The organism is Streptomyces sp. NPDC030893 (assembly GCF_055571535.1).
Genome location: NZ_JBVIFC010000018.1, coordinates 52,331 through 110,001 on the forward strand (window position 1 = coordinate 52,331; position 57,671 = coordinate 110,001).

Annotated in this window: 44 protein-coding genes, 1 tRNA gene and 1 pseudogene (1 of these 46 cut by a window edge); 16 read left to right on the forward strand and 30 right to left on the reverse strand. The window is 72.3% G+C overall.

Annotated features, from left to right (window positions below; all coding sequences use genetic code 11):
• Window positions 1-681 precede the first annotated feature (681 nt).
• Window positions 682-1,809, reverse strand: a complete 1,128-nt coding sequence (locus ACZ434_RS27760; RefSeq protein WP_468460519.1) for a DUF2786 domain-containing protein — start codon at window positions 1,807-1,809, stop codon at window positions 682-684.
• Between the two features lie 86 nt (window positions 1,810-1,895).
• Here ACZ434_RS27760 and ACZ434_RS27765 point away from each other — a divergent pair, with 86 nt between their 5' ends.
• Together ACZ434_RS27765 and ACZ434_RS27770 are read left to right on the forward strand one after the other, a co-directional pair.
• Entirely contained in the window at window positions 1,896-2,645 is a 750-nt protein-coding gene (locus tag ACZ434_RS27765; protein WP_468460521.1) for a Clp protease N-terminal domain-containing protein, read from the forward strand.
• A gap of 39 nt (window positions 2,646-2,684) precedes the next feature.
• The gene (locus tag ACZ434_RS27770; protein ID WP_468460523.1) at window positions 2,685-4,379 is read left to right on the forward strand and encodes a bifunctional 3'-5' exonuclease/DNA polymerase; all 1,695 of its coding nucleotides are present in this window, start codon (window positions 2,685-2,687) and stop codon (window positions 4,377-4,379) included.
• On the opposite strand, the gene ACZ434_RS27775 is transcribed toward ACZ434_RS27770, so the two are convergent.
• On the reverse strand, window positions 4,380-7,469 hold the full coding sequence (locus ACZ434_RS27775) for an AfsR/SARP family transcriptional regulator (RefSeq protein ID WP_468460525.1): 3,090 nt from the start codon (window positions 7,467-7,469) through the stop codon (window positions 4,380-4,382).
• Between the two features lie 246 nt (window positions 7,470-7,715).
• Entirely contained in the window at window positions 7,716-8,612 is an 897-nt protein-coding gene (locus ACZ434_RS27780) for a glycosyltransferase family 2 protein (protein WP_468460527.1), read from the reverse strand.
• Between the two features lie 410 nt (window positions 8,613-9,022).
• Between ACZ434_RS27780 and ACZ434_RS27785 the strand changes: the two genes are divergently transcribed.
• Both ACZ434_RS27785 and ACZ434_RS27790 read left to right on the forward strand, forming a co-directional pair.
• Window positions 9,023-9,481: a hypothetical protein gene (locus tag ACZ434_RS27785; RefSeq protein WP_468460529.1), complete on the forward strand. Its 459-nt coding sequence runs from the start codon at window positions 9,023-9,025 to the stop codon at window positions 9,479-9,481.
• Between the two features lie 7 nt (window positions 9,482-9,488).
• Window positions 9,489-9,734, forward strand: a complete 246-nt coding sequence (locus tag ACZ434_RS27790; RefSeq protein WP_468460531.1) for a hypothetical protein — start codon at window positions 9,489-9,491, stop codon at window positions 9,732-9,734.
• A gap of 117 nt (window positions 9,735-9,851) precedes the next feature.
• On the opposite strand, the gene ACZ434_RS27795 is transcribed toward ACZ434_RS27790, so the two are convergent.
• From ACZ434_RS27795 to bldG, 11 genes are all read right to left on the reverse strand, one after another.
• Window positions 9,852-9,928, reverse strand: a tRNA-Thr gene (locus tag ACZ434_RS27795).
• Window positions 9,929-10,045: 117 nt separating this feature from the next.
• Complete coding sequence (locus tag ACZ434_RS27800) at window positions 10,046-11,632, reverse strand: alpha/beta hydrolase (RefSeq protein ID WP_468460533.1); 1,587 nt, start codon at window positions 11,630-11,632, stop codon at window positions 10,046-10,048.
• 95 nt (window positions 11,633-11,727) lie between these two features.
• Window positions 11,728-12,933: a DNA polymerase III subunit delta' gene (locus ACZ434_RS27805; RefSeq protein WP_468460535.1), complete on the reverse strand. Its 1,206-nt coding sequence runs from the start codon at window positions 12,931-12,933 to the stop codon at window positions 11,728-11,730.
• Between the two features lie 150 nt (window positions 12,934-13,083).
• Window positions 13,084-16,377, reverse strand: coding sequence for a dTMP kinase (gene tmk / locus ACZ434_RS27810; RefSeq protein WP_468460537.1), 3,294 nt, complete (start codon window positions 16,375-16,377; stop codon window positions 13,084-13,086).
• Between the two features lie 141 nt (window positions 16,378-16,518).
• The gene (topA, locus tag ACZ434_RS27815; protein ID WP_468460539.1) at window positions 16,519-19,356 is read right to left on the reverse strand and encodes a type I DNA topoisomerase; all 2,838 of its coding nucleotides are present in this window, start codon (window positions 19,354-19,356) and stop codon (window positions 16,519-16,521) included.
• Between the two features lie 245 nt (window positions 19,357-19,601).
• Window positions 19,602-19,799, reverse strand: coding sequence for a hypothetical protein (locus ACZ434_RS27820; protein WP_437048949.1), 198 nt, complete (start codon window positions 19,797-19,799; stop codon window positions 19,602-19,604).
• Between the two features lie 332 nt (window positions 19,800-20,131).
• Complete coding sequence (locus tag ACZ434_RS27825) at window positions 20,132-21,661, reverse strand: DUF7059 domain-containing protein (protein WP_468460542.1); 1,530 nt, start codon at window positions 21,659-21,661, stop codon at window positions 20,132-20,134.
• Window positions 21,662-21,709: 48 nt separating this feature from the next.
• On the reverse strand, window positions 21,710-22,300 hold the full coding sequence (locus ACZ434_RS27830) for a small secreted protein (RefSeq protein ID WP_468460544.1): 591 nt from the start codon (window positions 22,298-22,300) through the stop codon (window positions 21,710-21,712).
• A gap of 194 nt (window positions 22,301-22,494) precedes the next feature.
• On the reverse strand, window positions 22,495-24,903 hold the full coding sequence (locus tag ACZ434_RS27835; protein ID WP_468460546.1) for a sodium-translocating pyrophosphatase: 2,409 nt from the start codon (window positions 24,901-24,903) through the stop codon (window positions 22,495-22,497).
• A gap of 321 nt (window positions 24,904-25,224) precedes the next feature.
• Complete coding sequence (locus ACZ434_RS27840; RefSeq protein ID WP_468460548.1) at window positions 25,225-25,662, reverse strand: ATP-binding protein; 438 nt, start codon at window positions 25,660-25,662, stop codon at window positions 25,225-25,227.
• Between the two features lie 111 nt (window positions 25,663-25,773).
• Window positions 25,774-26,115, reverse strand: coding sequence for an anti-sigma factor antagonist BldG (bldG, locus tag ACZ434_RS27845; protein ID WP_003991900.1), 342 nt, complete (start codon window positions 26,113-26,115; stop codon window positions 25,774-25,776).
• 79 nt (window positions 26,116-26,194) lie between these two features.
• Here bldG and ACZ434_RS27850 point away from each other — a divergent pair, with 79 nt between their 5' ends.
• Window positions 26,195-28,729, forward strand: a complete 2,535-nt coding sequence (locus ACZ434_RS27850) for a DEAD/DEAH box helicase (protein ID WP_468460550.1) — start codon at window positions 26,195-26,197, stop codon at window positions 28,727-28,729.
• A 137-nt stretch (window positions 28,730-28,866) separates the two neighbouring features.
• Here ACZ434_RS27850 and ACZ434_RS27855 read toward each other — a convergent pair.
• The 7 genes and pseudogenes from ACZ434_RS27855 to ssd form a co-directional block, all read right to left on the reverse strand.
• Window positions 28,867-29,265, reverse strand: a pseudogene (locus ACZ434_RS27855) (Rv3654c family TadE-like protein); the annotation flags it as partial.
• The gene (locus tag ACZ434_RS27860) at window positions 29,262-29,639 is read right to left on the reverse strand and encodes a TadE family type IV pilus minor pilin (protein ID WP_468460552.1); all 378 of its coding nucleotides are present in this window, start codon (window positions 29,637-29,639) and stop codon (window positions 29,262-29,264) included. The pseudogene ACZ434_RS27855 and the gene ACZ434_RS27860, both read right to left, overlap by 4 nt.
• Window positions 29,626-29,835, reverse strand: coding sequence for a DUF4244 domain-containing protein (locus ACZ434_RS27865; RefSeq protein ID WP_468460554.1), 210 nt, complete (start codon window positions 29,833-29,835; stop codon window positions 29,626-29,628). Before ACZ434_RS27865 ends, ACZ434_RS27860 begins: the two co-directional genes overlap by 14 nt.
• Before the next feature lie 95 nt (window positions 29,836-29,930).
• Window positions 29,931-30,728, reverse strand: a complete 798-nt coding sequence (locus tag ACZ434_RS27870; RefSeq protein WP_468460556.1) for a type II secretion system F family protein — start codon at window positions 30,726-30,728, stop codon at window positions 29,931-29,933.
• Window positions 30,725-31,600 carry a type II secretion system F family protein gene (locus tag ACZ434_RS27875; protein WP_468460558.1) on the reverse strand — a complete coding sequence of 292 codons (876 nt, stop codon included), beginning with the start codon at window positions 31,598-31,600 and terminating at the stop codon, window positions 30,725-30,727. Before ACZ434_RS27875 ends, ACZ434_RS27870 begins: the two co-directional genes overlap by 4 nt.
• Complete coding sequence (locus ACZ434_RS27880) at window positions 31,597-32,805, reverse strand: TadA family conjugal transfer-associated ATPase (RefSeq protein ID WP_468460560.1); 1,209 nt, start codon at window positions 32,803-32,805, stop codon at window positions 31,597-31,599. Before ACZ434_RS27880 ends, ACZ434_RS27875 begins: the two co-directional genes overlap by 4 nt.
• On the reverse strand, window positions 32,802-33,908 hold the full coding sequence (gene ssd, locus ACZ434_RS27885; protein ID WP_468460562.1) for a septum site-determining protein Ssd: 1,107 nt from the start codon (window positions 33,906-33,908) through the stop codon (window positions 32,802-32,804). The genes ACZ434_RS27880 and ssd overlap by 4 nt, the downstream gene beginning before the upstream one ends.
• Before the next feature lie 584 nt (window positions 33,909-34,492).
• On the opposite strand from ssd, the gene ACZ434_RS27890 reads away from it, so the two are divergent.
• Window positions 34,493-35,326, forward strand: coding sequence for an HAD family hydrolase (locus tag ACZ434_RS27890; protein WP_468460564.1), 834 nt, complete (start codon window positions 34,493-34,495; stop codon window positions 35,324-35,326).
• Between the two features lie 461 nt (window positions 35,327-35,787).
• On the opposite strand, the gene ACZ434_RS27895 is transcribed toward ACZ434_RS27890, so the two are convergent.
• Window positions 35,788-36,612 (reverse strand): Fic family protein, encoded by an 825-nt coding sequence (locus ACZ434_RS27895; protein WP_468460566.1) that lies wholly within the window; start codon window positions 36,610-36,612, stop codon window positions 35,788-35,790.
• Window positions 36,613-36,713: 101 nt separating this feature from the next.
• Between ACZ434_RS27895 and ACZ434_RS27900 the strand changes: the two genes are divergently transcribed.
• The gene (locus ACZ434_RS27900) at window positions 36,714-37,694 is read left to right on the forward strand and encodes an ATP-binding protein (protein WP_468460568.1); all 981 of its coding nucleotides are present in this window, start codon (window positions 36,714-36,716) and stop codon (window positions 37,692-37,694) included.
• A 9-nt stretch (window positions 37,695-37,703) separates the two neighbouring features.
• Here the strand turns inward: ACZ434_RS27900 and ACZ434_RS27905 are convergent, their stop codons facing one another.
• Window positions 37,704-38,975 (reverse strand): polysaccharide deacetylase family protein, encoded by a 1,272-nt coding sequence (locus ACZ434_RS27905; protein WP_468460570.1) that lies wholly within the window; start codon window positions 38,973-38,975, stop codon window positions 37,704-37,706.
• Between the two features lie 334 nt (window positions 38,976-39,309).
• On the opposite strand from ACZ434_RS27905, the gene ACZ434_RS27910 reads away from it, so the two are divergent.
• The 6 genes from ACZ434_RS27910 (at window position 39,310) to ACZ434_RS27935 (ending at window position 47,510) form a co-directional block, all read left to right on the forward strand.
• Complete coding sequence (locus ACZ434_RS27910) at window positions 39,310-41,868, forward strand: bifunctional SulP family inorganic anion transporter/carbonic anhydrase (protein ID WP_468460572.1); 2,559 nt, start codon at window positions 39,310-39,312, stop codon at window positions 41,866-41,868.
• A gap of 200 nt (window positions 41,869-42,068) precedes the next feature.
• A complete protein-coding gene (gene acs / locus ACZ434_RS27915) occupies window positions 42,069-44,024 on the forward strand; it encodes an acetate--CoA ligase (protein WP_468460574.1) in 1,956 nt (651 codons plus the stop codon).
• A gap of 201 nt (window positions 44,025-44,225) precedes the next feature.
• A complete protein-coding gene (gene nhaA, locus ACZ434_RS27920; protein WP_468460576.1) occupies window positions 44,226-45,674 on the forward strand; it encodes a Na+/H+ antiporter NhaA in 1,449 nt (482 codons plus the stop codon).
• A gap of 78 nt (window positions 45,675-45,752) precedes the next feature.
• Window positions 45,753-46,241, forward strand: a complete 489-nt coding sequence (locus tag ACZ434_RS27925) for a phage holin family protein (RefSeq protein ID WP_468460578.1) — start codon at window positions 45,753-45,755, stop codon at window positions 46,239-46,241.
• Window positions 46,238-47,188, forward strand: coding sequence for an alpha/beta fold hydrolase (locus ACZ434_RS27930; protein ID WP_468460580.1), 951 nt, complete (start codon window positions 46,238-46,240; stop codon window positions 47,186-47,188). The genes ACZ434_RS27925 and ACZ434_RS27930 overlap by 4 nt, the downstream gene beginning before the upstream one ends.
• A gap of 139 nt (window positions 47,189-47,327) precedes the next feature.
• Window positions 47,328-47,510: a hypothetical protein gene (locus tag ACZ434_RS27935; protein WP_468460582.1), complete on the forward strand. Its 183-nt coding sequence runs from the start codon at window positions 47,328-47,330 to the stop codon at window positions 47,508-47,510.
• A gap of 12 nt (window positions 47,511-47,522) precedes the next feature.
• On the opposite strand, the gene ACZ434_RS27940 is transcribed toward ACZ434_RS27935, so the two are convergent.
• From ACZ434_RS27940 to nth, 3 genes are all read right to left on the reverse strand, one after another.
• A complete protein-coding gene (locus ACZ434_RS27940; RefSeq protein ID WP_468460584.1) occupies window positions 47,523-48,722 on the reverse strand; it encodes a MarP family serine protease in 1,200 nt (399 codons plus the stop codon).
• 45 nt (window positions 48,723-48,767) lie between these two features.
• Window positions 48,768-49,463: an NUDIX hydrolase gene (locus tag ACZ434_RS27945; RefSeq protein ID WP_468460587.1), complete on the reverse strand. Its 696-nt coding sequence runs from the start codon at window positions 49,461-49,463 to the stop codon at window positions 48,768-48,770.
• Window positions 49,464-49,554: 91 nt separating this feature from the next.
• Window positions 49,555-50,640 carry an endonuclease III gene (gene nth, locus ACZ434_RS27950; protein WP_468460589.1) on the reverse strand — a complete coding sequence of 362 codons (1,086 nt, stop codon included), beginning with the start codon at window positions 50,638-50,640 and terminating at the stop codon, window positions 49,555-49,557.
• Between the two features lie 403 nt (window positions 50,641-51,043).
• On the opposite strand from nth, the gene ACZ434_RS27955 reads away from it, so the two are divergent.
• Window positions 51,044-51,718, forward strand: a complete 675-nt coding sequence (locus ACZ434_RS27955) for a Crp/Fnr family transcriptional regulator (RefSeq protein ID WP_004928297.1) — start codon at window positions 51,044-51,046, stop codon at window positions 51,716-51,718.
• 159 nt (window positions 51,719-51,877) lie between these two features.
• On the opposite strand, the gene ACZ434_RS27960 is transcribed toward ACZ434_RS27955, so the two are convergent.
• The 4 genes from ACZ434_RS27960 to ACZ434_RS27975 form a co-directional block, all read right to left on the reverse strand.
• Window positions 51,878-52,708, reverse strand: a complete 831-nt coding sequence (locus ACZ434_RS27960) for an MBL fold metallo-hydrolase (RefSeq protein ID WP_468460591.1) — start codon at window positions 52,706-52,708, stop codon at window positions 51,878-51,880.
• Window positions 52,705-53,586: an NUDIX hydrolase gene (locus ACZ434_RS27965; RefSeq protein ID WP_468460593.1), complete on the reverse strand. Its 882-nt coding sequence runs from the start codon at window positions 53,584-53,586 to the stop codon at window positions 52,705-52,707. Before ACZ434_RS27965 ends, ACZ434_RS27960 begins: the two co-directional genes overlap by 4 nt.
• 832 nt (window positions 53,587-54,418) lie before the next feature.
• Window positions 54,419-54,886: a RidA family protein gene (locus tag ACZ434_RS27970; RefSeq protein ID WP_468460595.1), complete on the reverse strand. Its 468-nt coding sequence runs from the start codon at window positions 54,884-54,886 to the stop codon at window positions 54,419-54,421.
• Window positions 54,883-55,044, reverse strand: a complete 162-nt coding sequence (locus ACZ434_RS27975; protein ID WP_003975360.1) for a DUF4177 domain-containing protein — start codon at window positions 55,042-55,044, stop codon at window positions 54,883-54,885. The genes ACZ434_RS27970 and ACZ434_RS27975 overlap by 4 nt, the downstream gene beginning before the upstream one ends.
• A 439-nt stretch (window positions 55,045-55,483) precedes the next feature.
• Between ACZ434_RS27975 and bagA the strand changes: the two genes are divergently transcribed.
• Both bagA and bagB read left to right on the forward strand, forming a co-directional pair.
• The gene (gene bagA, locus ACZ434_RS27980; RefSeq protein WP_468460597.1) at window positions 55,484-56,461 is read left to right on the forward strand and encodes an ATPase BagA; all 978 of its coding nucleotides are present in this window, start codon (window positions 55,484-55,486) and stop codon (window positions 56,459-56,461) included.
• 148 nt (window positions 56,462-56,609) lie between these two features.
• Window positions 56,610-57,671 carry the 5' portion of an ATPase BagB gene (bagB, locus tag ACZ434_RS27985; protein ID WP_468460599.1) on the forward strand. Its footprint extends 453 nt past the window's final position, so 1,062 of the gene's 1,515 nt are visible here — the first part of the coding sequence; it begins with the start codon at window positions 56,610-56,612; its stop codon lies beyond the right edge, outside the window.

The window sequence follows — 57,671 nt, forward strand, 5'->3', positions numbered from 1 at the left end:
CTCGCGACCGACGCGGCAACTTCCAGGGCTCGGCGGGGCAACCCCGGGGCACAGCTCCTGACCGACGAGGCGACCCCAGGGCTCGGCTCGTGACCGGCGAAGCAGCCCCGGGGCTCCGCTCCCGACCGGCAGGGCAGCCTCGGACCACGGCTCGCGACCGACGCGGCAACTTCCAGGGCTCGGCGGGGCAACCCCGGGGCACAGCTCCTGACCGACGAGGCGACCCCAGGGCTCGGCTCGTGACCGACGAAGCAGCCGCGGCGCTCCGCTCCCGACCGGCAGGGCAGCCTCGGACCACGGCTCGCGACCGACGCGGCAGCCCCGGGGCACGGCTCGCGACCGACGCGGCAACTTCCACGGCTCGGCGGGGCAACCCCGGGGCACAGCTCCTGACCGACGAGGCGACCCGGGGCTCGGCTCGTGACCGACGAAGCAGCCCCGGGGCTCCGCTCCCGACCGGCAGGGCAGCCTCGGACCACGGCTCGCGACCAGCGAGGCAACTTCCAGGGCTCGGCGGGGCAACCCCCGGGGCACGGCTCCTGACCGGCGGGGCGGCCCCGAGGCACGGCCCCGACCGACGGAGCGGCCCGGGCTCGGCTCCCGACCAACGCCGCAACCCGGGACTCCACTCCCGGCCGACGTAGCTGCCCCCGGTTCGGCTGCCGGTCGGCGGGCGCCGCCTCAGGGAAGGTGCCGGCGTGCCCTGACCTGTGCGTCGTCCGCCGCGCGGGCGCCTTCCTCCCAGCCCGCCGCGTCGCTCACCCCGCGCATCCGCGTGGTGGTCGTCTCCGGGAACAGACGGTCGGTCCGGTCGGCGACCGCCACCGCGCGGGAGGCGAGGACCGGGAGCAGGTCGTCGCTCACCGGGGTCTCGGCGGCGGCCGCGAGACGTGTCCCCACGCGGTGCGCGTAGGCCGCCAGGAAGGACTGCCGGAAGGTTTTGGTCCGCTTCCGTCCGCCCGCACGCTGGGCGGCCTCCGCCCGGGTCATCGCCGTGGTGGCCTGCACCAGCAGTGAGGTGTAGAGGAGCTCGACCGCCTCCAGATCGGAGGCGAAGCCGACCACGGTGGAGAAGCCGAGCGGCTCGTTCCACACGGCCCGGCAGTGGTTCGCGTCGGCGACCACGTCCAGCAGTACCGCCTTGGCCTGCTCGTACGGCGGCTCCACCCCGATCCGGCAGGCGCCCGGCACCTCGCCCGAGGGCTCCCGCGCGGCGAGCAGCGCCTCGTCGACACTGTGCCGCGCCATCAGCTCCTGCGCCTTGGCGCTCAGCGCCTCCGCCTCCTCGGGGAACCCCGTCGCCTCCGCCTTGGCCAGCAGCGCGCGGATGCGGCCGAGCATCCGGGACTCCGGCCGCCGGTCCTGCCGGCCCGGGGCGGCGGCCGTCTCGTCGAGGGGTTCGAGGGCCGGCAGGCGCAGCAGCAGGCGGTACAGCTCCAGTACGGCCGTGGCGTACGAGAAGCGGTCGCCGCGCGGGAGGGGGCCCGCGTCCGGCTCGTCGAGCTCTGCCAGCTGCGCCTGCCAGCGCGGCCCCCGGGGCCGGTCGTCGCGCGGAGCCTGCGCACGGATCAGTTCCGAGACGATGCCCACGTGCGCGGCGTCCAGTTCGCGCCGGACGATCCGTACGACGTCGGCGGGCTGCCAGCCGCGCCGCCATGCGGTGGCCACGAACTCCTCGCCCCGCCGGGCCAGTTCGGTGTCGGCCGCCGGGTCGGCGGCGAGCAGGGACGCGCCGGTGTCGAGGGCGGTGTCGCCGGTCTCGTAGAGGGCCGCCCGGAAGGCCCGGTCGACGGTGCTGGACGTACTCACGAGCCGATCGTGCCATGTCCCGCACGCTCACCCGAAAGTGTCAACTTCGGGTTGACACCCCCCTACTGTCAACTTACGGTTGACACATGACGACGAACCCCGCCATCAAGTCATCCGTACGTCTCGACGACCTCATCGCGGCGATCAAGAAGGTCCACGAGGAGCCGCTGGAGCAGCTCCAGGACGCGGTGCTCGCCGGTGAGCACCTCGGGGACGTGGCCGACCACCTGATCGGCCACTTCGTGGACCAGGCCCGGCGTTCGGGCGCCTCCTGGACGGACATCGGCAAGAGCATGGGCGTCACCCGGCAGGCGGCGCAGAAGCGCTTCGTGCCCAAGGAGGGCAACGACCTCGACCCCAACCAGGGCTTCAACCGCTACACGCCCCGCGCCCGCAACACGGTCATGGCCGCGCACAACGAGGCCCAGGCCGCGCAGAACGCCGAAGGGCTCCCCGAGCACCTGGTCCTGGGCCTGCTGGCCGAGCCCCAGGGCCTGGCCGTGAAGGCGATCACCGAACAGGGCGTCACCGTGGACGCCGTCCGTGAGGCCGCCCGCGCGGCGCTCCCGCCGGCCGTCGAGGACGCCCCCGAGCTGGTGCCGTACGGACCGGCGGCCAAGAAGGTCCTGGAGCTCACCTTCCGCGAGGCCCTCCGCCTCGGGCACAACTACATCGGCACCGAGCACATCCTGCTCGCCCTCCTCGAACACGAGAACGGCGAGGGCCTGCTCAGCGGCCTCGGCATCGGCAAAACACCCACCGAGCGGTACGTCGCCGAGATGCTGGCGCAGTACGTCGAGACCCGCACCGAGGACGACTCGGCGCAGCAGTCCTGATCAGGGGCCGTTGTCAGACCCGCCTGCCACACTCGCCGCATGACCGACCGGTGGGCACTCGCTCCGGCCGAGGAGGGCGGCGTGGACGTCGCCCCCCTCGGTCCGGACGGGCTGCCCGCCGCCCCGGTGCGGCGGGAGAAGGACCTCGCCGAGGCCGTGCGGAGCCGTCCCGGTGTCACGCGGTGGGTGTGGCGGTCCACCGCCGAGGTCTACCCGCGCCTGCTCGCCACGGGGGTGCGAGTGGAGCGGGCCTACGACATCGAGGCCGCCGAGACGCTCCTGCTCGGCCACGAGGGGCGGTACGGGGAACCCCGTTCGGCGGCGGCCGCGCTGGCCAGGCTGCGCGGCGGGCCCGTACCGCCCGATCCACCGCAGCGCCAGGCCGAACCGGGCGCGCAGCCGTCCCTCTTCGAACCGCGGGGCATCCCGCTGCCGCTGGCGGACCTCCTCGCGGTCTACGCCGAGCAGCAGCGACGCACCGACGCGACCGCGCGCCCGGACCGGATGCGGCTGCTGACCGCCGCCGAGTCGGCCGGGATGCTGGTGGCCGCCGAGATGAACCGCGCGGGACTGCCCTGGCGGGCAGACGTGCACCGCACGGTGCTGCACGACCTGCTCGGCGAGCGGTACGCGGGCGGCGGCGAGCCCCGCCGCCTCGCCGAGCTCGCCGACGAGGTGTCCGCCGCCTTCGGCCGCCGCGTCCGGCCCGATCTGCCGGCCGATGTCGTCAAGGCCTTCGCGCAGGCCGGCGTCAAGGTCTCCTCGACCCGCCGCTGGGAGCTCGAGTCCCTCGACCACCCGGCCGTCGCGCCGCTGATCGAGTACAAGAAGCTCTACCGGATCATGGTCGCCCACGGCTGGTCCTGGCTCCAGGACTGGGTGCGTGACGGCCGCTTCCGGCCCGAGTTCCTCGCGGGCGGCACCGTGACCGGCCGCTGGGTGACCAACGGCGGGGGCGCCCTGCAGATCCCCAAGGTGATCCGCCGCGCGGCCGTCGCCGACCCCGGCTGGCGGCTCGTCGTCGCCGACGCCGACCAGATGGAACCGCGGGTGCTGGCGGCGATCTCCCGCGACCCCGGCCTCATGGAGGTGGCCGGCCGGGAGACCGACCTCTACCAGTCGGTGTCCGACCGCGCCTTCTCCGGCGACCGCGCCCAGGCCAAACTCGCCGTCCTCGGCGCGGTCTACGGCCAGACCTCCGGCGACGGCCTGAAGAACCTCGCCGCGCTCAGACGCCGCTTCCCCAGAGCGGTCGCCTACGTCGACGAGGCCGCCCGCGCGGGCGAGGAGGGCCGGCTCGTACGGACCTGGCTGGGCCGCACCTGCCCGCCGGCCGTCCGCGCGGCGGACGACGACGCGGCGGAGGAGGCGGGCATCCCGCTCGCGGAGGAGGAGCAGAGTTCCGACGCCCGCCCGTGGGTCCCGGGCTACGCCTCGACCGACGCCCGCGCCCGTGGCCGCTTCGCCCGCAACTTCGTGGTCCAGGGCAGCGCCGCCGACTGGGCCCTGCTGCTGCTCGCCGCACTGCGGCAGGCCTTGCGCGACATGGCCGCCGAGCTGGTCTTCTTCCAGCACGACGAGGTGATCGTGCACTGCCCCGAGGAGGAGGCGGCGACGGTGACGGAAGCGATCCGGCGGGCCGCCGACCTGGCCGGCCGGCTGACCTTCGGACCGACGCCCGTGCGGTTCCCGTTCACGACCGCGGTGGTGGAGTGCTATGCCGACGCCAAATGATCAGCGCGCCGGCCGGGCCCCCGCCACCAGGTCGCGCAGTTCCTCCACCACGGCCTGCTCGTCCGTCCCGTCCAGCGCGTCGAGCGCCGACCGCCACTGCTCCCGCGCCTCGCTCATACGCCCCCGCTCGCGCAGCAGCAGACCGTACTGATGGCGGGCCAGGCCACCGGTGTAGCGGTCGGCGCGGGCGTCCGCCCGGCGCAGCAGCTCGGCGCACTCGGCGTCGGCCCGGCCTGAGCGCCCCAGCAGCCGCAGGGCCCGTACCAGGCCGAGCCGGGTCTGGGACTCGCCGTGCCAGTCGCCGTGCCCGCCGAGGATGCGCAGGCTCTCCTCGAAGTGCGGCAGGGCTGCGGCCGGTTCACCGAGCCGGAGGTGGGCGTAGCCGATGTTGCAGTGCGCGGTGTGCCGCACGATCACCGCGCCGATCCCGTCGCCGATGGCGAGCGAGCGCCGGTGCTGCTTGATCGCGGCGCGCGGATCGGTGTGCTCGTACAGGTTGCCGAGATGGCTGAGGGTGACGGCCTCGCCGTAGGGGTCGTTCAACTGCCGTGAGTACGCCAGGCCCTGCCGCAGCGCCTGCTCCGACTCGGCGTACCGGCCGAGCCCTTCGAGCAGCAGGCCGCGGTTGTTGAGCGAACGCCTGGTCCAGGAGACGGCACCGAGCCGCCGCCAGATCTCCAGCGCGCGGTCGGTGAGGCCGAGGGCGTCGCCGGTGCGGCCGGTCAGGAAGTGCAGCCCCGCCAGGTCCCCCAGCGCGCACGCCTCGGCGGCCTCGTCCCCGAGCCGCCGCGCCACCCGGAGCGCCGCCCGGCCGAGCACCTCCAGCTCGGGGACCCGGCCGGCGCGCAGGAGGTAGGGGTGCAGCAGGCGGAGGAGCACGGCGATGTGTCCGTCCTGACCGTGCTCCTGATCATCGGCGTCACCGGTCGGCTCACCGGCGTACCGCTCGACCAGGGTGACGATGTTCTCCAGTTCCCGGTCGCCCCAGGCGAAGGCCGCCCCGGCGTCGGCGAACGGCGGCACGGAGTCGACGTGGGCGGCGTGCCCGGGCGGCTGGGACGGGGTCGGGCGGCGGCGGTCGTCCTGGTCGAGGCCGGGTTCGACGATCGCGGTGAGGGTGCGTTCGGCGACGGCGGCGTACCAGCGCAGGGCCGCTTCCGCGGGGTCCTCGCCGGGTCCGGGCCGGCAGGCTCCGGGAGCGCCCCCGCATGCCCCCGCCTCCGTGCTCGCCGCGACCCGGGCGCGTTCGCGGGCGAAGTCGCGGACCAGGTCGTGGGGGACGTAGCGGCCGTACGCGGTCTCCTCCATGAGGGCCACGTCCACGAGCCGGTCCAGCGCGGCCTCGGCCCGGCGCTCACCGGTTCCGGTGAGCCGGGCCAGCAGGGGCGCGCCGTAGGCCGGCAGGTCGAGCGCGCCGATGCGGCACAGGGCGAGGGCGGCGTCGCGGTCGGTCTCGCGGTCGGAGACGGTGAGCGCGTCGTGCGCGACGGCCAGCGAGCGGCGGACGCTGAGGTCGTCGTACTCCAGGTGCGGCAACCGGCTGTCGGTGGCGGACAGTTGCCCGGCGAGCGCGTCGGCCGTGAGGGCCCGGCGCGCGGCGAGCCGGGCCGCGACGACGCGCAGGGCCAGCGGCAGCCGGCCGGTGAGCGCGACGAGCGGGTGACCGGCGCCCAGCCCGTCGCGGCCGGAGACCGCCCGCAGCAGGGCGGCGCTGTCCTCGTCGGACAGCGGGGCGAGCGGTACCCGGGCGGCCCCGTCGAGCGTGGTGAGCGGCGAGCGGCTGGTGACGATCACCGCGCAGCCGGGTCCGGCCGGCAGCAGCGGCCGGACCTGCGCGGCGTTCGCGGCGTCGTCCAGCACCAGCAGGGTGCGCGTGGGCGCGAGCAGTGAGCGCAGCAGAGCGGCTGCCGCGTCCGGGTGTTCGGGGATGGCGCAGGGTTCGGTGCCCAGGTCGCGCAGGAGGGCGGTGAGGGCCTGCGCGGGGGTGAGGGGGGTCATGCCGGGGGTCGCGCCGTGCAGATTGATGTAGAGCTGGCCATCGCCGAAACGTTTCGCCAGTGTGTGGGCGACCTGGAGGGCGAGCGCGCTCTTGCCGACCCCGGCGGTACCGCTGACGACGGCGGCGGCGACGGGCCCGGCCGGCCGGGGCGGACGGGTGAGCACCCGGGCCAGTTCGGCCCGCGCGTCCGTACGGCCGACGAAGTGAGCGGGCGGCGGCGGCAGTTGCGCGGGCCGCAGCACGCCGCCGATACCGCTGAGGCCCCTCACGGCCGACTCCTGGCCCCGACCCCCGTCACCGTTGCCCCGCAGCACTTCCACATGCGCCTCGCGCACCTCCGCCCCCGGTTCGATGCCGAGCTCGTCCACCAGGCGGGCGCGCAGGTCACGGTGGACCACCAGCGCCTCCGCCTGACGGCCGGTGCGGTGCAGGGCGAGCATCAGCTGACGGTGGTACGACTCCCGCAGCGGATGCTCGGCGGCCAGCGCCGCAAGCTCGGGCACGATGTCGGCCAGGCGCCCGCCGCCGACGGCGAGTTCGGCGTCGTACCGCCATTCCAGGAGCAGCAGCCGCGCCTCACGCAGCCGCCGCACCAGGGCGTAGCCGCCCACTTCCGGGGGCAGCCCGGTGAGCGGGCTCCCCCGCCACAGCGCGAGCGCGGCCGTGCACTCGCGCGCCACCCGCTCCCAGTCCCGCACGGCGTGCGCGGCGCGGGCGGCGGCGGTGTGCGCGTCGAAGACCTGCACATCCACCTCGCCCTCGCCGACGCGCAGCAGATACCCGTTGGGCACGGTGAGCAGCCGGCCGGGGTCGTCGAGCAACCGCCGCAGGCGGGCCACGTGGTTGTGCAGCGAGGGCAGCGCGGAGACCGGGGGCGCACCGCCCCACATCGCGTCCTTCAGCGCGTCGATGGAGACGACCCGCCCTGGGTCGAGCAGCAGCGCGGCCAGCAGGACGCGGATCTTGGCACTCCCGATGACCTGAACGGAGGCCAGGACGTCACGTCCATCGCTGCCGCCGCCGTCGTCGCCGCCCCCGTCGTAGAGAACCGTCGTCCCCAGCAGTCCGAAGCGCAGTCCGTGCCGTGTCACGCCGCACCACTGCCTTCCGGGTGACTGAACGGAGAACCATTGGCCTCATGTTAGCGATCCGTTGGCAAAGTCTGATGTGATCACTACATCGGATGGGGCCCGGGGGTGCGCGCGTAGAACGCGCAACTCGGGGGAGTGTCGCCGCCGCGGCCCGGTCCGGACACGAGGGTTCCCGGTCGGCAGAGGTGAACGACCGGGCCCTCGTCCTTCCGTCCGCCCGCCCGGCGGCTCAGACCGCCCGGCGGCTCAGATCACGGGCGGCCGCCCGAGCCGGGTGAGCCGCCACACCGTCCGCCAGCGCATGGGCCGCCGCTCCCCGGCCGGCTCCCGCAGCCCCTCCACGAACCCGCCGAACCAGGCACGCAGCCCGCGGACCGACCGGTTCCGCAGCACGGTGAGCAGCATCCACACCCCGAGGTGCACGGGCACGAGCACGAGCGGCAGCCGGCGCCGGGCCAGCCAGACCCGGTTGCGGGCGTTCACCCGGAAGTAGATGGCGTGCCGGGCGGGCGAGGTCTTCGGGTGCCGGAGCAGCAGTTCGGGCGCGTAGAGAATCCTCCACCCCGCGTCGGCGGCCCGCCAGGCGAGGTCGGTCTCCTCGTGCGCGAAGAAGAAGGCGCCGGGCCAGTCGCCGATCTCGTCCAGCATCGTCATCCGCAGCGCGTGCCCGCCCCCGAGGAACCCGGTGACGTACCCGCCCTTCATGGGATCCGCCTTCCCGAGCCGGGGCACATGCCGCCGCTGCGTCTCCCCCGACTCATCCGCGATCCGGAAGCCGACGATCCCGAGCCGTTCGTCGGCGGCGTACAACTCCCCTACCCGCCGCAGCACATCGGCGTCGACCAGCAGACCGTCGTCATCCAGCTCGACGACGACGTCCACGTCCCCGAACTCCCGCAGCCGCTCGATGCCCGCGTTCCGCCCGCCGGGGCAGCCGAGGTTCTCCGCCAACTCGACGGTGGTGACCTCACCGGGCAGGGACAGCCGCCGGGCGAACTCGGGCAGCGGACAGCCGTTCCCCACGATCACGATCCGCGCGGGCGGCACATCCTGCTTCGCCACGGACTCCAGCAGCGCGTCCACCTCGGCCGGCCGGTTCCCCATGGTCACGACGGCAACGGCGACCCTCGGCGTCGTCCCCATGCCCCTCACCCCACTCCAGCCGACGACTCCCGCTGACCCGCGATGCTAACCGTTCACACGAAGCCCCCCTCAACGCCACCCACCGGCACGGCCGCACCGTACGCACACCAGTTGCCGAGCCACAACGCGGCAGACCTTTCGCGGCAGCCGGGACGCCATGACGGTTCCTCACCTGAGGAGCCAGGGCTGAACCGGCGGAAATCAGCGAGTCACGACAATCCTCCGTCCTGCAAATATCCAGATAAGAACTGAGCACTGAAACTGGCCGTCATGAACGTTTCTTCTGGTCAGTCGGTCGTTCTCTCATCACACCTGTCGGTGAATCGATGGCGACTCTGTAACTGGCCGCCAGAAGACACGGTTGCCCCAAGTGCTTGGCAGGAGATCACCAGAAGGGGGACGCCTTGGTCATGCAGTACGCCGCTCGCCTCACCACAGCCCTGGCCGCCGCGGGAACACTCATCCTCACCACACCGACCGGTGCGCACGCCGGCGCGATCGGCTCGACTCCCGTGCAGACCTTCGAGTACAGCGTCGGGGGCGTGACGATGAAGGTCCCGACGGGTTGCATGTTCACGCACATCATCAGAGGAAGCGGCAAGAAAATCACGTACCAGAACGCCGGAGTCGACTGCGCCTTTGTCGGAGCAATGAGCAGCGGTTTCTGCAACTGGCGCATTGACTTCGCCTATGCCGGAACAAGCAACCGGCTGTACCGCACATCGCGCGGCAAGACACACAGCGAGTGCAAGATCGACCCGATGCGGAACAACTCTCCACAGACACTGCCTCAATATGGAAAGGCGTGCGCCCACCTCTACGTCAACGGAGTGCGGCGTGTGAGCCAGTGTCATCACATCACGAAGTGAGCCACCCATGATCGAACAGCCAAACGAACCGGATCCGAGCCAAGGCTTGAAAACGCGGCGGCGTCAGGCCGGGATCGCCGCGTTCGTCGTGGGCCTCGTCGCTTCGCTCAGCTTCTTCGCCTTCTTCCCCGGGCTGCCACATGTCATTGACTGGGGGGCAATCCTCGCGTCCCTCGCCGTGGGCGGACTTGCCCGATGGGGCTGCCAGTCCTGGATCACGAGGACAGCGAAGCAGAGAACGGAGCGTATGTGATCGACGCGGTGAATCCAGCCCCTGGGCACCCCGAAGCGCCTCCGGCGAGTTGCACCACTACACCCCGCTGAACGGCAAAAACCCCAGGTCGGATGCCTATCGTCCTGGGGTCTTCGATGGAGCCGCCTTCGGGATTCGAACCCGAGACCTACGCATTACGAGTGCGTTGCTCTGGCCATCTGAGCTAAGGCGGCGTGCCGTGTGCACCATGGTGCGATCAGCGACGTCGGTAAGTCTACACAGTTTCGCAGGGTGGTTCGTACCGGCCCCGGAGGCGGGCCGGAGGGGGTGCCTCCGGGGCGGCGGGGCGGCTAGGAGCAGCGTTTGCCGTCCGTGGGCGGGGTGCCTTCGAGCAGGTAGGTGTTGATCGCGGAGTCGATGCAGGCGCTGCCGCGGCCGTAGGCGGTGTGGCCGTCGCCTTCGTAGGTGAGGAGGTGGGCGGAGGAGAGCTGGCCGGCCAGGGCCTCGGCCCAGCGGTACGGAGTCGCCGGGTCACGGGTGGTGCCGACGACGACGATCGGGGCCGCGCCCTTCGCCTCGATGCGCTGTGCCTCTCCGGTGGCCTGCACCGGCCAGTACGCGCAGTTCAGCGAGGCCCAGGCAAGGCCCTCGCCGAAGACGGGCGACACCTTCTCGAAGTCGGGGAGCGCCTGCTTCACCTCGTCCGGGGACTCGAAGGCGGGCGGGAGGTCGAGGCAGTTCACGGCCGCGTTGGCGAACATCAGGTTGCTGTACTCGCCGTCGGCGTCGCGTTCGTAGTAGCTGTCGGAGAGGAAGAGGAGTCCGGCGCCGTCGTTCTCCTTCATCGCCGCTGTCAGCGACTCGCGCAGCTGCTGCCAGGCGCCCTCGTCGTACATGGCGGCGATCACGCCGATCGTGGCGAGCGACTCGGTGAGCCTGCGGCCGTCGGCGTCCCCGGTGGGCAGGGGGCGGGCGTCGAGCTTCTCGAAGAAGGCCTTCAGGTTCTTGCCGGCCTGCTCGGGGCCGGTGTCCGAGCCGCCGAGGGGGCAGTCGCTCTGCCGGACGCAGTCCTCGGCGAAGGCGGTGAACGCCGTGCCGAAGCCCTCGGTCTGTTCGAGGTTGAGCCGCCGGGCGGGCAGCGAGGGGTCCATCGCGCCGTCCAGGACGAGACGGCCCGTGCGGTCCGGAAACAGTCCGGCGTAGGTCGCGCCGAGGAACGTGCCGTACGAGGCGCCGACGTAGTTCAGCTTCTCGTCGCCCAGCACGGAGCGCACGATGTCCATGTCCCGGGCCGTCTCGACGGTCGACACATGGCGCAGCAGCTCGGGCGAGTCCGCCCCGCAGCCCTCGGCGAACTTCTTGTACGCCGCGACCAGCTCGTCGGTCTCCTCGGCGTCGTCGGGTGTGATGTCCGTCCGCGTGTACGCGTCCATCTCCGGCCCGTCCAGGCATTCGACGGGTTCGCTGCGGGCGACGCCGCGCGGGTCGACGGCCACCATGTCGTAGCGGGCGCGCACGTCCTCCGGGTAGCCGATGCCGGCGTACGCCTGGAGGTAGGCGACCGCCGAGCCGCCGGGGCCGCCGGGGTTGACCAGCAGTGAGCCCAGTCGCTCCCCCGGGCCCGTGGCCTTCTTGCGGGCGACGGCGAGACGGATGTCGCCGTCGGAGGGCTCGGCGTAGTCGAGCGGTGCCTTCACCGTGGCGCACTGGAAACCGGGTGCGCCGCAGTCGCGCCAGGCCGGTTTCTGCTCGTAGTACCGCGTGAGCGCGGCGGGTGTGGAGCCGGGCAGGGGGGTGAGGGCTGCTGCCGCCTCCTTCGCCGCCGAGCTCGCCGTACTCGCCGTGCTCCCGGAGGAACAGCCCGCGATCAGCAGAGCGGCAGTGGCGAGCAGGGTGGTTCCGGCACGGGTACTGCGGTGGGTGCGCCTTGTGTACATACCGCGAGCGTAACCCTGCGCTACCGGGTGAGTGCTCTGCGTGCGCGACGTGGCGTGTACGAGTCGTCCTGCCGGCGCGGCGGACGCGCCCCTCGTCAGCCCGCTCTGAGGGCCATGGTCATCGCCTCCACCGCGAGCAGGGGTGCCACATTGCGGTCCAGGGCCTCGCCGCAGGCCGCGATCGCCTCGATGCGGCGGAGGGTGGACTCCGGGGAGCTGCCGCGGGCGAGGCGCTCCAGCGCGTCCCCGGCGTCCGTGTTGGCGATCGCGATGCGGGAGCCGAGCTGGAGGGCGAGGACGTCCCGGTAGAAGCTGGTCAGGTCGGTCAGCGCCACGTCGAGGCTGTCGCGCTGGGTGCGCGTTCTGCGGCGCTTCTGCATGTCCTCCAGATCCTTGACCACGCCGGCCGTGCCGCGCGGCAGGCGTCCGCCCTGGGCCGCGCCGAGGGCCGCCTTCAGCTCCTCGGTCTCCTTGCCGTCCATCTCCTCGGCGAGCTGCTTGGCGTCCTCGGCGGCGGCGTCGACGAGTTCCTGGGCGGCCCTGAGGGCGCCGCCGATCTCGTCGACCCGCAGCGGAAGCTTCAGTACCGAGGCCCGGCGGGCGCGGGCGGCGGGGTCGGTGGCGAGGCGGCGGGCCCGGTCGACGTGGCCCTGGGTGGCGCGGGCGACGGCGGCGGCGACGTCGGGCTCGATGCCCTCGCGCCGTACGAGCATGTCGGCGACGGCGTCCACCGAGGGCGTACTCAGGTTGAGGTGGCGGCAGCGGGAGCGGATCGTCGGCAGGACGTCCTCGATGGAGGGCGCGCACAGCAGCCAGACCGTGCGGGGGGCGGGCTCCTCGACGGCCTTGAGGACGGCGTTCGCCGACTTCTCGTTGAGCCGCTCGGCGTCCTCGACGAGGATCACCTGCCAGCGGCCGTTCGCCGGGGCGGTGAAGGACTTGCGAACGGTGTCGCGCATGTCCTTGACCAGGATCTCCGCGCCGACCGCCGCGACCGTGCTGACGTCGGCGTGGGTGCCGACCAGCGCGGTGTGGCAGCCGTCGCAGAAGCCGCAGCCCGGGGCTCCGCCGAGGGCGCGGTCGGGGCTGACGCACTGGAGCGCGGCGGCGAAGGCGCGCGCCGCCTGGTTGCGTCCCGCGCCGGGCGGGCCGGTGAACAGCCAGGCGTGCGTCATCCGGGACGCCTCCGGCGGGGGCGCGCCGGCCGCCGCGGCGGTGACGAGCGCGTCGGCGTCCCGGGCGGCGGCGGCGAGCTGACCGCTCACCCGCTCCTGCCCGACGAGGTCGTCCCATACGGTCATGGGTCATCCCGCCCTTCCGTCGCGTCCGTCAGTCCGTCATGTCCGGCCCAGGTCCGGCAGGACCTGCGGGATCCATTGTGCGGGCGGGCACTGACAACGGCCGTGCCCGCCCCGTACCCGCCCCATATCCGCCCCGCACCCGTGGCCGGGTCAGCGCCGGCGTCCCCGGCCGCCGCCGTCGTCGCCGCCCTCGTCCTCGTGCGGGCCCAGCAGTTCGTCGGCGAGGCTCGGCAGGTCGTCCAGCGGGGTCTCCTCGGCCCAGTCGGAGCGCTTCCGGCGGCGGCGCGGCGCGCGCTCGGCCCGGGGGTCGGGTTCGACCTGCGGCAGCTCGCGCGTACGGTCGTCCGGTCCCTCGGGGCCGCCGGATTCCGCGGGTCCGCCCGCCGGGTTCTCGTCCTTGAAGAAGCCCGGCGGCACCCTGTCGTCCACGCGCCCCTGCCCGTCGTCGCGGACGGGTCGGAGTACCGCGGTCTCGTCCGCCGCACCCGGGGGCACGGCGGGCAGCACCGCCGTCTCGTCCGCCGCGCCCGGCGGGACCTGCGGCTTCGGCAGCTCGGTCGTCACCTCGGCGTCGGAGACCCCGGACCCGGACCGGCCGGACGTACTGGCCCGCCGCCCCGTGTCCTCGTCCGAGCCCCCCTCCTCGCCCGGCCCGGCGTCCCTCTCCGGCACCCTCGGCAGCACGGCCGTCTCGTCCACCGGGCCGCCCGACGCGTTCCTCGGCGTCACCACCGGCGTCGGCACGGTCACCGCGTCGTCGGCCTGCGGCCCGGAAGCCCCGGGAGCGGACGGCCGCGCGGCGCCCGGGCCGCCCGTCGTCCTCGGCCCGGCCTCGGCCGCGGCAGCCGCCTGCTCGGCGAGCCGGCGGGCCTCCTCCGCGCGCAGCAGCGCCTCCTCGGCCTTGCGCTGCTTCTCCAGGCGCAGCGCCTCCGCCTCGGCGCGCAGCCGCTCTTCTTCCTCGGCCTGCTTGCGGCGGCGCTCCTCCTCGGCCCTGCGGCGGGCCTCCGCCTCGGCGCGCGCCTTCTCCTCGGCGAGCAGCCGCTGCCGCTCCTCCTCGGCACGACGGCGCGCCTCCTCGGCCCGCTGCCGGGCCTCCTCCGCCTGCCGTTCGGCCTCGCGCCGCTGCGCCTCCTCCAGTTCGCGCTGCTTGCGCTCCTCCTCTTCGGCACGCAGCCGCGCCAGCTGCTCCTGGCGCTCGCGCTCCAGGCGCTCCTCCTCGGCCTTGCGGGCCGCCTCCTCCTCCGCCTTGCGGCGGGCCTCCTCCTCGGCCTTGCGGCGGGCCTCCTCGCGGGCCTTGATCTCGGCCTCGGACAGCGGCAGCACCCGGTCGAGCCGGTGCCGGATCACCGTGGTGACCGACTCGGGTTCCTGACCGGCGTCGACCACCAGGTAGCGGCCGGGGTCGGCGGCGGCGAGGGTGAGGAAACCGGCCCGCACGCGCGCGTGGAACTCGGCCGGCTCGGACTCCAACCGGTCCGGGGCCTCGGTGAAGCGTTCCCGCGCGGTCTCCGGCGCCACGTCCAGCAGCACCGTCAGGTTCGGGACCAGGCCGTCGGTGGCCCAGCGGTTGATGCGGGCGATCTCGGTCGGGGACAGATCGCGTCCGGCGCCCTGGTAGGCCACGGAGGAGTCGATGTACCGGTCGGAGATGACGACGGCGCCGCGCTCCAGGGCGGGCCGTACGACGGTGTCGATGTGCTCCGCGCGGTCGGCGGCGTACAGCAGTGCCTCCGCGCGGTGCGAGAGTCCGGCGCTGGAGACGTCCAGCAGGATGGACCGCAGCCGCTTGCCGACGGGGGTCGCGCCGGGCTCACGTGTGAGGACGACCTCGTGGCCCTTGCCCCTGATCCAGTCGGCGAGGGCCTCGGCCTGGGTGGACTTGCCGGCGCCGTCGCCGCCCTCCAGGGCGATGAAGAAGCCGGCGGCGGCGGGCGTCTGCTCGGGGTCGTCGCCGCCCAGCAGCGCGTCGCGCAGGTCCTGGCGGAGCGGCACCCCGGAGCGGTCGTCGACCTTGGCGAGCACGAGCGCCGCCACCGGCAGCAGCAGCGCGCCGACCAGCATCAGCGTGAACGCGGCGCCGCCGTGCGCGAACACGAACCGGCCGTTCTCCACCCGGTGCGGTCCGATGCCCGCGGCGACCAGGGGGGCGATCAGCGCGGCGAGGGCCACCAGGACCCGTACCACCGCGTGCAGGTGCTCGGTCGTACGGGCCCGGCGCTGGTCCTCGGTCTCCTGGTCGAGGAGCGTGTGCCCGGTGTTGGCGGCGATGCCCGCGCCGATGCCGGCCAGCGCCATGATCAGCACCACGCTGGTGACGTCCGGGACGAGCCCGGCGGCGAGCAGCGCGACGCCGGTGAAGGCGAGGGCGAGGGCGAGCAGCCGGCGCCGGGACAGGGCGGGCAGCAGCGCCGGCGCGGTACGGATACCGACGACGACACCGCCGGTCAGGGCGCCCACCAGCAGACCGAAGAGCACGGGTCCGCCACGCAGGTCCGTGGCGTGCAGCACCGACACGGCGACGGCGGCGGAGACCGCGGCGGCGACGGACGCGGAGGCGAGCACCAGCAGCGGCATCGCACCGGTGCGGCCCTTGTCGGAGCCGGCGGCGCTCTTCGGGCGGCGCAGGCCCTCCAGCGGCGACCTCGCGCGGGGGGTGCGGGTGCCGGGCAGTTCCAGGAAGGTGACGACGGACAGCGAGGCGGCGAACAGTCCGGCCGCCACGTACGAGGCGAGGGCGGCCTGGTGTTCGCCGAACCACTCGATGCCCGTGCCCAGCAGGTTGTTGAGGAGGGCCGCGACGACGAGCGTGACGGCGGCGAGCGGTATCGCCACGAACGTCGTGCGCAGCGACAGGCGGCGCAGCGCGTCCATGTGGTCGGGCAGCGGCCGGACGGTCGCCCCCTCGGGCGGCGGGGCGGGCAGCAGGGCGGGCGCGGCGCTCTCGCGGCAGACCGTCCAGAAGCGCTCGGCGACTCCGGTCACGAAGGCGGTGACGAGGAGGACCGCCGGTGCGTTCTCGGGTGTCCAGTCGATCCACAGGGGCGCCACGATGAGCAGCGCGGCCCGCAGCCCGTCGGCGCCGACCATGGTCCAGCGGCGGTCCAGCGGCCCGTCCTGCGAGGTGAGCGAGGTGAGCGGGCCGAGGAGTACGGCGCCGAACAGGAGCGTCGCCAGGATGCGGACCCCGAAGACGATCGCCACTGCGAACGCCGCACCCCGGTAGCCGCCACCGAACGACTGTTCGGCGACGGCCGCCTGAAGGGTCAGCAGGACCAGCACCAGAAGGGCGAGGACGTCACCGACCCCGCCCACCAGCTGTGCGCTCCACAGCCGTTTCAGCTGCGGTCGGCGCAGCAGGGCGCGGACGGCACGCTCGCGGGAGTCCGCGACCAGGGCGTCGTCGGGGGCCGGCTGAGGGGCCGTTGGCTGCTCGGCTCGCGTCATGCGTTCAGCCTATCGGCCCGCGCCGACAGCACGGCGCGACGCGCCTGACATGCACACGCCCCGGCAGGAAAGTGTTGCCGGGGCGTTCGCATTCCGAACGCCGGGCGAAGACCGCCCGGCGTCACCGGGAAGGTGCGGCGGTCAGTCCTCCGCCCCGTTGGAGGCGGTCGCCTTCTTGGCTGCGGTCTTCTTCGCCGTCGCCGTCGCCGTCTTCTTCGCGGTCGTGGTCTTCTTCGCCGCGGTCTTCTTGGCGGCAGCCGTCTTCTTCGCCGGTGCCTTCTTCGCCGGCGCCTTCTTGGCCGCCTTCTTCGCGGTCTTCTTGGCGGGGCCCTTCGCCCGCTTCTCCGCGAGCAGTTCGAAGCCGCGCTCCGGGGTGATCTCCTCGACGCTGTCGCCCGACCGCAGGGTCGCGTTGGTCTCGCCGTCGGTGACGTACGGGCCGAAGCGCCCGTCCTTCACCACGACGGGCTTCTCGCTGACCGGGTCCGTGCCCAGCTCCTTCAGCGGCGGTTTGGCCGCCGCGCGGCCCCGCTGCTTGGGCTGGGCGTAGATCGCCAGCGCCTCTTCCAGCGTGATCGTGAAGAGCTGCTCCTCGGACTGCAGCGACCGCGAGTCGGTGCCCTTCTTCAGGTAGGGCCCGTAGCGGCCGTTCTGCGCGGTGATCTCCTGGCCCTCGGCATCCGCGCCGACCACGCGCGGCAGCGACATCAGCTTCAGCGCGTCGTCGAGCGTCACCGTGTCCAGGGACATCGACTTGAAGAGGGAGGCCGTGCGCGGCTTCACCGCGTTCTTGCCGGTCTTCGGGGTGCCCTCGGGGAGGACCTCCGTGACGTACGGGCCGTAGCGGCCCTTCTTGGCGACGATGTCGCGACCGGTGTCCGGGTCGGTGCCCAGCACGCGGTCGCCGCTCGGCTCGGCGAGCAGCTTCTCGGCCAGGTCGAGGGTCAGCTCGTCCGGCGCCAGATCGGCCGGGATGTCGGCGCGCTGGTGCTCTTCGGTGTCCTTCTCGCCGCGCTCGATGTAGGGGCCGTAGCGCCCGACGCGCAGCACGATGCCGTCGCCCACCGGGAACGACGACACCTCGCGGGCGTCGATCGCGCCCAGGTCGGTCACCAGCTCCTTGAGGCCGCCGAGGTGGTCCCCGTCGCCGTTGCCCGCCTCGGCCGCGGCTCCGTTGTCCGTGCCCTCGCCGAAGTAGAACCGCTTCAGCCACGGCACCGCGCGGGCCTCGCCGCGCGCGATGCGGTCGAGGTCGTCCTCCATCCTGGCGGTGAAGTCGTAGTCGACGAGCCGGCCGAAGTGCTTCTCCAGCAGGTTGACCACGGCGAAGGAGAGGAAGGACGGCACCAGGGCCGTGCCCTTCTTGAACACGTAGCCGCGGTCGAGGATCGTGCCGATGATCGACGCGTACGTCGACGGGCGGCCGATCTCGCGCTCCTCCAGCTCCTTGACCAGCGACGCCTCGGTGTAGCGGGCCGGGGGCTTGGTGGCGTGCCCGTCGACCGTGATCTCCTCGGCGGCGAGCGCGTCGCCCTCGGCGACCTGCGGCAGCCGCCGTTCGCGGTCGTCGAGCTCGGCGTTCGGGTCGTCCGCGCCCTCGACGTACGCCTTCAGGAAGCCGTGGAAGGTGATCGTCTTGCCGGACGCGCTGAACTCGACGTCGCGTCCGTCGGCCGCCGTGCCGCCGATCTTCACGGTGACGGAGTTGCCGGTGGCGTCCTTCATCTGCGAGGCGACGGTCCGCTTCCAGATCAGCTCGTACAGCTTGAACTGGTCACCGGTCAGCCCGGTCTCGGCGGGCGTGCGGAAACGGTCCCCCGAGGGGCGGATCGCCTCGTGCGCCTCCTGCGCGTTCTTCACCTTGCCCGCGTAGGTACGCGGCTGCGGGGGCAGGTAGTCGGCGCCGTACAGCTGTGTGACCTGGGCGCGGGCGGCGGCGACCGCCGTCTCGCTCAGCGTCGTCGAGTCCGTACGCATGTAGGTGATGTAGCCGTTCTCGTACAACTTCTGCGCGATCTGCATGGTGGCCTTCGCGCCGAAGCCGAGCTTGCGGCTCGCCTCCTGCTGCAGCGTCGTCGTACGGAACGGGGCGTACGGCGAGCGGCGGTACGGCTTGGACTCGACGGAACGCACGGCGAACCGCGTGTTCTCCAGGGCGGCGGCGAGCGCACGGGCGTTCGCCTCGTCGAGGTGGAGGGTGTTCGCGCTCTTCAGCTGGCCCAGGGAGTCGAAGTCGCGGCCCTGCGCGACCCGGCGCCCGTCGACGCTCTGGAGGCGGGCGACCAGCGACGACGGGTCCGACGCGTCACCCGCGCGGCCGGTCGCGAAGGTGCCCGTCAGGTCCCAGTACTCGGCTGAACGGAAAGCCATGCGCTCGCGTTCCCGCTCCACCACCAGCCGGGTGGCGACGGACTGCACGCGGCCGGCGGACAGCCGGGGCATGACCTTCTTCCACAGGACCGGCGAGACCTCGTAACCGTAGAGACGGTCGAGGATGCGGCGGGTCTCCTGGGCGTCGACGAGCTTCTGGTTGAGCTCGCGCGGGTTGGCCACGGCCGCGCGGATCGCGTCCTTGGTGATCTCGTGGAAGACCATCCGCTTGACGGGGATCTTCGGCTTGAGCACTTCCTGGAGGTGCCACGCGATGGCCTCGCCCTCGCGGTCCTCATCGGTGGCGAGGAAGAGCTCGTCGGACTCCTTCAGCAGGTCCTTGAGCTTCTTGACCTGGGCCCGCTTGTCCGCGTTGACCACATAGATCGGCTGGAAGTCGTGGTCGACGTCCACACCGAGGCGGCGGACCTCGCCGGTGTACTTCTCGGGTACCTCCGCGGCGCCGTTGGGAAGGTCGCGAATGTGCCCGACGCTCGCCTCGACGATGTAGCCGGGGCCGAGATAGCCCTTGATCGTCTTCGCCTTGGCAGGCGACTCGACGATGACGAGTCGGCGGCCGCCGTTCGCGGTCTCGCTGGTCGGGGACAACTTCGCTCTTCTCTCCGGTCGACGCTGGGGCCTCCCCAGGCGGTCTCCCCGGGGTCGGGTCATGGTGACGCTGCGGAGTGTGACGGTACATCCCGCCCCCGTGTCAAACGGGAAAAGCCCGCAACGGCCACTCGAACGGTAACCCGACTACCACCGTTCCTGCCGCCCGGAGTGTCCAGACTGCGCCTGCCCTTATGCGGAGCGCAGTCCCCCGGTTACCGGGAGCGGCCAGGATTCCGCGCCCGTCACAGGCGGGTGAAGCACCAGGCGCCGAGGGCCAGGGCGATCACCGCGGCGAGCCCGGCGACGGTGACCGATGCGACGGGGCTCACACCCTGTGCGACCGGGCGGTGCTGTCGCGCGCGGGTCACGGTCCAGGCCAGCAACGCGGCCCCGAACAGGCAGAACACCATCCCCGCGAAGATCGCCGGTCCGCTCTCCATGATCGACCGAGCCCCTCTTTCCGTCCGCCTCACCGTCCGCCGGCACCGGCCCTGGCGGGACGCTGCCACGTCCGTGCGGCGCGTGGACGAACCGGAGGTGAACGCGGGGGCTACGGAGGGCCGCGACTCGGCCGGAACCGGCCCGGGGCCCGTCGGGAGAAATTCCGGATCGCTGTGAGGAGGGACGGGAGCGGGCAGCGCCGGACACGGCCGCAGGACGCTCCGGAGGGCGGCCGCCCGCCCCGCTCGTCCATCCCGGCCGACCGCCCCGCTCGCCGGCCCAGCCGCCCGCCCCGCTCACCCGCCTCAGCCGCCCGCCCCGCTCGTCCGCCTCAGCCTGCCGGCTCCAGGAAGCCCTGTTCCACCAGCAGCCGGATCTGGGCCGGCGTACGGTCGCGCAGCAGCACCGGGTCCTCGCCGAGGAGCTGGGCGATGGCGTCCAGGATCCGGCCCGCGCTCATGGTGCCGTCGCACACCCCCGCGAAACCCGCCGCGATCGTGTCCACCCGGGTGGCCCGGCGCATCCCGCGGTTCTGCCGCAGCACCACGTGCTCCGGGTCCTCGGCGCCGGGCAGCCCGACCTGCTCCTGCACGACCTCGGCGGCCAGCTCGAAGCGCGCCTCGAGCAGCGCCGCGTCGTCGTGCGCCCGCAGGTAGTCGAGCCGGCGGAAGTGCGCCCGGACCGTCTCGCCGAGCGGCTGCTCGACCGGGTGCGGCCACTCCTCCACCGTGATCGACTCCGCGGCGGAGCCCGACTTGCGCAGCGTGATCCAGCCGAAGCCGACGGCCTTCACCCTGCGCGCCTCGAACTCGTCCAGCCACGCGTCGTACCGCGCCCGGTACTCGGCCTCGTCCCCGCGGTGGTCGCCCGCGTCCCGCAGCCACAGCTCGGCGTACTGGGTGATGTCCTGCACCTCGCGCTGCACGATCCACGCGTCGCACCCGCGGGGCACCCACGACCTGAGCCGGTCCTGCCAGTCCTCCCCTTCGACGTGCTGCCAGTTGGCGAGGAACTGCGCGAACCCGCCCTCGTTCAGCCGTCCCCCCGCCTCCTGAACGAGCGTGCGGCACAGATCGTCCCCGCCCATCCCGCCGTCGCGGTAGGTGAGCCGGGCGCCCGGCGAGATCACGAAAGGCGGGTTGGACACGATCAGGTCGTACGTCTCGTCGTCCCGGACGGGCGTGAACAGCGATCCATCGCGCAGGTCGGCGGCCGGGGCGCCGGACAGGGCCAGGGTGAGCGCGGTGATGTGCAGCGCGCGCGGGTTGACGTCGGTGGCGGTCACGCGTGTGGCGTGCCGCGCGGCGTGCAGCGCCTGGATGCCGGAGCCGGTGCCGAGGTCGAGCGCGGAGGCCACGGGCGTACGGACGGTGATGCCGGCCAGGGTCGTCGACGCACCGCCGACGCCGAGCACCACGCCTTCGTCCCGGCTGCCGATGCCCCCGGCGCCGCCGACCGCGCATCCGAGGTCGGACACGATGAACCAGTCCTCGCCGTCCGGCCCGCCGTACGGCCGTACGTCCACGGTCGCGGCGAGTCCGTCCGCACCGGTGCGCGTCAGCCACCCGCTCTCCAGGCAGACGTCGACGGGCAGGACGCCGGCCACCCGCGCGTGCGGCACGGACCGCTGGAGCAGGAACAGCCGTACGAGCGTCTCCAGCGGGGTGTCGCCCCGGGTGGCCCGCAGGGCGGGCACGGTCTCGCTGCGGGCCAGCGCCGCGTACGCGGGGGCGCCGAGCAGTTCGAGCAGTCCGTCGGCGGTGAAGGAGGCTCCGAGCAGTGCGTCCCTCAGCCGGGCGGCGGCTTCGGGGCGGTCGGGGGAGGGCAGGGGCGGCAGGCTGGCGTCACTCACGCCCTCCATTGTGGCCGCCGCCCTCACCCCGCGCGCCCCGCGACCTCTGTCACCGTGTCAGCTCTGGGTGGCCCCCGCCGACTCGGTGGCCGTCTGGCAGCTGGTCTGCCGGGACATCGCCTCGCCGACCTCGCCCTCCTCCAGCGCGCTGAGGGCGTCGTTGCCGCTCTTGCTCAGCTTGTCCAGCTCGGTGGCGATGTCCTTCAGGCCGTCCGCGAACTCCGCCTGGTCGTCGGTGTCGAGGCCGTCGACCTGCTTCTTCAGCGAGGCGTAGGCGGCGGAGATGTCGTTGAGCTCCTTGACCGCGTCCGTCTGCTTCTTCTCGCCGTTCTCGACGTCCGGCGGGCCGGCCTTGTTCACGGCGGAGCCGATCGCCTTGTAGGCGTCGGACATGTCCTGGAAGGCCTTGGAGTCGGCCTTCTGGACCTCTTCCGGCGTGCTGTTGTCCGAGGTCTCCTTCTGGATCGCGGCGTTGGCCGACTTGATCTTGGCGGCCTGCGGCTGCACCGAGTCGCAGACCTCCTTCGCCCAGGCGTCGAGCTTCTCGTTGCTGTCGTCGCCGCCGCATCCCGTCAGCGCCAGTACCAGTACCGCACCGCCGGACAGTGCGGCCGCGAGCTTCTTGTTCACCGGATTGGTCCCTTCCATGGCCTTCGGCCCCGGAACATACACGCCAGATGGACTACACCCACCCGTCGAACGTCCGTTAAGACACTTTTTGAAGCCATTTGCACCAAGCGAGAGAAGGCTCACGGCCCCGGAAGAAAGACCGAGGTGAGGGCGGACGGCACGTCAATACGTGCCGTCCGCCCTCACCTTGATGCGCTGTTCGCTCTCCGATCCTAGGAAACCACCGCCGGATCGGGCGACTTGGCCTCCGGCTCGGGGTCGTCGTCCTCCTCGTCCACGGCGATGCCGCGCCGCTTCGACACGTACACCGCGCCGACGATCACGGCCAGCGAGAGGAGCGCGACGAGCACTCTCGCCCCGACGCTCTCGTCGGCGCCGTAGGAGAACTTGATGACCGCGGGCGCGATGAGCAGCGCGACCAGGTTCATCACCTTCAGCAGGGGGTTGATCGCGGGCCCCGCGGTGTCCTTGAAGGGGTCGCCGACGGTGTCGCCGATGACGGTGGCGGCGTGCGCCTCGCTGCCCTTGCCGCCGTGGTGGCCGTCCTCGACGAGTTTCTTGGCGTTGTCCCAGGCGCCGCCGGAGTTGGCGAGGAACACCGCCATCAGCGTGCCCGCGCCGATCGCGCCCGCGAGAAAGGCGCCCAGGGCGCCGACGCCGAGCGTGAACCCGATGAAGATGGGCGCCATCACGGCGAGCAGTCCGGGTGTGGCGAGTTCGCGCAGGGCGTCCTTGGTGCAGATGTCGACGACCCTGCCGTACTCCGGCTGCTCGCTGTAGTCCATGATCCCGGGCTTCTCGCGGAACTGCCGCCGGACCTCGTAGACCACCGAACCGGCCGACCGCGACACCGCGTTGATCGCCAGCCCCGAGAAGAGGAAGACGACCGCCGCGCCCGCGATGAGGCCGACGAGGTTGTTGGGCTGGGAGATGTCCATCATCAGGCTCATCGGCGCACCCTCACCGCTGAGCCGCTCCCCCACATCTCTCGCGCCGGTGGTGATCGCGTCCCGGTACGAGCCGAAGAGCGCCGCCGCCGCCAGTACGGCCGTGGCGATCGCGATGCCCTTGGTGATGGCCTTGGTGGTGTTGCCGACCGCGTCCAGGTCGGTGAGCACCTGGGCGCCCGCGCCCTCGACGTCGCCGGACATCTCGGCGATGCCCTGCGCGTTGTCGGAGACCGGTCCGAAGGTGTCCATGGCGACGATCACACCGACGGTGGTGAGCAGTCCGGTGCCGGCCAGCGCCACCGCGAACAGCGCCAGCATGATCGACGTACCGCCGAGCAGGAACGCCCCGTAGACACCGAGCCCGATCAGCAGGGCGGTGTAGACGGCGGATTCCAGTCCGATGGAGATGCCGGACAGCACCACGGTGGCCGGGCCGGTGAGCGAGGTCTTGCCGATGTCCCGCACGGGACGCCGGGTGGTCTCGGTGAAGTAGCCGGTGAGCTGCTGGATCAGCGCGGCGAGCAGGATGCCGATGCCCACCGCGACGAGCGCGAGGATCCTCGGGTCGCCGCTCTTGCCCAGGATCGCCTCGTCGGTGACTCCGTCGAGATCGGCGTACGAGGACGGCAGATAGGTGAACACGGCGATGGCGACCAGCACGAGCGAGATCACCGCGGAGATGAAGAAACCCCGGTTGATGGCGCTCATGCCGCTGCGGTCGGCGCGCCTCGGCGCCACGGCGAAGATGCCGATCATGGCGGTCAGGACACCGATGGCGGGAACGAGCAGCGGGAACGCGAGCCCGGCGTCGCCGAACGCCGCCGAGCCCAGGATCAGCGCGGCCACCAGGGTGACGGCGTACGACTCGAAGAGGTCGGCCGCCATGCCCGCGCAGTCGCCGACGTTGTCGCCCACGTTGTCGGCGATGGTCGCGGCATTGCGCGGATCGTCCTCCGGAATGCCCTGCTCGACCTTGCCGACCAGGTCGGCGCCGACGTCGGCGGCCTTGGTGAAGATGCCGCCGCCGACCCGCATGAACATCGCGATCAGCGCGGCGCCGAGACCGAACCCCTCGAGCACCTTCGGCGCGTCGGCCGCGTACACCAGCACCACGCAGGAGGCGCCGAGCAGGCCGAGGCCCACGGTGAACATGCCGACGACGCCGCCCGTACGAAAAGCGATCTTCATCGCTTTGTGCGAGACGGCGGTGAGATCCTTTTCCGGCTCCCCCTCGGCCGGAGTGGCTTCACGGGCCGCGGCAGCGACCCGCACATTGGTACGTACGGCGAGCCACATGCCGATATATCCGGTGGCCGCCGAGAACGCCGCTCCGATCAAGAAGAACACCGACCGTCCGGCACGCTGATTCCAGTCGTCCGCGGGCAGCAGCATGAGCAGGAAGAACACGACGACGGCGAATACGCCGAGTGTGCGCAGCTGGCGGGCCAGATAGGCGTTCGCGCCCTCCTGGACCGCCGCGGCGATCTTCTTCATGCTGTCGGTGCCCTCGCCGGCCGCGAGCACCTGGCGCACCAGGACTGCCGCGACCGCGAGCGCCGCCAGCGCGACGACCCCGATGACCACCACGAGCAGGCGGTTGTCGTCGGTCAGCACGGCGGCTGCGAGGGATGTGGGTTGGCCCGACTCGTGTGAGATGGAAAGCCCCGCCATTCGTCCTCCTTGACGCTTGGGCTGAGCTCAAGATGTGGACGGGATTGTAGGTACCGGAACCTGATCAAAACAGAGCGCGTGAAATGTAAAACGGCCTGCACGCACTCTTCCCATTGATCGCCGGGCGGCCGGCGGCCCGAAATCGGTAATGCCTTTGGGGCATTCACGTGATCGCTTTTCCCGAGCACGGACCGGTCGTGAACGAATTCACGCGATCATTCGCACGAGACCACTGTAAGCGCGGCCACCGACACCCGCACATGACGAAGGGCCCCACGAGGGGGCCCTTCGGAAAAAACCGTCGCCGTCCGGGTGAACCGGTCAGGCGAGGAGGGTGGCCGGCGGCACGGTGGGCCACCTCATACGGATCGATCCGCCGTGCTCCCCCGCACTGACCTCCACGTCGTCGACGAGGCCGCTGATGACCGCGAGGCCCATCTCGTCCTCCTCGGTCTCCACATCGGCCTCACGCGACCCGTCACCGGACGCGCCTCCGCCCGGGACCGCGTGGGGCGCCTCGTCGCCGACCTCGATGGAGAACTGCTTCTCCTCCTCGATCAGCAGCACCTTCACGGGCGCCGAGATGGCCCCGTGCTGATGCAGACCCACGGCCCGGGAGCACGCCTCACCGACGGCGAGCCGGACCTCGTCGAGGACGGCCTCGTCCACCCCGGCCCTGCGCGCCACCGCCGCCGCCACGAGACGGGCGGTCCTGACGTGCTCGGGCAGCGCGCTGAAGCGGAGTTCGACGGTGGCCATGCATCCCCCTCGCGACTACGGGCGTGCTGTGGAGAGGAGGGCCGCCGAACACCCGGCCCTCCTCATGGTTCTCTTCCGCCGCCCGGGCCCCGAGGCCCGGGAACGGGGTGGTCAGTCGGTGGCCGCCACCGCTTCCTCGACCGAGGTGTGGATCGGGAACACCTTGGTGAGGCCGGTAATGCGGAAGATCTTGAGAATGCGCTCCTGGTTGCAGACCAGGCGCAGCGAGCCCTCATGGGCTCGCACCCGCTTCAGGCCGCCGACCAGCACGCCGAGTCCGGTGGAGTCGAGGAAGTCCACACCTTCCATGTCGACGACAAGGTGGAAACTGCCGTCGTTCACCAGCTCGACCAGCTGCTCGCGCAGCTTGGGCGCGGTATATACGTCGATTTCGCCACCGACCCTGACGATCGTGCGATCGCCCATGGTCTCGGTCGACAGGGACAGGTCCACGGATCCTCCAGCACCTAGCTATCGAGCGGTCGCCCTTGGGGCATCTCGGCTCAGCCCCCGGGACGGTTCGCCAGCCGCGATGGCATTCAATCACTTACCGGCAGGCGTGCACGACGCCTTCGCCCCATTGTCCGTCACGCCAGTGACACACTCGGTGCCGATGGCCAAGAATCACCGATCCGATCGACCCCCGACGGACACGCCTCCCAGGACCGCGCCGGGCGCCGTCCTGGACCGGCTCGCGTCCGGACCGAGCCGGGCTTCGCGCGTTACTCATACGGAGCACTTGCCCCCGCGCGCGGGTCGCCATGCCGTCTGGCCGGACCGGATCCGCCCGGAGGTGATCGCCGCCGTGCGGGCCGTCGGCATCGATCACCCCTGGGCCCACCAGGCACGCGCCGCCGAGCACGCCCTGGACGGCGAGTCGGTCGTGGTCGCCACCGGTACCGCGTCCGGCAAGTCCCTGGCCTACCTCACGCCCGTCCTGTCCACGCTCCTGGACGGCGCCGAGGCCCCCAACGGCCGCGGGGCGACCGCCCTGTACCTCGCCCCCACGAAGGCCCTCGCCGCGGACCAGTGCCGATCCGTGAAGGAACTTTCACAACCACTGGGCCATTCGGTGCGCGCGGCGGTCTACGACGGGGACACGCCGTTCGAGGAACGCGAGTGGATCCGCCAGTACGCCACCTACGTGCTGACCAACCCGGACATGCTGCACCGGGGCATCCTGCCGTCCCACCCCCGCTGGTCCTCCTTCCTGAAGTCGCTGAAGTACGTCGTCGTCGACGAGTGCCACACCTACCGGGGGGTGTTCGGCTCGCACGTCGCCCAGGTACTGCGCCGGCTGCGGCGCCTGTGCGCCCGCTACGGGGCCTCCCCCGTGTTCCTGCTGGCCTCCGCGACCGCCGCCGAGCCCGCGGTCGCCGCCCGCCGGCTGACGGGCGTGCCGGTGGTGGAGGTGGCCGACGACGCCTCACCACGCGGTGAACTGGTGTTCGCGCTCTGGGAGCCGCCGCTGACCGAACTGCAGGGCGAGAAGGGCGCCCCCGTCCGCCGTACGGCCACCGCCGAGGCCGCCGACCTGCTGACCGACCTCACCGTGCAGGGTGTTCGCTCGGTCACCTTCGTCCGCTCCCGGCGTGGCGCCGAGCTGATCTCCGTGATCGCCCAGGAACGGCTCGCCGAGGTCGACCGCTCGCTGGCCCGGCGTGTCGCGGCCTACCGGGGCGGCTACCTGCCCGAGGAGCGCCGCGCCCTCGAACGCGCCCTGCACTCCGGCGAGCTCCTCGGCCTCGCCGCGACGAACGCCCTCGAACTCGGCGTGGACATCTCCGGCCTGGACGCCGTGGTGATCGCCGGCTATCCGGGCACCCGGGCCTCGCTGTGGCAGCAGGCCGGCCGCGCGGGCCGGTCCGGGCAGGGCGCCCTCGCCGTCCTGGTCGCCCGCGACGATCCCCTGGACACCTTCCTCGTCCACCACCCCGAGGCCCTCTTCGACCGGCCCGTGGAGTCCACGGTCCTCGATCCCGACAACCCCTACGTGCTCGCCCCGCACCTGTGCGCGGCGGCCGAGGAACTGCCCCTGACGGAGGGGGACCTGGCCCTGTTCGGCCCGGCCACCGAGGAACTCCTCCCGCAGCTGGAGGCCGCGAAGCTGCTGCGCCGGCGGACGAGGGCCTGGCACTGGACGCGCCGTGAGCGGGCCGCCGATCTGACCGACATCCGCGGCGGAGGCGGCCGCCCCGTGCAGGTCGTCGAGGCCGGTACGGGCAGACTGCTCGGCACGGTCGACGCGGGCGCCGCGCACACGAGCGTCCACGAGGGTGCGGTCCATCTGCACCAGGGCCTCACCTATCTGGTGCGCTCCCTCGACCTGGAGGACTCGGTCGCCCTGGTCGAGCGGGCGAGCCCGACCTACACGACGGTGGCCCGGGACACGACGTCGATCTCCGTGCTGGAGACGGACACCGAGATCCCCTGGGGCGACGGCCGCCTGTGCTACGGCTCCGTCGAGGTCACCAACCAGGTGGTCTCCTTTCTGCGCCGGCGCCGGATCACCGGCGAAGTACTGGGCGAGACGAAACTCGACCTCCCTCCTCGTACGCTGCGCACCCGCGCGGTGTGGTGGACGGTCACCGAGGATCAGCTGGACCGGGCCCGGATCAGCCCGGAGATCCTCGGCGGCGCCCTGCACGCCGCCGAACACGCGTCGATCGGCATGCTGCCGCTCTTCGCCACCTGCGACCGCTGGGACATCGGCGGTGTGTCGGTCCCGCTGCACCCCGACACCCTGCTTCCGACGGTCTTCGTCCACGACGGCCACCCGGGCGGTGCGGGCTTCGCGGAACGTGCCTTCCACACCGCCCGCTCCTGGCTCACCGCCACCCGCCAGGCCATCGCCTCCTGCGAGTGCGACGCGGGCTGCCCCTCCTGCATCCAGTCGCCCAAGTGCGGCAACGGCAACGACCCTCTGCACAAGCGGGGCGCGGTTCGGCTGCTCACGGTGCTGCTGGAGGGCGCCCCGGCGGAGAAGCCCGAGGACACCGCGGGTGCCTCCGGTACGGACGGGACCGCCGGGACGGAGCTGCCCGGGCCGACGCCGGCGTCGGGGTGAGCTCCGGGCGGGTGGCTGCCCGGAGCCCCGGCCGTGTCCGGCGCCGGAACCGCCGCCGGCGGTTCCGCCGGGCCGGCAGGCCCCGCCCGTGCCCTGACCTCCACTGCGAACGGCCCGCTCCCGGCCGCCACCGACACGTCCGCCACCTCGCCGGTGACCGCGCACCGCACCAGCCGTGTGCCCTGCGCCCGGGACACCCGGTCCGCCCGCGCACAGGCGGCCGTACGGCCCTCTGTCCAGTGGTCCGCCGCCGCGAGCGCCGCCAGGTCCGCGCCCCCGGCCGCCCGGTGCCGTACCGCGACGGCGTGCCCGAGGGCGAGCACGATGCCGAACACCAGACAGAGCACGGCCATCGCACCGACACTCCAGACCGTCGCCGACCCCCGGTCGCGCCCCGGCGCGGGGCTCCGGTCGCACCCCGGCGCGGATCTCCGGTCGCGGCCCTGCGCGCGCCTCGGGGCAGCGGTGTCCGGCGGTGTGCCGGAACGGGGCGACCGGCCGCCCGGTGACCGGAGACACGGGAACCGGGCCCTCATGCCCCCGCCCCCACCGGCTCCCCCTGCGCCTGCTCCACCGCCGCGACAGCCTCCTCCCGCAGTTCGAACGGCAGGCCGCGCAACACCGGGGGCCTGGCCACGACGACCACCCTGACCTGTTCGGCCTCCCGTCTCACCGTGACCCTCGCGCCGGACGGCGCCGCCTCGCGGGCCACCTCGACGACCGCGCCGGGCGGATCCTGCCGGGCCGCCGCGCGGGCGCCCACGCGGGCCGCGTCCACACACTGGATCTGCGCCGCCACGACCATCAGGCCCCAGACCAGCGCCGTCGCGAACATCACCAGCACGGGCAGCACCATGGCCGCCTCCGCCGTCACGAACCCCCGGTCCGCGCGCCGTTCACATCCGGCCATCGAGAGCCTGCTGCACGATGTTCCGCAGCGCCGTGCTGACCGGGCCGCTGTTGACGACCTTGTAGAGCACCACGGCGAACGCCACCGCCGCCACGATTCCCATGGCGTACTCCGAGGTCACCATTCCGGCGTCCCTCCGAGCCGCACGCGCCGTGCACACCAGGGCACGCAGTCGTGCCCGTACCGCCTGATACATCTCAACCCCCGTGAGGAGAAGTCGTACTGTTCTTGTGAGTCCTGCTCTTGCGGGTACTGCGCGTTCCCGGCCGGTTCCGCCGGGGTCGTCTCCCGTCACACACCACCTCCGCCCAGTACTCCGCCCGCGAGCCCGATCACCACGGGCAGGACGCCGATCGCGATGAACGCGGGCAGGAAGCACAGCCCCACCGGGGCGCTGACCATGACGGCCGCCCTGCGGGCCCGGGCCGTCGCCGCGCGGGTCCACTCGGCGCGGGCCTCGGCGGCGAGCCGTCCCACGGGGACGGCCAGGGGAAGCCCGGACACATCGGCCCGTTCCAGCAGCCGGGCCAGGGGCGCGGCGCCCTTCAGCCCGGCCAGCCGGCACCAGGCCGAGCCGGGTTCACCGCCGAGCCGCACCTCCGCCGCGCCGCGCGCCAGCGCGTCCCCGACCGGCCCGCCCAGCGCCTCTCCGACGGCCCGCGCCGCCAGTACCGGCCCGGCGCCCGCCGCGATGCAGGCGGACAGCAGGTCGGCGGCCAGGGGCAGTTGGCGTGCCGCTTCGGCGGTATCGGTCTCCCGGGCGCCCGCGGCGGCCGCCGTCGGCCGCAGCCGCCACCGCCACAGCCCGGCCGCGGCCGCCAGTCCCGCAAGCACCCCGGCGAGACCGCCCACCAGCGTCCACCCGGCACCCACGACGCCGACCAGCGGCAGCCAGGTCCGCGCGGCGCGCAGCGGTCGCGCCGGACGCGGGCCGGTCGCGGGCGCCGCCCGTTGCGGAGCCAGCACCCCGGCCAGTCGCCGCCGTACTCTCCGCGCGGTCCGGGTGCGCCGCCACCACCCCGCCAGCCAGACAAGCGCGGACACGGTCCCCGCGACCGCCCCCAGCCTGTGGACGACCTCGCCGCTCACCCCGTCACCGCCTCAGCGCTCCGCATGATGTGCAGGGCCCACCACAGCCCCATGCCCTCCAGCACTCCGCCGGCCACCAGGCAGGCCAGTCCCGGCGGTGTGTGCAGGAGGATGTGCAGCGGGTCGGCGCCGAGAGCCGCGCCGAGCGCCAGGCCCACGGCGGGCAGCCCGGCGAGCATCACCGCCGTGGCGCGGGCGCCGGCCAGCTGGGCCCGCAGGTCGGCCCGCTGGTCCCGTTCGGCACGCAGCGCCGCTTCCAGCCGGTCCAGCCCGGCCGCGAGTCCGGCGCCCTGGTCCACCGCCACCCGCCAGCACGCCGCGAGTCCTCGCAGCCCTTCGGCGCCCGGCTGCCGTGCCGCCGCCGCGAGCGCGTCCGGGACGTCTCCGCCGAACCGCGCTGCCGCCAGCACGGCCGCCTGCGTGTCACCGAGCCCGCCGGAGTCCCGCGCGGCCGACAGCAGCGCCTCGCCCGGCTGCCGCCCGGCGCGTACCTCGCCGGCGAGCGCCCCGCACAGGGCGATCACCGCGTCCCCGCGCCTCTCCCGGTCCCGGCGTTCCCCGGCCGCCCTGCGCACCCGGCGCAGCACGGGCACCCCGGCCGCACCCGCGAGGACCGGCAGTACGGACGCGCCCAGCAGCGCCGACACGATCCCGGCGGCCAGGGACCACCACTCGGCCCGCAGCCGCCCACGGACCCGCGCCCACTCGCGCACTACTCGGGACCACCCCGGCGGCCCGCTCCCCACCGTGCCTCCGCCCGCCAGCAGCAACCGTGCCCGCCTGGCCCCCGCATACCCGCCGCCCAGCAGCCAGGCGGCGACTCCCAGACAGGCGACGGCCGCGCCCGTCGACGTCCCGGTCGTCGCGTTCATCCCGCGGTCCCTTCCCTCGGTCCGTCCCCGCCCGTGAGCCGGAGCAGCTCCCGCAGCCGCTCCCAGCCCCGCTCGCGCAGGAACGCCTCCGGACCCCACCTCAGCGCCGGCACCGTCCGCACCAGCCCCGACGGGTCCCGCTCCAGCACATGCACTTCGGCGATCCGCCGCCGGCCGCTCCGGTCGCGTACGAGGTGCAGCACCACCGAGACGGCGGCCGCGAGCTGGCTGTGCAGGGCGAACCGGTCGAGTCCCGCGGCCGTGCCGAGCGCCTCCAGCCGGGCCGGTACGTCGGCGGCGGCGTTGGCGTGAACCGTGCACGAGCCGCCTTCGTGGCCCGTGTTCAGAGCGGCCAGCAGGTGGGTCACCTCCGGGCCGCGGACCTCGCCCACGACCAGCCGGTCCGGCCGCATCCGCAGCGCCTGGCGCACCAGGTCCTCGAGGGTGACGAGGCCCGCGCCCTCCTGATTGGCGGGCCTGGTCTCCAGCCGCACCACGTGCGGATGATCGGGACGCAGCTCCGCGGAGTCCTCCGCCAGGACGATCCGTTCGTCCGGCCCCGCCAGTCCGAGCAGTGCGCTCAGCAGGGTCGTCTTGCCGCTGCCGGTCCCGCCGCTGACCAGGAACGACAGCCGCGCGTCCAGCAGTGCCCGCAACAGCCGGTCACCACCCGGCGGCACGGTCCCGGCCGCCACCAGCTCGCCGAGGGTGAAGGCACGCGGCCGTACGACCCGCAGCGACAGGCAGGTGCAGCCCACCGCCACCGGCGGCAGTACCGCGTGCAGCCGCGTTCCGTCGGGCAGCCGGGCGTCGACCCAGGGCCGGGCGTCGTCGAGACGCCGGCCGGCCACGGCCGCGAGCCGCTGGGCCAGGCGCCGGACGGCTGTTCCGTCCGGGAAGGAGACCTCGCTGAGTTCCAGACCGACGCCCCGGTCCACCCAGACCCGGTCCGGCGCCGACACCAGGACATCGGTCACCGACGGATCGGCCAGCAGCCGCTCGAGTGGACCACTGCCGACCAGCTCGGACCGCAACTGCTCGGCGGCTCCCAGCACTTCGGCGTCCCCGAGCACCCGGCCCTGGTCCCGCAGCGCCTGCGCCACCCGTGCGGGCGTCGGCTCGGCCCCGCTCTCGGCCAGCCACCGCCGCACCCCGTCGAGCAGACCGGGAGGCATCGCCGCCCCGCTCACCACAGGACCTCTCATACCGTCCTCGCCTCCACCAGCGCGCGCTCCCAGAACTCCTTGCAGAAGCGGGCCAGCGGGCCCCGGCCGGACGCCCCGGGCGGCCGTCCGGTGTCGTACGGGCGCTGCAGTGCGGGCTCGGCGGGTACGTCTCCGGCGAGGGGCAGCCCCAGCAGCCGGGCCACCTCACGGTCGTCCAACCCGGGTGCGTAGGGTCCGCGTACCGCCACCCTCAGGTCGCGCAGCACCATGCCCATGGCGGAGGCGACGCGGCCCGCCGCCGCGACGGCCCGCAGTTCCGCGGGGACCACGAGGAGTCCGAGGTCGAGCTGGGCGAGAACCTCGGCGACCCCGTCGTCGACGCGTCGCGGCAGGTCGACCACGACGGTGCCGCCGCCCCGGCGGGCCGCGGCGAGCACCGCGCGTACGGCCGGGGGCGGTACGGCGAGGCAGTCGCCGCGGTCCCAGCTGAGCACCCGCAGCGAGTGCAGTTCGGGCAGTGATTCCTCCAGGGCTCCGCCGCCGACCCGCCCGCGCGACGCGGCGAACGCGGGCCAGCGCAGCCCTTTGGCCGTCTCCCCGCCGAGGGCCACGTCGAGTCCGCCGCCGAGGGGGTCGGCGTCCACGAGCAGCGTGCGCAGTCCCTCCCGCGCGGAGGTGACGGCGAGCGCGCACGCGAGGGTGGACGCTCCGGCGCCGCCCCGGCCACCGATGACCCCGACGGTCAGGGCGGGCCGGCCGACGCCTTCGGCCACGTCGGCGATGCGGTCGACCAGCCACTGCTCACCGTCGGGGAGCATCAGTACGTGGTCGGCGCCGATCTCGACGGCCCGTCGCCAGACGCCGGAGTCGTCCTGGTCGCGCCCGACGAGCACGACTCCCGGCCGGCGTCCCGCCCCGCGCACCCGCCGGGCGGCGTCGTCACCGACCAGGACGAGCGGCGCCGCCTCCCAACTGCCCTTCGGCTCCGGTGCCCCGTGGTGGACCTCCGGTGTGGCGCCGGCCGCCGCGCACAGGCGCAACAGGTCGTCGAGGAGACCGGCGTCCTCGGTGACGATGAGAGGTGCGCCCTGTCGGCCGCCTCCGGATGCCGGTGGCGGGTCGTGCGCGATGGTTCCGTTCATGTTCGTCCCCCTTTGCTTGCGTGTTTCGCGCAGCCCTTCGGCCCCGCGTTTCCCAGGCGTGTGAAGAACCGGCGAGCGGCCTTCCAATGAGCGGCCGGCGTAATCCGGCCATGCGCGTCCCGGCAACGGAGCCGGGCACGAAGTCGCGGCGAGCGTGCCGCGCAGGAATCACGGTGCAGCGATCCGGAAAAACTTGTGGATCTTGGTCGATATTTGTGGACAAGAGGTCAGCTGTGAATATCGCGGTCACCCATACCGGTGAGCTCTACGGGCCTTCTGTGCGAGCCCCGCAGAGAAGTCTGATGACTACCATGGGTAACTAGACGCGCACATGACAAGCAAGCCGAAGCAAGGCACTCCGAAGGTGGCCAAACGCTCGCAGAAGGGAGAAAATGCGTCCGGACATGCGACGACCCCCGCCGGGGGGGAGAGCGGGGGTCGTCCCCACGGCCGACTCGGGGGGGGGGGGGGAGGAGTCGGACCGGGTTAGCACGGTCGCGAACGATCCGTGACTTCCATGGTGTACCCGAGACCCTTCTCAGGCAAACCCACGCGCCCCAGCTTACGCCGAATGGGCTGCGCCTATGCTCAAGGACGTGGAAAACCACTCCTTGCCCCGCACAGCCGCCTTCTTCGACCTGGACAAGACGGTCATTGCGAAGTCGAGCACGCTCACGTTCAGCAAGTCGTTCTACCAAGGCGGTCTGATCAACCGCAGGGCGGTCCTGCGTACCGCCTACTCCCAGTTCGTGTTCCTCGCCGGCGGCGCGGATCACGACCAGATGGAGCGGATGCGCAAGTACCTGTCCGCCCTGTGCCGCGGCTGGAACGTCCAGCAGGTCAAGGAGATCGTGGCCGAGACGCTGCACGACCTGATCGACCCGATCATCTACGACGAGGCGGCCACCCTCATCGAGCAGCACCACACCGCGGGCCGCGACGTCGTGATCGTGTCCACGTCGGGTGCCGAAGTGGTCGAACCGATCGGCGAACTCCTCGGCGCCGACCGGGTCGTGGCCACCCGTATGGTCGTCGGCGACGACGGGTGCTTCACGGGTGAGGTGGAGTACTACGCGTACGGCCCGACCAAGGCGGAGGCGATCCGGGAACTGGCCGCGTCCGAGGGCTATGACCTGGCGCGTTGCTACGCCTACAGCGACTCGGTGACCGATGTGCCGATGCTGGAGTCCGTGGGCCACCCGCACGCCGTGAACCCGGACCGTGCGCTGCGCCGCGAGGCGCTCACACGTGAGTGGCCGATCCTCGACTTCCACCGGCCGGTCCGGCTCAAGCAGCGCTTCCCCGCGTTCTCCGTGCCGCCCCGCCCCGCCCTGGTCGCGGCGGCCGCCATCGGAGCCGCGGCAGCCACCGCCGGCCTCGTCTGGTACGCCAGCCGGCGCCGCGCGACGGTGGCCTGACCGTCCGCCTCGGGGGCCGTACGTCACCGGCCCGGCCGCCCGTCCTCATGGACCGCTCGGGCGTCCCGGGCCATGTCCGCCCTGCCCACGCCCTTCGACATGTATATGAACGCAAAAGTAAAGAAGCCGGACCAGGACTTCCCCTTGTCCGGAACCCGGAGTACAAAGGACTTAACGGCCCGCGAGACCAAGGACATCCGAGAGGATCGCCTTCACAACGCATTTGGCCCCACGGACCGCGCATGAACACCGGGAACCCACGCGACGTCGACCCGTCGATTACGGGCCAGCCGCACCAGGTGACGGGCAAAGTCCCGACCTGATGGGCATATATCGAGGACGCTTGGTAACGCGGTGGACATGCCAGCGGCGGTACGAGTATTCGTACCGCCGCATCTTTGCGAGGATCCCCAGCTCCGTAAGGGCCGCCGCGGTTCAGTGAGGTTCTTGCGCCGCCCTGATCACGCCGCGCCGCGCTGGAGCGCCTCGCACACCGCCGTGGACTCGCGCGCGCCGAGTTCGACCGCGCGCCCGCAGTGGGCGATCCAGGCGGCGACCCCTTCCGGGGTGCCGGAGACATAACCCTCGAGCGCTTCCAGATACGCCTCCCGCCCCAGTTCGGCGTGGCCGACCTCGGCGGGACAGACCGACTTGGGGTCGAGCCCGCTGCCGATCAGGACGATGCGCTCGGCCGTGCGCGCGACCAGACCGTTGTGCGAGGTGAACGGGCGCAGCGCGAGAAGCTCGCCGTGCACGACGGCGGCCGTGACCAGCGCGGGAGCGGAACCACCCGCGATGATCAGCCCGGACAGCCCTTCCAGCCGGCCGTGCGCCTCCGCCGCGCCCGGCAGCCGGAGCCCGACCAACGGCTCGTCGACCGGCTCACCCTCCTGCCGGGGCCGGCCGACCTGCTCGGCCTTGTCAGCCGCCGCGACCAGGTGCAGCCGGGCCAGCACCCTCAGGGGCGACTGCCGCCAGATGGACAGCAGCTGACCGGCCTCGGCGGACAGGCGCAGGGCCGCGCCCATGGTGCGCGCCTCCTCGTCACCGCTGAAATCGCTGCGCCGGCGCACCTCCTCCAGGGCCCAGTCCGCGCCAGACAGTGCCGCCGAGCCCCGCGCGCCGCGCAGCGCCGCCTCGGACGTGATCTCGTTGCTGCGCCGCCGCATGACCCGGTGCCCGTAGACCCGGTCCACGGCCTTGCGCACGGACTCCACGGAGTCGGCCACACCGGGCAGGGCGGCCAGGGCCGCGAGCGGGTCGGCGGTCGCGCCTGTCGTACTCATGAGTACGACACTACGCACCCCGGGCGCCCACCCCACGAAGGAGTGGTCTTCTTCACGCCCAATGCACACTCACGGCTACTTCGCCACTACGCTTGGTGAACATGAAAATTGCTTTCGTGGGGAAGGGCGGCAGCGGAAAGACGACCCTGTCCTCCCTGTTCATCCGTCACCTCGCGGCCGGTGGGGCTCCGGTGGTCGCGGTCGACGCCGACATCAACCAGCACCTCGGAGCCGCACTGGGCCTGGACGAGGCGGATGCGGCCGCCCTCCCCGCCCTGGGCGAGCACCTGCCGCTGATCAAGGACTATCTGCGCGGCACCAACCCGCGCATCGCCTCCGCCGAGACGATGATCAAGACGACTCCGCCCGGCGAGGGCTCCCGGCTGCTGCGGGTGCGCGAGGACAACCCGGTCTACGACGCCTGCGCGCGTCCGGTGGAACTCGACGGCGGGGCCGTCCGTTTGATGGTCACCGGCCCCTTCTCCGAAGCCGACCTGGGGGTCGCCTGCTACCACTCCAAGACCGGAGCGGTGGAGCTGTGCCTGAACCACCTGGTGGACGGCCCCGACGAGTACGTCGTGGTCGACATGACCGCCGGTTCGGACTCCTTCGCCTCCGGCATGTTCACCCGTTTCGACATCACGTTCCTCGTGGCCGAACCGACCCGGAAGGGGGTCTCCGTCTACCGCCAGTACAAGGAGTACGCCCGCGACTTCGGCGTCACCCTCAAGGTCGTCGGCAACAAGGTGCAGGGCCCGGACGACCTCGACTTCCTCCGCGCGGAGGTCGGGGAGGACCTGCTGGTGACGGTGGGGCACTCGGACTGGGTCCGGGCCATGGAGAAGGGCCGGCCGCCCCGGTTCGAGCACCTGGAGGAACCCAACCGGAAGGCCCTGTCCCTGCTGCGGTCGGCCGCCGACGCGACGTACGGGTTGCGTGACCGGGAGCGCTACACCCGCCAGATGGTCCACTTCCACCTGAAGAACGCCCGCTCGTGGGGGAACGAGCGCACGGGAGCCGACCTGGCGGCCCAGGTCGACCCCGCGTTCGTGCTCGGCGAGAACGTCACCGTGTCCGCTTGACGCCGGCGCTCACCCCTTGGCCGCCGGTGAGCCCGGCGCCCCCTTGGGAGCCGGGGCGGGGCCATCGGCCAGGAAGGACTTCCAGCCCTTCTCCGGGGCCTCGCCGACGCCGAGCGTGCGCAGTTTCGCCAGGGTCGCCGGATCCTGCGCGTCCAGCCAGTCCGCCAACTGCCGGAAGGAGACACAGCGCACGTCGGACTTGGTGCACACCGCCTCGATGACCTCCTCGACGGCCCGCATGTAGGTACCGCCGTTCCAGGACTCGAAGTGGTTGCCGATGATCAGGGGCGCCCTGTTGCCCTTGTAGGCACGGTCGAAGCCCTGGAGCAGTCCGTCCCTCATCTGGTCGCCCCACATCTCGTGTTTGGCGGGGTCGCCCTGGGTGGTGGTGCCCGACTGGTTGACCATGAAGTTGTAGTCCATGGTGAGCTGTTCGAAGGAGTGCCCCGGGAAGGGCACGAGCTGCATGGACAGGTCCCACAGCCCTCCCTTCTTCTTCGGCCACACCTGGTTGTTGACCCCGCTGGTGTCATAGCGGAAGCCGAGTTCGCGGGCGGCCTTCGTGAAGTTCTCCTGCCCTTCCAGGCAGGGAGTGCGGGCGCCGATGAGCTCCTTGTCGTAGTCGAAGGGCAGCGGCGCCGCGTTCTTCATGCCGGTATTGGTCTTCCAGGTCTTCACGAAACGCTTGGCCTGCGCGATCTCGTCCTTCCATTCCGCCACCGACCATTCGCCGACCCCGCCGCCGCTGCCGCAGAAGTGACCGTTGAAGTGGGTGCCGATCTCATTGCCCTCGAGCCAGGCCAGCCGCAGTTGCTTCACGGTGTCGGCGATGCCCTGCTGATCGTTGAAGCCGATGTCGGAGCGGCCCGGGGAGTGCTGCGGCGGTCTGTACAGATCGCGCTTCTCCTCCGGAAGCAGATAGACGCCGCTCAGGAAGTACGTCATGGTCGCGTTGTTCTCCTTGGCGACCTTCCGGAAATGGGAGAAGAGCCGCTGCCCGTCCTCGCCCGCGCCGTCCCAGGAGAAGACCACGAACTGCGGGGGCTTCTCCCCGGGCTTCAGCCGTTCGGGCCGCGGCAGGTGGGGCTGCGCCCCGGTGTAGGCGGTGGAACCGTCGCCGATCAGCCGGACGACGTTCTTCGGTGCGGGCGCCGGCTTGGCCTTCTCCTGGTCCCGCGCCTGCTCGCCGGCGCTGTCGGCGCCGGAACCGCAGCCGGCGAGCGAGGCGGCGCAGACCGCGGCGATCACGGTGCCGGCGGCGATCCTGTGGGTGGCGGCCATCCGCCCACCTTCTTCCTTCTCTCGGGCCGAGCTCGATGAGGGCGTTGTCTGGTGCTGCGTCGGCCCTTGCCGACAGCGCCGCCAAAGTCGCACGGAATACAGAAGGAATTAATACGACAAGCCGATGAAATAGCCACTTCACTCGGCGGAGTGATTGAATACTCCATTTGCCCGGAAAGTCTATGCCAGCGCTTTACTCCGAATTACGATTCGTTTACTGATCGTTGCCATTTCCCGCCGTTCTGGGGCCGTGCCCCACGGCCGCGACCGCCCCCACCGCCGAGTGGGGCCCACCCGCTGCACCGCCGCACAGACCCGAAGGAGACGGGGCACCATGTCAGCCTGCGTTCCCTCCCACACCGCCGACCCGAATCACACCGAGCGCACCCACCCACCCCACAGCCCGCCACCGTCCGGCCCCCGGCGTCTCCGCATCGCGAGCGCCGATGTGTCGGCCGCGGTCGCGGTCTTCCTCATCGCCCTTCCACTGTCCCTCGGCATCGCCCTCGCCACCGGCGCCCCGCTCCAGGCGGGACTGGTCGCCGCCGCCGTCGGCGGACTCGTCGCCGGGCGGATCGCCGGCTGCCCGCTCCAGGTCAGCGGTCCTGCCGCCGGGCTCACCGTCGTCACCGCCGATCTCATCCAGCACTACGGATGGCGGACGACCTGCGCCATCACCGTTCTCTCCGGCCTCGCCCAGCTCGGACTGGGCTGTCTGCGGGTGGCCCGCGGCGCGCTCGCCGTCAGCCCCGCGATCGTGCACGGCATGCTCGCCGGAATCGGTATCACCATTGCCGTCGCCCAGCTGCACATCGTCCTCGGCGGCACTCCACAGAGCTCGGTGCCCGACAACCTCCGGGCGCTCCCCTCCCAGTTGGTCAACCTGCATCCCGCGGCTCTCTTCGTGAGCCTGCTGACCCTGACGCTGCTGCTGCTCTGGCCGCGGCTCCCCGGACGAACCGGGATGCTGCTGCACAAGGTCCCGGCCGCGCTCGTCGCCGTCGCCGGGGCCACCGCGATCGCCGCCGCGGCCGGACTCGTCCTGCCCAAGGTCGACCTGCCGTCCTGGCGCAACCACGCCTTGGCCGGGCTGCCGGAGGGCCCGGTGCTCGGTCTCGTCGCCGCCGTGCTCACCACGACCCTGGTGTGCAGCGTGCAATCGCTGCTCGGCGCCGTCGCCGTGGACAAGCTGGTGTCCGCCCGGCCCGGTCCCGGCCCGGTCGGACGGTCAAACCTCGACCGCGAACTGCTGGGCCAGGGCGCCGCCAACATCGTCTCCGGATCCCTCGGCGGACTGCCCGTCGCCGGGGTCGCGGTGCGCAGTTCCGCGAACGTGGGCGCGGGTGCCGTGAGCCGGAACTCCACGATGCTGCACGGCGTTCTCGTAGTAGCCGCCGCGTTGCTCCTGGTCCCGCTCCTGGAGTTCATCCCGCTCGCCTCGCTCGCCGCCCTGGTGATGGCCGTCGGCATCCGGATGGTGTCCCTGAACCACATCCGCACGGTGACCCGCCACCGTGAAGTGCTGGTCTACGCCGCGACCACCCTCGGTGTCGTGTCCTTCGGCGTTCTGGAGGGCGTCGCCCTGGGCATCGCCGTCGCCGTCGGCGTGGCCCTGCACCGCCTCACCCGCACCCGCATCACCCACGAGAGAGAGGAAGGAGTCCATCACGTACACGTCAGAGGGCAGTTGACCTTCCTCGCGGTGCCACGGCTCAGCCGGGCCCTGCATCTCGTACCCCAAGGGGCGAGTGTCGTCGTCGCGTTGGACGGCTCCTTCATGGATCACGCGGCGTACGAGACGCTGCAGGACTGGCAGAGCACACACACCGCGCGGGGCGGCACCGTCGAGATCACCGGCCGCCGCGCCGGGGTCCGGATCGCCGAACCGGCCGCCCTCTCCTCCGGGCACCCCGACGGCGGACCCGAGGCGGCCGGAGCCTCCGGCGCCCACTGCCGCTGCCGGCCCTGGACGGCCTGGCGCAACCACCAGTGCGACCGCCCACGCCCCCTGCCGGACAGCGACCGCAGCCGAGACCTGGCCGACGCAATGGGCCTCGCGAACGGAGCGGACGGACCGGAAGGTGCAGCAGCCAGAACGCTCCCGGCGAAGTCTCCGGAGCGTATGCAGGCGCCGGGACGGGATCTGAAGCCGGAGCAAGACCAGGATCGAGACCGGGATCGGGACCGGGGACGGGACCGGGATCGGGACCGGGAGAACGCCGGAGGCAGCCAGCTCGTGCGCGGCATCGGCACGTTCCAGCGTTACATCGCTCCCCTGGTGCGCGGAGAGCTGGCCCGGCTGGCGCGCGAGGGACAGCGGCCCGCCCAGCTGTTCCTGACCTGCGCCGACTCCCGGGTGGTCACCTCCATGATCACGTCCAGTGGCCCGGGAGACCTGTTCGTGGTGCGCAACGTCGGCAACCTCGTGCCCCCGCCCGGCGCGGAGAGCGGCGACGACTCGGTGGCGGCCGCCATCGAGTACGCCGTGGAGGTGCTGGGAGTGCGGTCGATCACGGTGTGCGGGCACTCGGGGTGCGGTGCCATGCAGGCACTGCTCGACTCCGAGCCGGGCGGCGGCGCCCGTACGCCACTGAGACGCTGGCTGCGGCACGGCCGGCCCAGTCTGGAGCGCATGGACGCCGACAGCGGTGCCCCGCCGCAGCTGACCGAACGGACGCCGGCCGACGCGGTCGAGCGGCTCTGCCTGACGAACGTCGTGCAGCAGTTGGAGCATCTGCGCGCTCACGAGGCGGTGGCCCGCGCTCTGAAGGACGGAGCCCTGGAACTGCACGGGCTGTACTTCCACGTGGGAGAGGCCCAGACGTATCTCCTCACCGAGCGGGACGAGGAGAGGGTGTTCGACCGGGTGCGGGACGTGGACCTGGCGCTGTGAGGCGGCGGCCTGCCGGCGTGAGAGACGCTGCACCACTTGAACCGGCTTGCTCCGGGACGCGTGGGAAGGGTTGAGGAACACCGCAGCACTCGACCCCCGACAGGTCTACACCAATTTCCCGTCGACCCTTGTCAGCGCACCCCCGGGTCTGATGAGCTGTGGCCTGGGACACAACGGACACCCTGGGAAAGGCAGATGCCGTGAGCAATGAAAGCCTGGCCAACCTTCTGAAGGAGGAGCGTCGCTTCTCGTCCCCCGCCGACCTGGCCGCGAACGCCAACGTCACAGCGGAGGCGTATGAACAGGCCAAGGCTGACAGGCTCGGCTTCTGGGCCGAGCAGGCCCGTCGGCTGACCTGGGCCACCGAGCCCACCGAGACCTTGGACTGGTCGAACCCGCCGTTCGCCAAGTGGTTCCAGGACGGCGAGCTCAATGTCGCCTACAACTGCGTGGACCGGCATGTGGAGGCCGGACACGGCGACCGCGTCGCCATCCACTTCGAGGGCGAGCCGGGCGACAGCCGCGCCATCACCTACGCCCAGCTCAAGGACGAGGTCTCCAAGGCCGCCAACGCTCTGCTGGAGCTGGGTGTCCAGAAGGGCGACCGGGTCGCCGTCTACATGCCGATGATCCCCGAGACGGCCGTGGCGATGCTGGCCTGCGCCCGGATCGGCGCCGCGCACTCGGTCGTCTTCGGCGGCTTCTCGGCGGACGCGCTCGCCACCCGTATCCAGGACGCCGACGCCCGTGTCGTCATCACGGCCGACGGCGGCTACCGGCGCGGCAAGCCGTCCGCGCTCAAGCCGGCCGTGGACGAGGCCGTCGGACGGGTGGACAACGTCGAGCACGTCCTCGTCGTCCGCCGCACCGGCCAGGACGTCGCCTGGACCGAGGGCCGGGACGTGTGGTGGCACGACCTGGTGGAGCGGCAGAGCGCCGACCACACCCCGGAGGCGTTCGGGGCAGAGCACCCGCTGTTCATCCTCTACACCTCGGGAACCACGGGTAAGCCCAAGGGCATCCTGCACACCTCCGGCGGCTTCCTCACCCAGACGGCGTACACCCACTGGTCCGTGTTCGACCTCAAGCCCGAGACCGACGTGTACTGGTGCACGGCCGACGTCGGCTGGGTCACCGGCCACTCGTACATCGTCTACGGCCCGCTCGCCAACGGCGCCACCCAGGTCATGTACGAGGGCACCCCGGACACCCCGCACCAGGGCCGCTTCTGGGAGATCGTGCAGAAGTACGGTGTGACGATCCTCTACACGGCGCCCACCGCGATCCGGACGTTCATGAAGTGGGGCGACGACATCCCCGCGAAGTTCGACCTGTCCTCGCTGCGGGTACTGGGTTCCGTCGGTGAGCCGATCAACCCCGAGGCGTGGATCTGGTACCGCAAGAACATCGGCGGGGACCGCACCCCGGTGGTGGACACCTGGTGGCAGACCGAGACCGGCGGCATCATGATCTCCCCGCTGCCGGGCGTGACCGACGCCAAGCCCGGTTCCGCGCAGACCCCGCTGCCCGGTATCGCCGCGACGGTCGTCGACGACGAGGCCAACGAGGTGCCGAGCGGCGGCGGCGGCTACCTGGTCCTCACCGAGCCGTGGCCGTCGATGCTGCGCACCATCTGGGGCGACGACCAGCGGTTCATCGACACGTACTGGTCGCGCTTCGAGGGCAAGTACTTCGCCGGTGACGGCGCCAAGCGGGACGACGACGGCGACATCTGGCTGCTGGGCCGGGTCGATGACGTAATGCTGGTGTCCGGGCACAACATCTCCACCACGGAGGTCGAGTCCGCGCTGGTCAGCCACCCGTCGGTCGCCGAGGCGGCCGTGGTCGGCGCGGCGGACGAGACGACCGGCCAGGCGATCGTCGCCTTCGTGATCCTTCGCGGCACGGCGGCGGAGACCGAGGACCTCGTCGGCGAGCTGCGGAACCACGTGGGCGCCACGCTCGGCCCGATCGCCAAGCCCAAGCGGATCCTTCCGGTGGCCGAGCTGCCCAAGACCCGCTCCGGCAAGATCATGCGGCGCCTCCTCCGCGACGTCGCGGAGAACCGCCAGCTCGGAGACGTCACCACCCTGACGGACTCCACGGTCATGGATCTCATCCAGGCCAAGCTGCCCCAGGCGCCCAGCGAGGACTGAGCGGGCAGCGCCCGAACACGACGGTGCATCCGGCGCATCCGTGCGCCGGATGCAGCCGGGTGCGCCCGGATGCCCCCGAGGACTCCTGGTGCAGTTCGGGGGCACGTTCGTTAGGGTGTGCGGAAAGCTGTTGTCTCATGGGGCGCCGGGAAGTCTGGTCGGCACGCGATTCGTGCTACCCGTCGACCAGAGGAACACCCTGTGAGCGCCCCCCGCACCCCCGACTCTCCCGACTCCCCCCGCAAGGTCTTCGGGCGTCTCTCCCTGCCCGAGCGGACCTTCGTCACGGACGCGCTGCGCACCGAGACCGTCGGTGGTGTCCTGCTTCTCATCGCCGCCGTCGCCGCGCTGACCTGGTCGAACATACCCGCGCTGCGCGACAGCTACGAGAGCGTCAGCGACTTCCACTTCGGCCCCGAGGCGCTCGGGCTGAACCTGTCCGTGGCGCACTGGGCGGCCGACGGACTGCTCGCGATCTTCTTCTTCGTCGCCGGAATCGAGCTCAAACGCGAACTCGTCGCCGGCGACCTCCGCGACCCCAAGGCCGCCGCGCTCCCCGTCGTCGCCGCCCTGTGCGGCATGGCCGCACCGGCGCTGGTCTACACGCTCGTCAACGGCGCCGGCGGCGGCTCCCTGGCCGGCTGGGCCGTGCCCACCGCCACCGACATCGCCTTCGCGCTGGCCGTGCTCGCCGTCATCGGCACCTCGCTGCCCAGCGCCCTGCGCGCCTTCCTGCTCACCCTCGCCGTCGTCGACGACCTGTTCGCCATCCTGATCATCGCGGTCTTCTTCACCGCCGACCTCAACTTCGCCGCGCTCGGCGGCGCGGCCGCGGGTCTGGCCCTCTTCTGGCTGCTGCTGCGCAAGGGCGTACGCGGCTGGTACGTGTACGTGCCGCTGGCGCTGACCGTGTGGGCGCTGATGTACAACAGCGGCGTGCACGCCACCATCGCCGGTGTCGCCATGGGCCTGATGCTCCGCTGCCACCGCCGCGAAGGTGAGGAGCACTCCCCCGGCGAGCACATCGAGCACCTCGTCCGGCCTCTCTCGGCCGGCCTCGCGGTCCCGCTGTTCGCCCTGTTCAGCGCGGGCGTGGCGGTCTCCGGTGATGCCCTGGCGAAGGTGTTCACCCAGCCCGAGACGCTCGGCGTCGTCCTCGGGCTCGTCGTCGGCAAGATGCTCGGCATCTTCGGTGGCACCTGGCTGACGGCCCGCTTCACAAGGGCGTCACTCAGCGACGACCTCGCCTGGCCGGACGTGTTCGCGGTGTCGACGCTCGCCGGGATCGGCTTCACCGTGTCGCTGCTCATCGGCGAACTCGCCTTCGAGGACGACGCGTCCATGACGGACAGCGTCAAGGCCGCCGTCCTGACCGGGTCGCTGATCGCCACCGTCCTCGCGACCGTCCTGCTGAAGATCCGCAACGCCAAGTACCGCAGGCTGACCGAGGACGAGGAGCGGGACGAGGACCTCAGCGGCGTCCCGGACATCTACGAGCAGGACGACCCGGCCTACCACCTGCGCATGGCGGAGATCCACGAGCGCAAGGCCGCGGAGCACCGGCGACTCGCCGGGGAGAAGGCCGCCGAGCGGGACGCGCTTGCCGAAGTACCGGGCGGGGCAGGCGATCAGCACCACGGTCCGGCATGATCTGACGAGACGGTACAAAAGACGGAACCGTACGCGCAGACGAGCAACGTACGACGTACGCAGGAGAGGGAGACCGCGATGAGCGCACCCGACGGCAGCCCGGTCGGCGCCGAACGCAGCATCGGCCAGCTGTTCGCCTCGGCGACGGCCGACATGTCGGCGCTGGTGCACGACGAGATCGCGCTGGCGAAGGCGCAGCTCACGCAGGACCTGAAGCGCGGCGCGACCAGCGGCCTCGCGTTCACGGCGGCCGGAGTGCTGCTGCTCTTCTCCCTGCCGATGCTGAACTTCGCCCTCGCCTACGGCATCCACACCTGGAGCGACTGGAACCTCGCGCTCTGCTTCCTGCTGTCCTTCGCGGCGAACGTGCTGATCGCCGTGGTCCTCGCGCTGATCGGTGTCGTCTTCGTCAAGAAGGCCAAGAAGGGCCGGGGCCCGCAGAAGGTCGCCGCCTCGGTGAAGGAGACGGCGGGCGTCCTGCAGAAGGCCAAGCCGCACCCCCGTCCCGCCCTGCCCGAGGACCGGGTCCCCCAGGCGATCGAGGCTGTGGCACGCTCGTCCTCATGACGGAACCCGCCACCCCTTCGGCGCAACCCGCTTCGGCCGTACGCCTCGACATCCCGGGCGGCGACGGACTGACGCACCGGGACGTCGCCGCCAACGGCGCCCGCTTCCACATCGCGGAGCTGGGCGACGGCCCCCTGGTACTGCTGCTGCACGGCTTCCCCCAGTTCTGGTGGACCTGGCGGCACCAGTTGACGGCGCTCGCCGACGCGGGGTTCCGGGCCGTCGCCATGGACCTGCGGGGGGTCGGCGGCAGCGACCGCACACCGCGCGGTTACGACCCGGCCAACCTCGCGCTGGACATCACCGGCGTGATCCGCTCCCTCGGCGAGCCGGACGCCGCACTGGTCGGCCACGACCTGGGCGGCTACCTGGCGTGGACGGCTGCGGCGATGCGCCCCAAGCTCGTACGGCGGCTGGCGGTCTCGTCGATGCCGCATCCGCGGCAGTGGCGGTCGGCGATGCTCTCCGACGCCCGGCAGTCGGCGGCCATGTCCCACATCTGGGGGTTCCAGCGGCCCTGGATCCCGGAGCGGCAGCTCACCGCGGACGACGGGGCGCTGGTGGCGAAGCTCATCCAGGACTGGTCCGGCCCCCGCCTTCCGGACGACAAGGCGCTGGAGAACTACCGGCGGGCGATGTGCATCCCCTCCACGGCGCACTGCTCGATCGAGCCGTACCGCTGGATGGTGCGCTCCCTCGCCCGCCCGGACGGCTTCCAGTTCAACCGGAGGATGAAGCGCCCGGTGCGGGTGCCGACGCTGCATCTGCACGGCTCCCTGGACCCCGTCGTCCGCACCCGGGTCGCCGCGGGGTCCGGGCAGTACGTCGAAGCGCCGTACCGCTGGCGGCTGTTCGACGGGCTGGGACACTTCCCGCACGAAGAGGACCCGGTCACCTTCTCGACCGAACTGATCAATTGGCTGAAGGATCCCGAGCCCGACCGGTAACCGGCCGAACGCGCTCGGTACCGCTCCCGACGCCCGCACCCTGAACGCTTGTCCGACGAACGCCAATTGCCCGGCGCATAGGCCAATTGGGGGCCCGTGAGGCGGTTATCGACCTTGGGGCGGGGGCAAACGTCGGGGTATGGGCTGGACGCACGATTACAGTGACGCAACCCGCAATCGCCGCTCGGCGGGCGGTGTGAGCTCCCACCAGCGAGGCGGTGCACCACAGATGGCGGCTACGGACCTCAAGGTGGGCATCCCGCGCATCCTCCGCCGCCGGGCGCGCTGGGTGTCCGTACGCCTGCGCCACCCCCGCGGCTGACAGTCCTTCACCTCACAGCGCGCAGCTGTCGCTGTCCACCTCACGGTTCGCGGTACGGCCCTTGGCGATGTCCTCCCGGATCTCGTCCACGGTGAGCGCGTATCCCGTCTCGGCGTTGTCCCGGGACTTCGCGAAGACCACGCCGTAGACCGTGCCCTCGGTGCTCAGCAGCGGGCCGCCGGAGTTGCCCTGACGGACGTTCGCGAACAGGGAGTACACGTCCCGCCGGACGGTGCCGCGGTGGTAGATGTCGGCGCCGTTGGCCGTGATGCGGCCGCGTACGCGCGCGGCCCGCACGTCGTAGGCACCGTTCTCGGGGAAGCCGGCGACGATGGCTCCGTCACCGCTGCTCGCGTCCTCCGCCGCGAACTTCAGCGCCGGGGCATCCATGTCGGGGACGTCGAGGACGGCGATGTCGCGTTCCCAGTCGTAGAGGACGACCTGCGCGTCGTACTTCCTGCCCTCGCCGCCTATCTGCACGGTCGGGTCGTCGACTCCGCCCACGACATGTGCGTTGGTCATCACCCTCCGGTCGGCGAAGACGAACCCGGTGCCCTCCAGGACCTTGCCGCAACTCTCCGCCGTACCCATGACCTTGACGATGGAGCGCTGCGCGCGCGTCGCCACGGAACTGTTCGCGAGGGTGGGGTCCGGCGGCCGTACGTCGTTGATCGGCTCGTTGGCGAACGGGCTGAAGACCTGCGGGAAACCGTTCTGCGCGAGGATGGAGGAGAAGTCGGCGAACCAGGTGTCGGCCCGGTCGGGCAGCACCCGGGAGACCCCGAGCAGCACCTTGGAGCCGCGGACCTCCTTGCCCAGGGTGGTCAGTGTCGTACCGGCGAGGGCCGAGCCGATCAGCCAGGCGACCAGCAGCATCGCGACCACGTTGACCAGCGCCCCGCCGGTGGCGTCCAGCGCGCGGGCCGGGGACCAGGAGATGTAGCGGCGCAGCTTGTTGCCCAGATGGGTGGTCAGGGCCTGGCCGACGGAGGCGCAGACTATGACGACGACGACCGCGACGACGGCGGCGGTCGTGCCGACCTCGGCGTCATCGGTCAGGGCGTCCCAGATCACGGGCAGCACGTACACGGCGGCGAGTCCGCCGCCCAGGAAGCCGATCACCGACAGGATGCCGACGACGAAGCCCTGGCGGTAGCCGACGACCGCGAACCACACGGCGGCGAGCAGCAACAGGATGTCCAGCACGTTCACCGCTTCAAGCCTCGCCTCGTCGTACCCAGCACGGCGACCACCCTGTCATGACCGCCAGTCCAGGGGGACCCGCTTGTCCCGATCCCAGGGCCGCTCCCACCCGGCGAAGTGCAGCAACCGGTCGATGACCCCCGCCGTGAAGCCCCATACGAGGGCGGATTCGACCAGGAATGCCGGACCCTGATAGCCGCTGGGATGGACCGTGGTCGCACGGTTGTCGGGGTGGGTGAGATCCGCCACCGGAACGGTGAACACCCGCGCTGTTTCGTTCGGATCGACGACACCGACCGGGCTGGGCGCCCGCCACCAGCCCAGCACGGGGGTGACGACGAAGCTGCTGACCGGGATGTAGAGCTTCGGCAGTACGCCGAAGAGCTGGACGCCGGACGGATCGAGCCCGGTCTCCTCCTCGGCCTCGCGCAGAGCGGCCCGCAGCGGACCGTCGCCCTGCGGATCCCCGTCCTCGGGGTCGAGGGACCCTCCGGGGAAGGACGGCTGCCCCGCGTGCTCGCGCAGCGAGGTCGCCCGCTCCATCAGGAGCAGCTCCGGGCCGCGCGCGCCGTCACCGAAGAGGACGAGGACGGCCGACTGCCGCCCCGCGCCGTCCTCCGGGGGCAGGAAGCGGCTCAGCTGCCGCGGCGCGACCGTGTCCGCCGCGCGGGCCACCGGCTCCAGCCAGCCCGGCAGCCCCTCCTGGCTGAGCGTCACCGGGCCGCCCTGGGTACCGCTCGCCCGTGCCATCGCCACCCCCCTCGTCCGACCGCGTCCCACGAGTCCAACGCCCGGCGGCCCCGAGATCGTTCCGCCGGCCGCCGTCGCGTGCCCCGCTCCGTCATCCGGCCCCCAACGGCGGGGCGGACCTGCCGCCGGCGTCGAGGTAGGCCTGCGGAGGGTTGAGACGCTGGCCCGGGAGGCCGCCCTTCTCGTACTTCAGCAGTTTCTCCGCCTTCTCCGGGTCCGTCTCGCCCTCGCCGTACGCCGGGCAGAGCGCGGCGATGGGGCAGGCGCCGCAGGCCGGCTTGCGGGCGTGGCAGATACGACGGCCGTGCCAGATCACATGGTGGGACAGGTCGGTCCAGTCGCTCTTGGGGAAGAGCGCACCGATGGCCGCCTCGATCTTGTCGGGGTCGGTCTCCGCGGTCCACTGCCAGCGGCGTACGAGGCGCTGGAAGTGCGTGTCCACGGTGATGCCGGGGCGCCCGAACGCGTTGCCGAGCACGACGAAGGCGGTCTTGCGGCCCACGCCGGGCAGCTTCACGAGGTCCTCGAGCCGGCCGGGCACCTCGCCGCCGAAGTCCTCCGCGAGCGCCTTCGACAGCCCGATCACCGACTTGGTCTTGGCCCGGAAGAAGCCGGTGGGGCGCAGGATCTCCTCCACCTCCTCGGGGTTGGCCGCGGCCAGGTCCTCCGGGGTGGGGTACTTCGCGAACAGGGCGGGGGTCGTCTGGTTGACGCGCAGGTCGGTGGTCTGGGCCGACAGCACCGTGGCGACGACGAGTTGGAAGGGGTTCTCGAAGTCCAGCTCCGGATGGGCGTACGGGTACACCTCGGCGAGCTCACGGTTGATCCGGCGCGCCCGCCGGACCAGCGCGGTGCGCGACTCGTCCCTGGCCGGCCTGACCACGGCCTTCGCGGGGGCCGCCTTCACGGCCGCGGTCGCCTTCTTGGGCGCGACGATCTGCTTCTTGGGGGGCGGGGCCTTCTTGATGGTGGCGGCCTTCTCGGCAGGGGCGGCCTTCTTGGTGGCCTTCTTGGCGGAGCCGGACTTCTTGGCGGGTGCGGCCTTCTTCGCGGGGGCCGCCTTCTTCACGGGGGCCGCCTTCTCCGCGGGGGCCGCCTTCTCGGCCGCGGCCTTCTTGGACGCAGCCGTCTTCCCCGGCGCGCGCTTCGCGGCCTCCCCGCTCGCGTCGGCAGCCACCGGCTTCACCCTCGACCGCGCCGACTGCTCATGCTTCTCCCGCTTCTCCGACTTCTCCGGCTCCTGGGACGGCGCTCCCTTTGCCGCTTTCGCCGTTTCCCTACCGCCATCGGAGCCCTGTTCGCCCACAGCGGAATCGCGACGTACACCCACTCGCGCAGCCTCCTCGGCCTGTGCTCTCACCGGCGATTTGGACACCCGGCCAGCCTACGACCCGGCACCGACATCCGCCCCGGCCCCGGAAGTCCGGCGTCCAATTGGACCCCTGCCGCATACCCCGACCGGCCCGTACGGCATCCTTGTGACAGATCACACTGTTTGGACCGTCCGGCAAAATGGGCACCACGGTCCCCTGGTACGTGGGGAAGAAGATCCCCTGAGCAGGTCGACAAGGAGAGAACTCGTGGACGACGTTCTGCGGCGGAACCCGCTCTTCGCGGCGCTCGATGACGAGCAGGCCGCGGAGCTTCGCGCCTCCATGAGCGAGGTGACCCTGGCACGGGGCGACTCCCTGTTCCACGAGGGCGATCCCGGAGACCGCCTCTACGTGGTGACCGAGGGCAAGGTCAAGCTGCACCGCACGTCCCCCGACGGGCGCGAGAACATGCTCGCCGTGGTCGGCCCGGGCGAGCTGATCGGTGAGCTGTCCCTGTTCGACCCGGGCCCGCGCACCGCGACCGCCACGGCGCTGACGGAGGTCAAGCTGCTCGCCCTGGGCCACGGCGACCTCACGCCCTGGCTGAGCGCCCGCCCCGAGGTCGCCACCGCGCTGCTGCGCGCGGTCGCGCGCCGGCTGCGCAAGACCAACGACGCCATGTCGGACCTGGTCTTCTCGGACGTCCCGGGCCGGGTCGCCCGCGCCCTGCTGGACCTGTCCCGCCGCTTCGGCGTGCAGTCCGAGGAGGGCATCCACGTGGTGCACGACCTCACGCAGGAGGAGCTGGCCCAGCTGGTCGGCGCGTCCCGCGAGACGGTCAACAAGGCCCTGGCGGACTTCGCCCAGCGCGGCTGGCTCCGTCTGGAGGCCCGCGCGGTGATCCTCCTGGACGTCGAGCGTCTCGCGAAGCGCTCCCGCTGACACCCGGCAACGCCATCGGTGGAGCCCCGCTTCCCCGCCGGAAGCGGGGCTCCGTCGCGTCCGTACGTCCGCCTCGCTCCCGCGCGGCACCGCACACGTGGGCCGCAGCGAACACGACCCGCTGGCCACCCCGCACGCTGCTTTCAGCCGGGAGCGGCCCTAGATGAGGCCGTGCTCCCGCAGGTACTCCAGCTGGGCGCGTACCGACAGTTCCGCGGCCGGCCACAGGGAACGGTCGACGTCGGCGTACACGTGGGCGACGACCTCGGACGGGGTGCGGTGGCCGTCCTCGACGGCCGTCTCGACCTGCGCGAGGCGGTGCGCGCGGTGGGCGAGGTAGTACTCCACGGCACCCTGGGCGTCCTCCAGGACGGGCCCGTGCCCCGGCAGGACCGTGTGGACGCCGTCGTCGACCGTGAGCGACCTGAGCCGGCGCAGCGTGTCCAGATAGTCCCCGAGCCGTCCGTCCGGGTGGGCCACGACCGTCGTACCGCGGCCGAGGATGGTGTCGCCCGTGAGGACCGCCCGGTCCGCCGGCAGGTGGAAGCACAGGGAGTCGGCGGTGTGGCCGGGGGTCGGCACGACCCTCAGTTCGAGGCCTCCCACGGTGACGACGTTCCCGGCGGCCAGCCCCTCGTCGCCGAGCCGCAGCGCCGGGTCCAGTGCCCGCACCTTCGTACCGGTCAGCTCGGCGAAGCGGCCCGCGCCCTCGGCGTGGTCGGGGTGACCGTGTGTCAGCAGGGTGAGAGCGACCCGTTTGCCGGCCCGCTCGGCCGTGCCGATGACGTGCCGCAGGTGCCCGTCGTCCAGCGGGCCCGGGTCGACCACGACCGCCAGGTCGGAGTCCGGTTCCGACAGGATCCAGGTGTTGGTGCCGTCGAGGGTCATCGCCGACGGGTTGGGGGCGAGCACATTGACGGCACGCGCGGTGGCGCGGCCGGAGAGGACACCTCCCCTCGGCTGTCCGGGCAGGGCGCTTGCGTCCGTCATGCGGGGGCTCCCCCGGTCGCGATGTGCTTGGTGAACTCGTCGTGCCCCGGCCAGGAAAGCACGATCTCGCCCTCCACCAGGCGCGCGGTGGCCAGTACCGGCGTGAGGTCCCGCGCGGGAGCCGCTTCGAGCGCCTCCGCGGCCGTGTCGTACGCCATGAGCTGGCGCAGGGTGGCGATGGTCGGGGGCATCATCAGCAGCTCGCCCCGGTCGTAGCCGGCGGTCGCCCCGCGCGGGGTGATCCACACCGTGCGGTCGGCCTCCGTGGAGGCGTTGCGGGTGCGCTGCCCCTCCGGGAGCTTCGCGGCGAAGAACCAGGTGTCGTAGCGGCGGGATTCGAACTCGGGGGTGATCCAGCGCGTCCAGGCGTCCAGCAGGTCGGAGCGCAGGACCAGCCCCCGGCGGTCGAGGAACTCCGCGAAGGACGTCTCCCGTGCGACGAGCGCGGCCCGGTCCGCCTCCCAGTCCTCGCCGGTCGTGTCGCCGACCACGGATTCGGGGGTGGGACCGGCGAGCAGCACCCCGGCCTCCTCGTACGTCTCCCGCACGGCCGCGCAGACGATCGCCTGCGCCCCCGCCTCGTCGACCCCGAGCCGGTCCGCCCACCACGCGCGCGTGGGGCCCGCCCAGCGGACGTGCCGGTCGTCGTCACGCGGGTCGACGCCACCGCCCGGGTAGGCGTAGGCGCCGCCCGCGAACGCCATGGTCGTACGCCGGCGCAGCATGTGCACGGCGGGTCCGTCACCGGTGTCCTTGAGCAGCATGACGGTGGCCGCCCGCTTCGGCGTGACCGGCGTGAGGCCGCCCTCCATGAGCGCCCGGATCCGTTCCGGCCACTCCGGCGGGTACCACTGCCCATCAGCCTGCGCATTCGCCATGGCCGGAGGCTAACCCGTGACGCCCGGATGTTCGAGTGCCCGGAGGAACGGCCGCACGCGCAGCCGGGACATCCGGTCCGCACACGCGACGTCGCAGGCGGGAGGCTCGGGACGCGTACCCGTGGAGCTCTCCGAGGGACCACCGCGCGGCGGTCCGGCCCCCGCAGCGGCGCCCACGCGTACGGCAGCGCGACGACCGACCACTGGCCGGCACCGGGGAGGGCCGCCGAGGCTCGCTGACCGCGCGCGGTACGGCTCGGAATACGACCGGGGCCCACGATGGCCGGCAGGGACAGCCGAGCGCCGATCCGGCCGACGGGACACGAGGCATCGGCCGGCCGACGACCGCGCTGCACAGCCCGTCGCGCGCTGCGGCCTCGTACCCGGCGGCGGGCAGCCGACATGCCCGCGCGACACACGTGAGCGTCCTGCACCGGCACGCGCGCGTGGCGATGTCGACCGCGGGCCGCGGCACAACGCTCCAGGGCGCGCTCCCGCGGGCACGCCTCCTCGGACGGCGTTCCGTGAGCCCTGGGAGACGCCGGGCCGGGCCACGTTGTTCGTACACAGACAGGCAGGCGCGGCTCGGAGCCCGGGAACCCGGGCAAGGCGGTACGGGCCGCACGTCGGCAGCCGGGGAGGCCCGCTCGCGCCCCGCGCGGGGCACACCACCGGCCGATCCACTCGGCCGGCGCACCCGCGCCGATGACGTCGGCGGGCGGGCGAGTGACGCGGCACGCGGTGGCGCCGAGGTGTCCCGCGCGGGAGACCGCCCGGCCCGCGACGGGCCGGCACAGCGGCGCCCCAGCCGCCCCGTGCCGCCGCGTGAGGCCTACGCCTCCGTGAGTTCCACCTGGATCTCGACCTCCACCGGCGCGTCCAGCGGCAGTACCGCGACACCGACCGCGCTGCGGGCGTGGACGCCCTTGTCGCCGAGGACCTCGCCCAGCAGCTCGCTCGCGCCGTTGAGGACGCCCGGCTGGCCCGTGAAGTCCGCCGCGGAGGCCACGAAGCCGACGACCTTCACCACGCGCGCCACCCGGTCCAGGTCACCGGCGACGGACTTGACCGCGGCGAGGGCGTTCAGCGCACACGTGCGCGCCAGTTCCTTCGCCTCCTCCGGGGTGACCTCCGCGCCGACCTTGCCGGTCACCGGAAGCTTGCCGTCCACCATGGGCAGCTGGCCGGCGGTGAAGACGTACTGCCCCGACCGCACGGCCGGCTGGTACGCGGCCAGCGGAGGCACGACCTCCGGCAGGCTCAGGCCCAGCTCGGCGAGCTTCGCCTCGACGGCGCTCATGCCTGCTTCTCGCGCTTCAGGTAGGCCACCAGCTGCTCGGGGTTGTTCGGCCCGGGCACGACCTGGACGAGCTCCCAGCCGTCCTCGCCCCAGGTGTCCAGAATCTGCTTCGTTGCGTGGACGAGCAGCGGCACAGTCGCGTATTCCCACTTGGTCATGCGGCCGACTCTAGCCGCTGCCGTCACCACTCCCACCGCCACTCCCGCCGCCGTCTTGTCACCACTCCCACCGCCGCTCCCACCGCCACTCCCGTCACCGCCCCCGGCAGCCGCGCCGCCACCGTGCGCCCGCCTTCCACGGATCGCAGGTGCCCGCTCACCGACGACCGTCCGCCGCCTCCCGCGCGGGGTGGCGACCGCCTGCCGCGCGGGGTGCCGACCGCCTGCCGCGCGGGGTGCCGACCGCCTGCCGCGCGGGGTGCCGACCGCCTGCCGCGCGGGGTGGCGACCGCCTGCCGCGCGGGGTGGCGACCGCCTACCGAGCCCCGACGCGACCGCCCGCCGCGCCCCGCGCGACCGCCTCCCGCGCGGGGCGCGACTCCCGGGAACTGCCACCCGGAGCCGCCGGGGCGCGCGGCGAGCCTTTAGGCTCGAAGACGTGAGCAGGCTCCAGGTCGTCAGTGGCAAGGGCGGAACCGGCAAGACCACGGTGGCCGCCGCCCTCGCGCTGGCCCTGGCCACGGAGGGGAAGCGGACGCTCCTCGTCGAGGTCGAGGGCCGGCAGGGCATCGCACAGCTCTTCGAGACGGAGGCGCTGCCCTACGAGGAGCGGAAGATCGCCGTAGCTCCGGGCGGCGGGGAGGTGTACGCCCTCGCCATCGACGCCGAACTGGCCCTACTGGACTACCTCCAGATGTTCTACAAACTGGGCAGTGCGGGCCGGGCCCTGAGAAAGCTCGGCGCGATCGACTTCGCGACCACCATCGCCCCCGGCGTCCGTGACGTCCTGCTGACCGGCAAGGCGTGCGAGGCGGTCCGGCGCAAGGACAGAAACGGCGGGTTCGTCTACGACTACGTCGTGATGGACGCCCCGCCGACCGGCCGCATCACCCGCTTCCTCAACGTCAACGACGAGGTGGCCGGGCTCGCCAAGATCGGCCCGATACACAATCAGGCGCAGGCGGTCATGCGGGTGCTGAAGTCGCCGGAGACGGCGGTGCACCTGGTGACGCTGCTGGAGGAGATGCCGGTCCAGGAGACCGCGGACGGCATCGCGGAGCTGCGCGCCGCGCGGCTGCCGGTGGGGCGCGTCATCGTGAACATGGTGCGGCCGCGGGTGCTGGACGATTCCGCCCTGGAACTCGTGGCGTCGGTCCCTCGTTCTTCTGTCGCACGGGCCCTGTCGTCCGCCGGCCTCGGCGGCGCGCGGCGCGGGGGACACGCCGAGCGGCTGGTGGAGCCGCTGCTCGCGCAGGCGGAGGAGTACGCCGAGCGGTACGCGCTGGAGACGGAGCAGCGTGCCGTGCTGGCGGACCTCGACGTGCCGTTGCACGAGCTTCCGCTGCTCGCGGAGGGCATGGACCTGGCCGGCCTGTACGCGCTGGCCAGGAACCTGCGCGGTCAGGACGTCACATGACCCGCCGTGACCGTTCGCCCCGCTCCCGCCCCCACGTCCCCCACCGCCGACACCAACCCCACCGCGGCACGAACGCCAGCACCAGCCCCAGCACCAACACCAGCGCAAGCCCCGTCACGAGTCGGAAGCACCGGAAGCAGGGGATGTCATGAGCCGTCGTCCGGAACAGGCGCAGACCCACGACCCGGCCCGTCACCACCTCTCCCCCGCCCGCACGCTCGACATCGATCCGCTGATCGAGGACCCGGACACCCGGATCGTGGTGTGCTGCGGCTCGGGCGGGGTCGGGAAGACCACCACCGCGGCGGCGCTGGGCCTGCGCGCGGCCGAGCGGGGACGCAAGGTGGTCGTCCTCACCATCGACCCGGCGCGCCGGCTCGCCCAGTCGATGGGGATCGACTCGCTCGACAACACCCCACGCCGGGTGAAGGGCATCGACGACTCCGCGGGCGGCGAACTGCACGCGATGATGCTCGACATGAAGCGCACCTTCGACGAGATCGTCGAGGCGCACGCGGACCCCGAGCGGGCCGCGGCGATTCTGGGCAACCCCTTCTACCAGTCGCTCTCGGCGGGCTTCGCGGGCACGCAGGAGTACATGGCGATGGAGAAGCTGGGCCAGCTGCGGTCCCGGGACGAGTGGGACCTCATCGTGGTCGACACCCCGCCCTCCCGTTCCGCGCTGGACTTCCTGGACGCGCCCAAGCGGCTCGGGTCCTTCCTCGACGGCAAGCTCATCCGCGTGCTGCTCGCACCGGCGAAGGTCGGCGGCCGCGCGGGGATGAAGTTCCTGAACGTCGGGATGTCGATGATGACGGGCGCGCTGGGCAAGGTGCTCGGCGGTCAGCTGCTGAAGGACGTCCAGACGTTCGTGGCCGCGATGGACTCGATGTTCGGCGGGTTCCGTACGCGCGCGGACGCCACGTACAAGCTGCTCCAGGCGCCCGGGACGGCCTTCCTGGTGGTGGCGGCCCCCGAGCGGGACGCGCTGCGCGAGGCCGCGTACTTCGTGGAGCGGCTGGCCGCGGAGGACATGCCGCTGGCGGGGCTGGTGCTCAACCGGGTCCATGGCAGCGGCGCGGACCGGCTGTCGGCCGAGCGGGCGCTGTCCGCCGCGGAAAATCTTGAGGACTCCCGCATTGTGGATCAGGAGGACGGGAAAGCTGGACTTCGTAACTCTCCCGACACGTACGGCAGTTCAGAATCGTCG

Bases quoted from the DNA above. Each gene is read 5' to 3' on its own strand.
- ssd (WP_468460562.1), bottom strand. From the start codon at position 33,908: ATGAACGGAACCATCGCGCACGACCCGCCACCGGCATCCGGAGGCGGC.
- ACZ434_RS27785 (WP_468460529.1), top strand. From the start codon at position 9,023: ATGCAGTACGCCGCTCGCCTCACCACAGCCCTGGCCGCCGCGGGAACA.
- ACZ434_RS27770 (WP_468460523.1), top strand. From the start codon at position 2,685: ATGACCGACCGGTGGGCACTCGCTCCGGCCGAGGAGGGCGGCGTGGAC.
- ACZ434_RS27965 (WP_468460593.1), bottom strand. From the start codon at position 53,586: ATGGCGAATGCGCAGGCTGATGGGCAGTGGTACCCGCCGGAGTGGCCG.
- ACZ434_RS27960 (WP_468460591.1), bottom strand. From the start codon at position 52,708: ATGACGGACGCAAGCGCCCTGCCCGGACAGCCGAGGGGAGGTGTCCTC.
- ACZ434_RS27865 (WP_468460554.1), bottom strand. From the start codon at position 29,835: ATGTATCAGGCGGTACGGGCACGACTGCGTGCCCTGGTGTGCACGGCG.
- ACZ434_RS27875 (WP_468460558.1), bottom strand. From the start codon at position 31,600: ATGAACGCGACGACCGGGACGTCGACGGGCGCGGCCGTCGCCTGTCTG.
- ACZ434_RS27800 (WP_468460533.1), bottom strand. From the start codon at position 11,632: ATGTACACAAGGCGCACCCACCGCAGTACCCGTGCCGGAACCACCCTG.
- ACZ434_RS27935 (WP_468460582.1), top strand. From the start codon at position 47,328: ATGGGCTGGACGCACGATTACAGTGACGCAACCCGCAATCGCCGCTCG.
- ACZ434_RS27895 (WP_468460566.1), bottom strand. From the start codon at position 36,612: ATGAGTACGACAGGCGCGACCGCCGACCCGCTCGCGGCCCTGGCCGCC.
- ACZ434_RS27890 (WP_468460564.1), top strand. From the start codon at position 34,493: ATGCTCAAGGACGTGGAAAACCACTCCTTGCCCCGCACAGCCGCCTTC.
- ACZ434_RS27805 (WP_468460535.1), bottom strand. From the start codon at position 12,933: ATGACCGTATGGGACGACCTCGTCGGGCAGGAGCGGGTGAGCGGTCAG.
- ACZ434_RS27925 (WP_468460578.1), top strand. From the start codon at position 45,753: ATGAGCGCACCCGACGGCAGCCCGGTCGGCGCCGAACGCAGCATCGGC.
- ACZ434_RS27945 (WP_468460587.1), bottom strand. From the start codon at position 49,463: ATGGCACGGGCGAGCGGTACCCAGGGCGGCCCGGTGACGCTCAGCCAG.
- ACZ434_RS27930 (WP_468460580.1), top strand. From the start codon at position 46,238: ATGACGGAACCCGCCACCCCTTCGGCGCAACCCGCTTCGGCCGTACGC.
- ACZ434_RS27820 (WP_437048949.1), bottom strand. From the start codon at position 19,799: ATGGAGAGCGGACCGGCGATCTTCGCGGGGATGGTGTTCTGCCTGTTC.
- ACZ434_RS27830 (WP_468460544.1), bottom strand. From the start codon at position 22,300: ATGGAAGGGACCAATCCGGTGAACAAGAAGCTCGCGGCCGCACTGTCC.
- ACZ434_RS27860 (WP_468460552.1), bottom strand. From the start codon at position 29,639: ATGGCCGGATGTGAACGGCGCGCGGACCGGGGGTTCGTGACGGCGGAG.
- ACZ434_RS27900 (WP_468460568.1), top strand. From the start codon at position 36,714: ATGAAAATTGCTTTCGTGGGGAAGGGCGGCAGCGGAAAGACGACCCTG.
- ACZ434_RS27825 (WP_468460542.1), bottom strand. From the start codon at position 21,661: ATGGAGGGCGTGAGTGACGCCAGCCTGCCGCCCCTGCCCTCCCCCGAC.
- ACZ434_RS27970 (WP_468460595.1), bottom strand. From the start codon at position 54,886: ATGAGCGCCGTCGAGGCGAAGCTCGCCGAGCTGGGCCTGAGCCTGCCG.
- ACZ434_RS27850 (WP_468460550.1), top strand. From the start codon at position 26,195: ATGGCATTCAATCACTTACCGGCAGGCGTGCACGACGCCTTCGCCCCA.
- ACZ434_RS27835 (WP_468460546.1), bottom strand. From the start codon at position 24,903: ATGGCGGGGCTTTCCATCTCACACGAGTCGGGCCAACCCACATCCCTC.
- ACZ434_RS27880 (WP_468460560.1), bottom strand. From the start codon at position 32,805: ATGAGAGGTCCTGTGGTGAGCGGGGCGGCGATGCCTCCCGGTCTGCTC.
- tmk (WP_468460537.1), bottom strand. From the start codon at position 16,377: ATGACGCGAGCCGAGCAGCCAACGGCCCCTCAGCCGGCCCCCGACGAC.
- ACZ434_RS27780 (WP_468460527.1), bottom strand. From the start codon at position 8,612: ATGGGGACGACGCCGAGGGTCGCCGTTGCCGTCGTGACCATGGGGAAC.
- ACZ434_RS27910 (WP_468460572.1), top strand. From the start codon at position 39,310: ATGTCAGCCTGCGTTCCCTCCCACACCGCCGACCCGAATCACACCGAG.
- ACZ434_RS27790 (WP_468460531.1), top strand. From the start codon at position 9,489: ATGATCGAACAGCCAAACGAACCGGATCCGAGCCAAGGCTTGAAAACG.
- ACZ434_RS27765 (WP_468460521.1), top strand. From the start codon at position 1,896: ATGACGACGAACCCCGCCATCAAGTCATCCGTACGTCTCGACGACCTC.
- ACZ434_RS27975 (WP_003975360.1), bottom strand. From the start codon at position 55,044: ATGACCAAGTGGGAATACGCGACTGTGCCGCTGCTCGTCCACGCAACG.
- ACZ434_RS27905 (WP_468460570.1), bottom strand. From the start codon at position 38,975: ATGGCCGCCACCCACAGGATCGCCGCCGGCACCGTGATCGCCGCGGTC.
- ACZ434_RS27840 (WP_468460548.1), bottom strand. From the start codon at position 25,662: ATGGCCACCGTCGAACTCCGCTTCAGCGCGCTGCCCGAGCACGTCAGG.